At 65.1% G+C, this 46902-nt stretch carries 49 protein-coding genes; 29 read left to right on the forward strand and 20 right to left on the reverse strand.

The features are described 5' to 3' along the window. Nucleotides 1–591: fructose-6-phosphate aldolase (gene fsa, locus ACEQXE_RS05585; RefSeq protein WP_370177964.1), on the reverse strand; the 591-nt coding region annotated here is incomplete at its 3' end. 115 nt (nt 592–706) lie between these two features. On the opposite strand from fsa, the gene ACEQXE_RS05590 reads away from it, so the two are divergent. Further along, nucleotides 707–1291, forward strand: a complete 585-nt coding sequence (locus tag ACEQXE_RS05590) for a DUF2490 domain-containing protein (RefSeq protein WP_370032345.1) — start codon at nt 707–709, stop codon at nt 1289–1291. Between the two features lie 31 nt (nt 1292–1322). Here the strand turns inward: ACEQXE_RS05590 and ACEQXE_RS05595 are convergent, their stop codons facing one another. Together ACEQXE_RS05595 and ACEQXE_RS05600 are read right to left on the reverse strand one after the other, a co-directional pair. Then, on the reverse strand, nt 1323–2450 hold the full coding sequence (locus ACEQXE_RS05595) for a hypothetical protein (RefSeq protein WP_370032343.1): 1128 nt from the start codon (nt 2448–2450) through the stop codon (nt 1323–1325). A 67-nt stretch (nt 2451–2517) separates the two neighbouring features. Further along, nucleotides 2518–3213 carry a DUF4197 domain-containing protein gene (locus ACEQXE_RS05600; protein WP_370177965.1) on the reverse strand — a complete coding sequence of 232 codons (696 nt, stop codon included), beginning with the start codon at nt 3211–3213 and terminating at the stop codon, nt 2518–2520. 56 nt (nt 3214–3269) lie between these two features. On the opposite strand from ACEQXE_RS05600, the gene ACEQXE_RS05605 reads away from it, so the two are divergent. From ACEQXE_RS05605 to ACEQXE_RS05615, 3 genes are read left to right on the forward strand one after another with little or no spacing between them, the layout of a single operon-like run. Further along, nucleotides 3270–5447 (forward strand): primosomal protein N', encoded by a 2178-nt coding sequence (locus ACEQXE_RS05605; protein ID WP_370032339.1) that lies wholly within the window; start codon nt 3270–3272, stop codon nt 5445–5447. A 3-nt stretch (nt 5448–5450) separates the two neighbouring features. Beyond that, complete coding sequence (locus ACEQXE_RS05610; RefSeq protein ID WP_370177966.1) at nt 5451–7022, forward strand: cryptochrome/photolyase family protein; 1572 nt, start codon at nt 5451–5453, stop codon at nt 7020–7022. Then, complete coding sequence (locus ACEQXE_RS05615) at nt 7022–7546, forward strand: CinA family protein (protein ID WP_370032335.1); 525 nt, start codon at nt 7022–7024, stop codon at nt 7544–7546. Before ACEQXE_RS05610 ends, ACEQXE_RS05615 begins: the two co-directional genes overlap by 1 nt. Here the strand turns inward: ACEQXE_RS05615 and ACEQXE_RS05620 are convergent. Next, a complete protein-coding gene (locus ACEQXE_RS05620; protein WP_370032333.1) occupies nt 7543–8298 on the reverse strand; it encodes a siderophore-interacting protein in 756 nt (251 codons plus the stop codon). The two genes, ACEQXE_RS05615 and ACEQXE_RS05620, sit on opposite strands and share 4 nt — an antisense overlap. Nucleotides 8299–8379: 81 nt before the next feature. On the opposite strand from ACEQXE_RS05620, the gene ACEQXE_RS05625 reads away from it, so the two are divergent. After that, a complete protein-coding gene (locus ACEQXE_RS05625; RefSeq protein WP_370032330.1) occupies nt 8380–8997 on the forward strand; it encodes a TetR/AcrR family transcriptional regulator in 618 nt (205 codons plus the stop codon). Here the strand turns inward: ACEQXE_RS05625 and ACEQXE_RS05630 are convergent. From ACEQXE_RS05630 to ACEQXE_RS05640, 3 genes are all read right to left on the reverse strand, one after another. Continuing rightward, on the reverse strand, nt 8994–9932 hold the full coding sequence (locus ACEQXE_RS05630; RefSeq protein ID WP_370177968.1) for a lysostaphin resistance A-like protein: 939 nt from the start codon (nt 9930–9932) through the stop codon (nt 8994–8996). The two genes, ACEQXE_RS05625 and ACEQXE_RS05630, sit on opposite strands and share 4 nt — an antisense overlap. Nucleotides 9933–9997: 65 nt before the next feature. Next, nucleotides 9998–10582: a DUF305 domain-containing protein gene (locus ACEQXE_RS05635; protein ID WP_370032328.1), complete on the reverse strand. Its 585-nt coding sequence runs from the start codon at nt 10580–10582 to the stop codon at nt 9998–10000. Nucleotides 10583–10646: 64 nt separating this feature from the next. Beyond that, nucleotides 10647–11699: a bifunctional transcriptional activator/DNA repair enzyme AdaA gene (locus ACEQXE_RS05640; RefSeq protein WP_370032326.1), complete on the reverse strand. Its 1053-nt coding sequence runs from the start codon at nt 11697–11699 to the stop codon at nt 10647–10649. Nucleotides 11700–11780: 81 nt separating this feature from the next. On the opposite strand from ACEQXE_RS05640, the gene ACEQXE_RS05645 reads away from it, so the two are divergent. Then, nucleotides 11781–13442 (forward strand): serine protease, encoded by a 1662-nt coding sequence (locus ACEQXE_RS05645; RefSeq protein ID WP_370032324.1) that lies wholly within the window; start codon nt 11781–11783, stop codon nt 13440–13442. Between the two features lie 18 nt (nt 13443–13460). Continuing rightward, nucleotides 13461–13916, forward strand: coding sequence for a hypothetical protein (locus ACEQXE_RS05650; RefSeq protein ID WP_370032322.1), 456 nt, complete (start codon nt 13461–13463; stop codon nt 13914–13916). A gap of 91 nt (nt 13917–14007) precedes the next feature. Here ACEQXE_RS05650 and ACEQXE_RS05655 read toward each other — a convergent pair whose 3' ends face one another. Beyond that, nucleotides 14008–14847, reverse strand: coding sequence for a TauD/TfdA dioxygenase family protein (locus ACEQXE_RS05655; RefSeq protein WP_370032320.1), 840 nt, complete (start codon nt 14845–14847; stop codon nt 14008–14010). Between the two features lie 206 nt (nt 14848–15053). Between ACEQXE_RS05655 and ACEQXE_RS05660 the strand changes: the two genes are divergently transcribed. From ACEQXE_RS05660 to ACEQXE_RS05690, 7 genes are read left to right on the forward strand one after another with little or no spacing between them, the layout of a single operon-like run. Beyond that, a complete protein-coding gene (locus ACEQXE_RS05660; RefSeq protein WP_370032318.1) occupies nt 15054–15620 on the forward strand; it encodes a F0F1 ATP synthase subunit delta in 567 nt (188 codons plus the stop codon). A 3-nt stretch (nt 15621–15623) separates the two neighbouring features. Further along, nucleotides 15624–17153 carry a F0F1 ATP synthase subunit alpha gene (gene atpA, locus ACEQXE_RS05665; protein ID WP_370178000.1) on the forward strand — a complete coding sequence of 510 codons (1530 nt, stop codon included), beginning with the start codon at nt 15624–15626 and terminating at the stop codon, nt 17151–17153. Between the two features lie 23 nt (nt 17154–17176). After that, entirely contained in the window at nt 17177–18064 is an 888-nt protein-coding gene (locus ACEQXE_RS05670) for a F0F1 ATP synthase subunit gamma (RefSeq protein ID WP_370177969.1), read from the forward strand. A 23-nt stretch (nt 18065–18087) separates the two neighbouring features. Further along, nucleotides 18088–19557 (forward strand): F0F1 ATP synthase subunit beta, encoded by a 1470-nt coding sequence (atpD, locus tag ACEQXE_RS05675; protein ID WP_370177970.1) that lies wholly within the window; start codon nt 18088–18090, stop codon nt 19555–19557. Continuing rightward, nucleotides 19460–20104: a hypothetical protein gene (locus ACEQXE_RS05680; protein ID WP_370177971.1), complete on the forward strand. Its 645-nt coding sequence runs from the start codon at nt 19460–19462 to the stop codon at nt 20102–20104. Before atpD ends, ACEQXE_RS05680 begins: the two co-directional genes overlap by 98 nt. Further along, a complete protein-coding gene (locus ACEQXE_RS05685; protein ID WP_370177972.1) occupies nt 20104–20361 on the forward strand; it encodes an ATP synthase F1 subunit epsilon in 258 nt (85 codons plus the stop codon). The genes ACEQXE_RS05680 and ACEQXE_RS05685 overlap by 1 nt, the downstream gene beginning before the upstream one ends. A 30-nt stretch (nt 20362–20391) precedes the next feature. Then, nucleotides 20392–20751, forward strand: a complete 360-nt coding sequence (locus tag ACEQXE_RS05690) for a VanZ family protein (protein ID WP_370177973.1) — start codon at nt 20392–20394, stop codon at nt 20749–20751. Nucleotides 20752–20770: 19 nt separating this feature from the next. Here ACEQXE_RS05690 and ACEQXE_RS05695 read toward each other — a convergent pair whose 3' ends face one another. Genes ACEQXE_RS05695 through glmU form a run of 3 tightly spaced genes read right to left on the reverse strand, consistent with a single transcriptional unit; the run spans nt 20771 to nt 23008 of the window. Further along, nucleotides 20771–21076: an HNH endonuclease gene (locus ACEQXE_RS05695; RefSeq protein WP_370177974.1), complete on the reverse strand. Its 306-nt coding sequence runs from the start codon at nt 21074–21076 to the stop codon at nt 20771–20773. After that, nucleotides 21036–21653 (reverse strand): hypothetical protein, encoded by a 618-nt coding sequence (locus tag ACEQXE_RS05700; RefSeq protein ID WP_370177975.1) that lies wholly within the window; start codon nt 21651–21653, stop codon nt 21036–21038. Before ACEQXE_RS05700 ends, ACEQXE_RS05695 begins: the two co-directional genes overlap by 41 nt. Next, nucleotides 21653–23008, reverse strand: a complete 1356-nt coding sequence (gene glmU / locus ACEQXE_RS05705; RefSeq protein WP_370177976.1) for a bifunctional UDP-N-acetylglucosamine diphosphorylase/glucosamine-1-phosphate N-acetyltransferase GlmU — start codon at nt 23006–23008, stop codon at nt 21653–21655. The genes ACEQXE_RS05700 and glmU overlap by 1 nt, the downstream gene beginning before the upstream one ends. 60 nt (nt 23009–23068) lie before the next feature. On the opposite strand from glmU, the gene ACEQXE_RS05710 reads away from it, so the two are divergent. The 4 genes from ACEQXE_RS05710 (at nt 23069) to ACEQXE_RS05725 (ending at nt 28483) form a co-directional block, all read left to right on the forward strand. Continuing rightward, nucleotides 23069–23758 carry an HAD hydrolase-like protein gene (locus ACEQXE_RS05710; protein ID WP_370177977.1) on the forward strand — a complete coding sequence of 230 codons (690 nt, stop codon included), beginning with the start codon at nt 23069–23071 and terminating at the stop codon, nt 23756–23758. A 138-nt stretch (nt 23759–23896) separates the two neighbouring features. After that, on the forward strand, nt 23897–26047 hold the full coding sequence (locus ACEQXE_RS05715; protein ID WP_370177978.1) for a prolyl oligopeptidase family protein: 2151 nt from the start codon (nt 23897–23899) through the stop codon (nt 26045–26047). A 240-nt stretch (nt 26048–26287) separates the two neighbouring features. After that, nucleotides 26288–27217, forward strand: coding sequence for an SDR family NAD(P)-dependent oxidoreductase (locus tag ACEQXE_RS05720; RefSeq protein WP_370177979.1), 930 nt, complete (start codon nt 26288–26290; stop codon nt 27215–27217). A gap of 108 nt (nt 27218–27325) precedes the next feature. Then, on the forward strand, nt 27326–28483 hold the full coding sequence (locus tag ACEQXE_RS05725) for a hypothetical protein (RefSeq protein WP_370177980.1): 1158 nt from the start codon (nt 27326–27328) through the stop codon (nt 28481–28483). Nucleotides 28484–28598: 115 nt separating this feature from the next. Here ACEQXE_RS05725 and ACEQXE_RS05730 read toward each other — a convergent pair whose 3' ends face one another. From ACEQXE_RS05730 to ACEQXE_RS05745, 4 genes are read right to left on the reverse strand one after another with little or no spacing between them, the layout of a single operon-like run. After that, nucleotides 28599–28952, reverse strand: coding sequence for a DUF2794 domain-containing protein (locus tag ACEQXE_RS05730; protein WP_370177981.1), 354 nt, complete (start codon nt 28950–28952; stop codon nt 28599–28601). Next, nucleotides 28949–29662, reverse strand: a complete 714-nt coding sequence (gene epsC, locus ACEQXE_RS05735) for a serine O-acetyltransferase EpsC (protein ID WP_370177982.1) — start codon at nt 29660–29662, stop codon at nt 28949–28951. Before epsC ends, ACEQXE_RS05730 begins: the two co-directional genes overlap by 4 nt. A gap of 29 nt (nt 29663–29691) precedes the next feature. Next, nucleotides 29692–30315: an ATPase gene (locus ACEQXE_RS05740; protein WP_370177983.1), complete on the reverse strand. Its 624-nt coding sequence runs from the start codon at nt 30313–30315 to the stop codon at nt 29692–29694. Between the two features lie 13 nt (nt 30316–30328). Beyond that, nucleotides 30329–31606, reverse strand: coding sequence for a heavy-metal-associated domain-containing protein (locus tag ACEQXE_RS05745; RefSeq protein WP_370177984.1), 1278 nt, complete (start codon nt 31604–31606; stop codon nt 30329–30331). Nucleotides 31607–31677: 71 nt separating this feature from the next. Here ACEQXE_RS05745 and purM point away from each other — a divergent pair, with 71 nt between their 5' ends. From purM to ACEQXE_RS05765, 4 genes are read left to right on the forward strand one after another with little or no spacing between them, the layout of a single operon-like run. Beyond that, nucleotides 31678–32775 (forward strand): phosphoribosylformylglycinamidine cyclo-ligase, encoded by a 1098-nt coding sequence (gene purM, locus ACEQXE_RS05750; protein WP_370177985.1) that lies wholly within the window; start codon nt 31678–31680, stop codon nt 32773–32775. A gap of 5 nt (nt 32776–32780) precedes the next feature. After that, nucleotides 32781–33746, forward strand: a complete 966-nt coding sequence (gene purN, locus ACEQXE_RS05755; RefSeq protein WP_370177986.1) for a phosphoribosylglycinamide formyltransferase — start codon at nt 32781–32783, stop codon at nt 33744–33746. Nucleotides 33747–33802: 56 nt separating this feature from the next. Beyond that, nucleotides 33803–34060: a hypothetical protein gene (locus ACEQXE_RS05760; RefSeq protein WP_370177987.1), complete on the forward strand. Its 258-nt coding sequence runs from the start codon at nt 33803–33805 to the stop codon at nt 34058–34060. 31 nt (nt 34061–34091) lie between these two features. After that, complete coding sequence (locus tag ACEQXE_RS05765) at nt 34092–34433, forward strand: hypothetical protein (RefSeq protein WP_370177988.1); 342 nt, start codon at nt 34092–34094, stop codon at nt 34431–34433. Between the two features lie 80 nt (nt 34434–34513). Here the strand turns inward: ACEQXE_RS05765 and ndk are convergent, their stop codons facing one another. The 5 genes from ndk to ACEQXE_RS05790 all read right to left on the reverse strand — a co-directional run bounded on the left by ndk (nt 34514) and on the right by ACEQXE_RS05790 (nt 37661). After that, nucleotides 34514–34936 carry a nucleoside-diphosphate kinase gene (gene ndk / locus ACEQXE_RS05770; protein WP_370177989.1) on the reverse strand — a complete coding sequence of 141 codons (423 nt, stop codon included), beginning with the start codon at nt 34934–34936 and terminating at the stop codon, nt 34514–34516. 129 nt (nt 34937–35065) lie between these two features. Continuing rightward, the gene (locus ACEQXE_RS05775) at nt 35066–35536 is read right to left on the reverse strand and encodes a hypothetical protein (RefSeq protein ID WP_370177990.1); all 471 of its coding nucleotides are present in this window, start codon (nt 35534–35536) and stop codon (nt 35066–35068) included. A 60-nt stretch (nt 35537–35596) separates the two neighbouring features. Further along, nucleotides 35597–36043, reverse strand: coding sequence for a DNA polymerase III subunit chi (locus tag ACEQXE_RS05780; protein WP_370177991.1), 447 nt, complete (start codon nt 36041–36043; stop codon nt 35597–35599). Continuing rightward, complete coding sequence (locus ACEQXE_RS05785) at nt 36040–36180, reverse strand: DUF2256 domain-containing protein (RefSeq protein WP_370178001.1); 141 nt, start codon at nt 36178–36180, stop codon at nt 36040–36042. Before ACEQXE_RS05785 ends, ACEQXE_RS05780 begins: the two co-directional genes overlap by 4 nt. 20 nt (nt 36181–36200) lie before the next feature. After that, nucleotides 36201–37661: a leucyl aminopeptidase gene (locus ACEQXE_RS05790; protein ID WP_370177992.1), complete on the reverse strand. Its 1461-nt coding sequence runs from the start codon at nt 37659–37661 to the stop codon at nt 36201–36203. A 148-nt stretch (nt 37662–37809) separates the two neighbouring features. Here ACEQXE_RS05790 and ACEQXE_RS05795 point away from each other — a divergent pair, with 148 nt between their 5' ends. The 7 genes from ACEQXE_RS05795 to ACEQXE_RS05825 all read left to right on the forward strand — a co-directional run. Beyond that, the gene (locus ACEQXE_RS05795) at nt 37810–40140 is read left to right on the forward strand and encodes an LPS-assembly protein LptD (RefSeq protein ID WP_370182940.1); all 2331 of its coding nucleotides are present in this window, start codon (nt 37810–37812) and stop codon (nt 40138–40140) included. A 154-nt stretch (nt 40141–40294) separates the two neighbouring features. Next, nucleotides 40295–41671 carry a peptidylprolyl isomerase gene (locus tag ACEQXE_RS05800; protein ID WP_370177994.1) on the forward strand — a complete coding sequence of 459 codons (1377 nt, stop codon included), beginning with the start codon at nt 40295–40297 and terminating at the stop codon, nt 41669–41671. 3 nt (nt 41672–41674) lie between these two features. Further along, the gene (pdxA, locus tag ACEQXE_RS05805; RefSeq protein ID WP_370177995.1) at nt 41675–42568 is read left to right on the forward strand and encodes a 4-hydroxythreonine-4-phosphate dehydrogenase PdxA; all 894 of its coding nucleotides are present in this window, start codon (nt 41675–41677) and stop codon (nt 42566–42568) included. A 94-nt stretch (nt 42569–42662) separates the two neighbouring features. Beyond that, the gene (rsmA, locus tag ACEQXE_RS05810) at nt 42663–43493 is read left to right on the forward strand and encodes a 16S rRNA (adenine(1518)-N(6)/adenine(1519)-N(6))-dimethyltransferase RsmA (protein ID WP_370177996.1); all 831 of its coding nucleotides are present in this window, start codon (nt 42663–42665) and stop codon (nt 43491–43493) included. Between the two features lie 39 nt (nt 43494–43532). Continuing rightward, nucleotides 43533–44726, forward strand: a complete 1194-nt coding sequence (locus tag ACEQXE_RS05815; protein ID WP_370177997.1) for a hydrolase — start codon at nt 43533–43535, stop codon at nt 44724–44726. Beyond that, nucleotides 44723–45736: an arginine N-succinyltransferase gene (locus ACEQXE_RS05820; protein WP_370177998.1), complete on the forward strand. Its 1014-nt coding sequence runs from the start codon at nt 44723–44725 to the stop codon at nt 45734–45736. The genes ACEQXE_RS05815 and ACEQXE_RS05820 overlap by 4 nt, the downstream gene beginning before the upstream one ends. Before the next feature lie 96 nt (nt 45737–45832). Further along, a partial coding sequence (locus ACEQXE_RS05825) for an N-succinylarginine dihydrolase (RefSeq protein ID WP_370177999.1) occupies nt 45833–46902 on the forward strand: 1070 nt, incomplete at its 3' end.

Below are 46902 nucleotides of genomic sequence, written 5' to 3' on the forward strand. Positions count from 1 at the left end.
CAGCACATGCTTCACGAGGTCGCGGATCACCTTGGGCGGCGCGGTCATCACGTCGGCACCGATCTTTGCGGCTTCGAGCACGTGGTTGGTGTGACGCACCGACGCGACGAGGATTTCGGTCTCGAACGCGTAATTGTCGTAGATCAGGCGGATATCGTCGATCAGCGCCATTCCGTCGAAGCCGTTATCGTCGTGGCGGCCGACAAAGGGCGAGATGAAGGTCGCGCCCGCCTTGGCCGCGAGCAGCGCCTGGTTGGCGGAGAAGCACAGCGTCACGTTGACCATCGTGCCATCGTCGGTCAGCGCGCGGCAAGTCTTCAGCCCATCGAGCGTCAGCGGCACCTTGATGCAGACATTATCCGCGATGACGCGCAGCTTGTCGGCCTCCTTCATCATCGTTGCGTGATCGAGCGCGACGACTTCGGCGCTGACTGGCCCGTCCACGATCCCGCAGATCTCCTTCGTCACCTCGATGAAGTCGCGGCCCGATTTGTGGATCAAAGAGGGGTTGGTGGTCACCCCGTCGATCAGGCCGGTCTCGGCCAAGTCCCTGATATCGGCAATGTCGGCGGTGTCGGCGAAGAATTTCATTTCTGTTACAGACCTGTCATAGGAGCGTCACATTCGAACCCGTGCTGCAGGATTCTTCATGCGATCAGTTTGCCATAGGGCGTGCGCCCTCCCACTTGCCGCCGCGCCTCTGCTTTTGCAACCGAGCGCGGCACTGGCGGACGATTCCGAATTCTGGATCGAAACGAGCGCCAAGGGCAACATCGACTCCGACACCAGCTTCAAGCTCGAGATTGAACAGCGCCGCAAGTCCGGGCCCGACGAGTATATCGTCGGCGCCGTGGTCGACCGCGAGATCGGCAAGGGTTTCTCCATCGGCGGCGGGATGGAAGTGCACGATATCGACGGGTTCACCGAAATCCGCCCCTACCAGCAGGTTGGCTATTCGACAGGTATCCTATCGCTGCGCACCCGGATCGAAGAGCGCTTCTACGACGGTGCGGATCGCATGGCGCTGCGCCTGCGGCAGCGCGTACAGGTGAGCGACAATATTGCACCCAAGCTGAAGGCAGCAGGATCGGCCGAGCTGCTCTACCAGCTGCGCGACCGCAATAATGGCGGGCCGCAGCGGATCGACCAGTGGCGCTTCAATGCAGGGCTTACCTACCGGCTGGCCGAGCGGGTCGAGCTGACAGGCGGCTACCTGCTGCAACTGCGCCCGCGCCCCGGCGGCGACACCTATACGCACGTAACGCAGGCGAGCGTCGCATACCGCTTCTGATCGGCGGGGTCGGCGCGGCGCCCAGCCCGCTTCAGCCCATGATTTCCCAAACCTCGTTGCAGAGGAAGACCGTCTCGCCGCCCCGGCGGGTGATCGATGTGCGCACGCCGTTGATGTTGCGATACACCTTGCCCTGGTAGCGGGTCGTCTCGACCTCGTCGGCCTGTTCGCGCTCGCTCCCGTCCAGATTGACCACGAAGCCCGCATTGCGCAGCGCGCGCGCGACTTCCGATACAGGCTCTGCGAACCGGATTCCCTTGCCGAACAGCCCGTCAGATTCCTCCAGGAAAGCATCGGTCATGCCCAGCACGGTCAGCCCGTTCCATGTCCCGGTAAAGTCGACATCGATCTGCACATGGTTCGAATTGCGGCCCGAAGGCCAGCTGACGCGCCCGGTTACGGTCGGTCCGCCACCCGGCAGGCGCGTGGTCGCGGGCACGGTGATGTTGGTCATGCGGTTGTCGTCGAAGCGGTAGCTGCCCTGCATCACTCCCTCGGCTTCGCGACTCCATGCGCATTTCGCCGGATTGTCGAAATTGAGCCAGCGCAGGTTCGTTGCGTTGCCCCGCGCAATCGGAGGGGGTGACTGATAGCCTTGCGTCGCGGCATTCTGTGCCGATCCATAAACCCCATCCGCGACCAGCTTCATCGCAGTCGCGTTCACTTCGGTCTGCTGCGCGGCAGTCAGGCCGCCCGCCATTTTCGCGCGCAGTTCGGCAAGGTCGTTTTGCAGGTCGAAGTCCTGCCCGGCGAACCTTTCGGCAAGCGCGAAGTACGGCCATGCCTCCTGCGCCGTTCCGCCGCGCCGCATGACGTAGAAGGCTGCCCGTTCGAAACCGCGCGGCGTGCCATTCATCCCCGCATTGACGAAATACTCGATCACTTCTTCGCGGCAGGGCGAGCCGTTGATGAGGTTCATGATCTTGGACGGACCGCTTGGCGGCACGATGTCGCACATCGCGGCGAGGGTGAACCAGTCGTCCCCGCTCATGGGTTCGCCCCGCTTCAGCTGCTTGAGCAGCGCGCCGCGGGTCTTCTTCCATTTGCCATACTTCTGCAGGTACGGGCCGGTTATGTCGCCGAACTCGCGCGCCGAAGCTCCCGGTGCGGTCAAAACAAGTGCGGCCAGTGCAACGGCCAGTACGGAACGCTTGGTCATTATGTCCCCCATCTGCGTGGAGATTCAATAGCCGCCGCATTTCACATATGGCAAGTTCATGGGGGCGCTACAGCCGCGAACCCACCCCCAGCGCACCGATCAGGACCGGATCGTTGGTGCTGCGCGGATCGGCGCGGATCGCGGCTTCCTCGCGCCCGATCTCGCTCCAGATCGTGTCATTGACGTTCAGCGCAACGCGGTTCGCCGCCGCGCCGATATCGACCCCGACCGCCGCCGAGACGAGCTGGCCGACAAGCGGGTCCTGCGCCACGCGCATCGCCTCGCCCAGTTCGGGGACCATCGCATCGATCAGCCGGTTGCCGGTCTGCCCGCGCAGGTATGCGGTCGCCGCTGTTGGCCCGCCGGTGATCAGGTCAATCGTATTGCGCACACCGATCAGGCGAATGGTGTCGTAAATGACCGGCGCGGCGCGTTCGCTCGCGTCGATGGCGAAGCCGGCGAATTCGCGCTCCACCCGCGCCTTGACGAGGCCGGAGGTGAGAATGTTCGTTAGCACGTTGCCGCGCGCGCCGAGCAGTTCACCAAGCCCGATCTGCGCAACCTGCTGGTCCCAGAAACCGCCGGGTGCCGTGAGACGGGCGAAGGCCCGTTCGCTGGACAGCAGCAGCAGCCGCTCGATCACGTTGGTCACGCGGCCCTGATATGTCGTGCAGCCGCCCAGCATTATCACGCTTGCACCCACGCCGATCGAGCCCAGCAGCTTGCGCCGATCCAGCCCGTTTTCGAGAATTCCGGTCATCATCTCACCTTCCATGCTTGTGGCACAGGAGCCCCCGCGCCCATATTGGCAGTCGACCAATGCGCCGTATCCGCCTCCTCGTCCTCAACGCCGCGCTCGGCGTGCTCGATTACCGCGTGCCCGAAGGCATGGCGGTGGAGCACGGCAACGTGGTGGTCGCCCCGCTCGGCCCGCGCCAGATCACCGGCATCGTGTGGGAAGAGGAACGCCTGCCGGGGCAGTCGGTGCCCGAGGCGAAGCTGCGCCCGATCCTCTCGGTGCTGCCGGTGCCGCCGATCCGCGCCGAACTGCGCCGCCTGATCGAGTGGACTGCAGATTATTATTGCGCGCATATGAGTTCGGTTGCGCGAATGGTTCTGGCGAGCGGCGGGGCGCTGAAGGGCGGCGTGACCGTCACCGAGTACCGCCTGACCGGCGAGCAGCCCGACCGGATGACGCCGCAGCGCGAACAGGCGCTTGAAAAACTGGAAGGCCAGCAGGGCACGATCCGCGAGCTGGCTGCGCTGGCTGGCGTATCCGAAGGCGTGCTGCGCGGGCTGGTCTCGCAGGGCGTGCTCGAACCCGAAGAGGTCGATGCCGACCGGCCTTACAAGCGCGCGCGGCCCGACCATGCAGAGCCGGTGCTCTCGGCGGACCAGGCAAAGGTCGCCGATGAATTGGTGAAGGCGGTCGAGGCGGAGGACTTCGCGCCGGTCCTGCTCGACGGGGTCACCGGCTCGGGCAAGACCGAGACCTATTTCGAACCCGTCGCCGCCGCGATCCGTGCAGGCAGGCAGGTGCTTGTCCTGCTGCCCGAGATAGCGCTGACAGAGAATTTCCTGCGCCGGTTCGAGGATCGCTTCGGCGCGCAGCCGACCCTGTGGCATTCCTCGCTCAAATCGTCCGAACGCCGCCGCGCGTGGCGCGCGATCATGCGCGCTCCCGAGGATGGTGGCGCGCAGGTGGTGGTCGGTGCACGCTCGGCGCTGTTCCTGCCCTATGCGAGGCTCGGCCTGATCGTGGTCGACGAGGCGCACGAGATCAGCTTCAAGCAGGATGACGGCGTGCGCTACAACGCGCGCGATGTCGCGGTGATGCGCGGGCATTTCGAGCGGATACCGGTGGTGCTGGCCAGCGCCACGCCGGCGCTCGAAAGCCTGCACATGGCGGAGACGGGGACATACCGGAAGCTCGACCTGCCCAGCCGCTTCGGCGGGGCCTCGCTGCCCACCATCCGCCTGCTCGACCTGACCGAGGAACCGCCCGAACGGGGCCGCTGGCTCGCGCCTTCGCTGGCGCGCGAACTCTTCGCGCGGATGGAGCGCAAGGAGCAGACGCTGCTGTTCCTCAACCGGCGCGGCTATGCCCCGCTGACACTGTGCCGCACCTGCGGCTACCGCTTCCAGTGCAAGCAGTGCAGTGCGTGGCTGGTGGAGCATCGCTTCAGCCACCGGCTCGCCTGCCACCATTGCGGCTACGAAGAACCTTCGCCTGCCGCGTGCCCCGAGTGCGGCGAGAAGGACAGCCTCGTCCCCTGCGGCCCCGGCGTGGAGCGCGTGGCAGACGAGGTGCGCGAGATTGCACCCGAGGCGCGGATCGCGGTCGCGACATCGGATACGCTCAACACGCCCGCCCGCGCGGCAGAGTTCGTCGCGATGGCGGAGGCGGGCATGATCGACGTGATCGTGGGCACGCAGCTGGTTACGAAAGGCTTCCACTTCCCCGACCTGACGCTGGTCGGCGTGGTGGATGCCGATCTGGGTCTGGAAGGCGGAGACCTGCGCGCGGCGGAACGCGTCTACCAGCAGATCGCGCAAGTGGCAGGCCGTGCGGGCCGGGCGTCGAAGCCCGGGGAGGTCCTGATCCAGACGCGCCATCCCGAAGCGCCGGTGATCGCCGCGCTCGCAGCGGGCGACCGCGATGCCTTCTACGCCGCCGAGCTGGAGTCGCGCCGCCATGCCAACGCCCCGCCTTTCGGCCGCTGGGCGGCGATCATCGTGTCGAGCGAGGACGATAAGGAGGCCCGCGCCGCCGCCGCACGAATCGGCGACAAGCGCCCCCGGCTGGACGACATCATGATCCTTGGCCCCGCGCCCGCACCGCTCGCGCAGCTGCGCGGCCGCTACCGCTACCGCCTGCTCATCAATGCCAAGCGCACCGCCGCGCTACAGGACGCAATTCGTGACTGGCTGGACCCGCTGGAATTGCCGCGCGGCGTGCGCGTCGGGATCGATATCGATCCTTACAGCTTCGTCTAGGGCATGGCTTCCCGACCCATCCTCTTCCCCATTCTCGGCGACCAGCTGACCCGCGACCTCGCTTCGCTGCGCGGGCGCACCAAGGACGATACCGTCATCCTGATGATGGAGGTGTGGGACGAGGCGACCTATGTGAAACACCACAAGCAGAAGATCGTGCTGATCTTTTCCGCGATGCGCCACTTCGCTGCCGAACTGCGCGATGCCGGGTGGACCGTCGATTATGTAGAACTGACCGACCCCGACAATGCGGGCAGCTTCACCGGCGAGGTCGCCCGCGCGATCGAGCGTCACGACCCGCGCGCGGTGCATGTGGTCGAGGCAGGCGAATGGCGCGTGCAGCAGGCTATCGAGGAATGGGCGGACAAGTTCGACTGCGCAGTCGAGATCTTGCCCGATGACCGCTTCGTCTGTTCGATCGGCGAGTTTCGCGAGTGGGCCGAAGATCGCGACACCCTGCGCATGGAATTCTTTTACCGCGAGATGCGTCGCAAGACGGGCCTGCTGATGGATGACGGCAAACCGACCGGCGGCGAATGGAATTTCGACGCGGAGAATCGCAAGCCGCCCAAGGAAGGGCTCGAAGCGCCACAACGCCCGCTGTTCGAGCCAGACGATATCACGCAAGAGTGCATCGATCTGGTCGAGGAGACATTCGGCGACCACTTCGGCTCGCTGGTGAGCTTCCACTGGCCCGTCACGCGCGATCAAGCCGAAGAAGCCGCCGACGCCTTTTTCGCCGAGCGGATCGAATGTTTCGGGCCGTACCAGGACGCGATGGTCCACGGACAGGACGACATGTTCCACTCGATGCTATCGACCAGCATCAACCTCGGCCTGCTCGACCCGCTGGAACTGTGCGAGCGTGCACAACAGGCGTACAAAGACGGCAAGGCACCGCTCAACAGCGTCGAGGGCTTCATCCGCCAGCTGATCGGCTGGCGCGAATATGTCCGCGGTTTCTACTGGCTGCATATGCCGCACCTCCAGCGCGCCAACGCGCTCAATGCGCAGCGCGGGCTGCCCGAGTTCTTCTGGACCGGCGAGACCGAGATGCGCTGCCTTGCCGACTGCGTCCGCTCGACCCACGAAAATGCGCATGCGCATCATATCCAGCGGCTGATGGTGCTTGGTAATTTCTGCCTGATCGCGGGGATTTCGCCGCGCGAGGTGCAGGACTGGTACCTGGTGGTTTACGCCGATGCCTACGAGTGGGTCGAGCTGCCCAATGTGGCTGCGATGATCCTCTATGCCGATGGCGGGAAACTGGCGAGCAAGCCCTACGCCGCGTCGGGCAATTATATCAACACAATGAGCAATTACTGCGCGGACTGCACATATTCACCGTCCAAGAAAACCGGCGAAGGCGCGTGCCCGTTCAACCCGCTCTACTGGCATTTCATGCACCGCCATCGCGACATGCTGGAAAGCAATCACCGGATCGGCCGCATCTATTCCAACTGGGACCGGATGGGCCCGGAGAAACAATCAGCATATCTGGAAACCGCCGAGAAGTTCCTCGTTTCGCTGCAACCTGCAGACAAAAACTGGGTACACGCAACGGACCGATCCTGATGGCCGAAGAACTCGAATCTTCCCTCCCCGACGATATCATCCGTCTGGCCCACGAAGTGCTTGAGGCCGCCTGCGATCGAGATTTGCAGCTGGCGACGGCGGAAAGCTGCACCGGCGGGCTGCTTGCCTCGCTGCTGACCGACATTCCCGGATGCAGCCACGCTTTCGAGCGCGGCTTCGTCGTTTATTCAGACGCTGCCAAGTGCGACCTGCTGGGCGTCGCGCGCGAGCTGGTGAAGGATTGCGGCGCGGTCAGCAGGGATGTTGCTCTGGCGATGGCACAAGGCGGGCTCCGTCGCTCCGAAGCCGATATTGCGGTCTCTATCACCGGTTTTGCCGGGCCGGGCGGTGAGGACGACGAGGAGGGCCTGGTCCATCTTGCAATCGCCGTCAGGGGTGGCGAGCCTACGCATCGCGAGGAGCATTTCGGCGCTATCGGACGCGAGGGCGTTCGCCTCGCATCGCTTCGTACCGGGCTGAAGATGATGCGCAGCGCGATAGGGAGTTATGCCAGGGAAGACTAAGCCGGTTGCGCCTCTGCATCCTCGCGCTTCGCGAGCTTGTGCTCGTCTTCGATCAACCCGGCCTTCCAGTAGCTGGAAATATAGAGCGATCCGCCGCCCAGCTTCAGCTCGTCGCGCAAATATGTGCGCAGCCGCTGCATGGAAGAGAACTCGCACGCAGCCCATCCGGCAATGTTCCCGTCGGGCAGAGCCACGGCGCACAAGGCGTCCGCGAGCAAATCCGGACGTGTGCCCGGCTCCGGGTTGACGAGCCACTGCACCTCGACCCCACGCGGAGCATCGAGCTGCTGGATATCCCCTTCGCTCTGAACCTCTATCGCGGCAAAGCCGCGCGCGTTGCGATCTAGCGCCGCAAGGTTCACTCCGATCGCTGGAAGCGCCGTCATGTCGCCCGCCACGAGGTAGAAATCGTGTCCGCCCGGCAGAGGCTTGGCCGCTCCGGGCCCGCCGACCATGATCGTGCTTCCCGGCTCTGCAGTCAGTGCCCATTTCGTTGCGGGACCCGCTGCTTCGCCGCCATGCAGCGCGAAGTCGATTTCCAGCCGGTCCGCATGATGTTCGCGGATCGTATAGGTGCGAATGATCCGCTTGCCCGCAGCAGTCTCGCCCAGCATCAGCTTCACATAGCCACCCTGCTGCCCATCGGGGAAATCGGCCAGCCCCGGCCCGCCGAGCGTTACGCGTTGCATCGAGGGGCTGAGGCTTGTGCTGCCGAGGACGGTCATTTCGCGGGGGGCGGGTCTTGCATTCATACGCGCCATCTAATGCGAATGCCTCGCAACTTCAAGAACCGCATATCTTGCAGTCCCGATAGCGAGACGGTAGCGTTTCGCATGGCCGCTCAGGACGACACCGCCACCCCCGAACCCAGGCCCCAACCCAAGGGCCGCCCGCGCAGCGAGAAATCGCGCGAGGCGATCCTGCTCGCCGCGCTCACGCTGTTGGTGCGCGACGGGTTCGAGAACCTGACGATGGAAGGCGTCGCGCGCGAAGCAGGCACGGGCAAGAGCACGATTTACCGCTGGTGGAAGGGCCGTGCCGATCTGGCGGTCGACGCGTTCTTCTCTGCCATCGACGAAACGCTCGACCTGCATGAAAGCGGCAGCGCGCGCGAGGATTTCCGGGCGCAGATCATGGGCATGGCGGACCAGCTGCGCGGGCCGACGGGGCGCGCCTTCGCCGCGATGCTCTTGGGTGGGCGCGAGAGCCCCTCCGTCGCCAATGCGGTGCGCAAGCGCTGGCTCGATCCACGGCGCGACTGGGCGCGGATGCGGCTGGCATGGGCCGCCGATGCCGGGCAATTGCAGGACGGGGTCGAGCCGCGCGCCGCGCTCGCGCTGCTATACTCGCCGCTCTATACCCCGCTGCTGTTCGGCAACGACATTCCATCGCGAAAGAACCTGCAGGCGTGCTTCGATCTTGCCGCAAAGGCGATCTTTCTGGAGTCCTAGCTTTCTGGATCTTGGGTCGCGACGCTCCGGCCGGTGTTTTCCGGCGCAAGCGGCGGCAGGCTGCGGTCGCGCATCCACCACGGCCTGACCACATGGCCGCGCTTCACCGCCCACCAGACCACCGCCAAGCCCGCGCCTGTCGCCAGCACCATCGCGATGACCGAAGCTTCCAGCCCGAATGCTCCGCCGGAGATCAGCACGTCGCCGGTCGCCCGCGCATCGAGCATGCCGTCGACTTCGTGCCCTGACACCGCGACATCCCAGACATAACCCTGCACCACGTTCCAGCCGAAATGGATGCCGATTGCGAGCCACAGGTTGCGCGTGAGCATGTAGGCCCCGCCCAGCAGGACGCCCGCCTCCATCGCAATCGCGACCGATGAAAGCAACGTGGCATTATCATTGCCCGCATGCAGGAAGCCGAAGATCAGCGAGGACAGCACCAGCGCGAACCAGCTGCCGCCGAACTCCTCAAGATATCGGAAGATGATCCCGCGCGAGATCACCTCTTCCACGAAGCCCGCCTGCACACCGGCAAGGAACAGGATCTGCAAAACGGACGTGCTGCCGCCCCAGCCCGCGATCCGATAGCCGCCAAGCAGGGCAGCGATGCCGACAATCGCGCTCATCAGCACGGCTGCACCCAGGATACCGAGCACCAGATGCCTGATCGCAGGCGCCATCGGCAGGTCGTCGCGCGGATGTTCGCCCAGACGACGCAAGACCAGCTTATAGGTCGCAAACGCCAGCAGCGGCACGACCAGCCCGTTGATGACGATTACCGCATTCTCGCTCAACTGGTCGACGGGCAGCAGCAGGGTCGCGGCGGTTGCAACACCCAGCACCAGACCCAGGACGACCAGTGAGAGGACCATGGCCACCAGCGGAAAATCGACGACCTTTCGCCAGATGGGCCTGTCTGTCGCGTCTGCCATGTCCGATCCTCCCGTTTATATCCCTGAATGTCGCCCTGGATCGGAAATGGCAAGCAACCGGACGGTTACTCCCCGGCGAGATGCGCGTCTTCGCGCGCCTTGCGCCTGAGCTCGTCGGTCAGTTCGGCGCTGCGTGGAGGCAGGCTTTCGCCGGTGCCCTGCTCTCCGTTCTGTTCGATGTCGTCGAGCAGAATCTCCATCTGCGCGATCTCCTTGACCTGCGCTTCGATGATATCGTCGGCGAGTTCGCGGACACGCGGATCGCTGATGTGCGCGCGACGGCTGGTCAGCACGGCGATAGAATGGTGCGGGATCATCGCTTTCATCCACGCCTCGTCGTCGACGGTTGCCTGACTGCGCGCGAGGAACAGGAACAGGCCGAAGCCCAGCACCGCCCCCACCATGACCAGCACCTTGGTCAGCAGCGTGCGATACATGCCCCACATGAAACCGAGCATGATGACGATCATCGCCATGCCCATCATCAGGGCCATCCACATGCGCGTCTGGCTGAACCAGATATGCCCCGTCTCATACACGTTGGAATATTTGAGCACGAACATCGTGACGATGGATGTCGCAATCATCGCCGCGAAGGTTGGCCAGCGCGACGGGTGCGAATTGCTGCTGTGATCGGATTTATCGGTCATTTCTCGCCCCTGATTGCGTGATATGGCGCATGAACGGGGTGGCGGGACGCGATGTTCCGGGTGACTAGTCCGCGCGGCCCTGCTCGCGCCGCAGCAGTTCTTCCTTGATGTCGGTGCCATAGGCATAGCCACCGATCCCGCCATCGCTGCGGATCACGCGATGGCACGGGATCAGCACGGCAACATTGTTGGCGCCATTGGCGCTGCCCGCAGCGCGCACGGCCTTCGGGTTACCTGCCGCTGCGGCGATCTCGGAATAGCTGCGCGTCTCGCCCGGCGGGATTTCGCGCAACGCTTTCCAGCACGCCTCCTGGAATGCGGTGCCTGCCACGTCGAGCGGGATGTCCTTGCCGCCGGTGCCCGGCTGCTCGACCGCGTCGACCACCTGCTGGAGCAGGCCGGCGAACTCCGCCCCGCCCTGCGTCAGCTCCGCTTCGGGGAAGCGGGCGCGCACGTCTGCCTCGCCCTCGTCGAAGGAGAGGCGGCAGACGCCCTTGTCACTCGCGGCAACCAGCATTGCACCCAGGGTCGTGTCCACGACAGCCCAGCGAATCGTGACGCCGCGTCCGCCGTTTTTCCATGCACTCGGGCTCATTCCCATTTTCCCTTCCATTGCGGCATAGAAGCGGCTCGGCGCCTCGTAACCTGCATCGTAGATGGCCTCAGTGACGCTTGCCGAACCGCCCAAGGCATCGCGCGCACGCTCTTCCCTCAAGGCCCGCGCGAAGGCGGCGGGTGAGAGACCGGTGGCGCGTTTGAACACCCGCTGGATATGCGTGGGCGAATAGCCGGTGATCGCGCCCAGTTCTTCCAGAGTGGGGCTGTCGCCGCTGCGGATCGCGTCGATCGCGGCGCGCACTGCCGCCTCGTCGCGCGAGACATCGTCGGGCAGGCACCGCTTGCAGGCACGCAGACCGGCGGCGCGCGCCTCTGCTCCATTGGCGAAGAAACGCACGTTCTCGCGTGCAGGGTGCCGCGCGGCGCAGCTCGGGCGGCAATAGATGCCGGTGGTCAGCACCCCGGTCACGAATTGCCCGTCGAATGCCCGGTCGCGCCGCATCACGGCGGCCCACGCCTGATCGTCGCCAAGGGGAAGAGGGGATTTATCCTTCGTCATGAATTGCTTTCTAGACTGATCGCGATGACGGTACATCCCGAAGCTTGCGGCCAAACCCGCAGCCCGCCAAAAGAGCGGGTGATGACGCGAATCCTGCTCCTCTTCTCGCTCCTGCTCGCTGCGCTGGGCCTCGCCTTGCCGGTGCCCGCGCTGGCAGAGCCCGCCGATATCGATGCCGCAGCGCGCGGAGTGGTGCGGATCGTGATCTTCGAGAAGAACATCGAAGGGGGCGAGGAAGAGCTTTTCCCGCTCAGCCACGGGACCGGTTTTGCCGTCTCCCGGCAACGTATCGTCACTAATGCGCATGTCGTGCGCGAGGCGCTGTATGGGGGCGCCTTCGACGGGGACCGGGTGATCGGGATCGTCCCGCCCGATGGCGACGACCCGGCGTTTGCGCGCATCATCGCGGTCGACCAGGGCACCGACCTCGCGCTGCTCGCGATCGAGGGCAAGCTGCGCATCCCGCCGCTCACACTCGCGGGCGATCGGCCCGGGGGCAGCGGCGATACGGTGACATCGGTAGGCTATCCAATGAATGTCGACCGCGCGCAGGGCCTGTCGATCAACGATATCGTGCGCTCGCAGCCGCCGGTTAAAAGCCGCGGGTTCATCTCGGGCGAGCGGCCCAGCCGCCAGTTCGACACCATCCTGCACACCGCGCCCATCGCGCGCGGCAATTCGGGCGGGCCCCTGCTCGACAATTGCGGGCGCGTGCTGGGCGTGAACAGCTTCGGCGCGGAAAGCGACGGAACCGACGCGGAATTCTATTTCGCGGTCTCCAACAAGGAGCTGGTGCCCTTCCTGCGCGCCAACAAGGTGACGCCGCAGCTCAACGACATGCCCTGCCGCAGCCTCGCCGAGCTGGACGAGGCGGAGCGGCAGCGCCGCGCCGCCGCCGCCGAGGCCGCCCGCGTGCAGATGGCCGCGCGGTCCGAAGCCGCCAGCGAACGGCGCGCCCGCCTGCAACTGGAAGCTGAGATGGAAGTGCAGGCGGAGCGGGAGAACCGGATCGCCGCATCGCTGCTGCTGCTGCTCGGCGCGATCTTCGTCGCCGTCGCGGGCTACATGCTCGCCCAGCGGCGCGAAAAGGAACTCGCCGCGGGCGACGTGGTGCCGGACGATGTGGCGGAGGATGATCCCGAATGGGATAGCGATGCGCGCAAGGGCATCCCCGAATGGCTCCCCTACGCCTGTTACGCGCTGGCGGCCGTGCTGCTGGTGACCGCCGCAGCGCTCTACCTCACGCGGCCCGGCCTCGACGCGATCGACCGCAAGGTCGCCGCGGCACTGGGCGAGGAAACGGGCAGCGAGCAGGTGTCCGACGATGCGGATGCCGCGACCGCCGGCAAGTTCGTGTGCACGCTGGAGCCATCGCGCAGCCGGATCACCGGCGATGCCGAGAAAAGCATCGACCTGCGCTGGTCGGCCAGCGGCTGCGTCAACGGGCGCACGCAGTACGGCTTCGCAAACGGCCAGTGGGCGCGTGTGTTCGTGCCGAACGAGGAGGATGTGGTGAGCGTTGCGCGCTACGATCCGCAGACGCGCACCTACCGCGCCGACCGCTACCTGCTGTCGCGCGGTGCGATAACCGCCGCACGCGAGGCACGCGGGAGCTATGACGCGCCCTCGTGCGAGGCAAGCGATGGGGCGGCGGAACTGGGCCGGTCGCAGGAAGCGGTGCTCGCCGCGCTGCCCGGACAGCCGAACGAGCGGCTGGTCTATTCCTGCCAGCCTGCGGATTAGGTGGGTCCGGTTCGCATATTGATCGCGCTTGCCGCATTGCTCCTTTCGGCTTGCGGAGCGGAGCGAACAGCACAACCTGCCGAAACCGGTTCGACACTCGACCTCGAAGCGCTTCAGAAACTCGCTGATCAAGCCTGTGTCTGCGAGATGCGCGATGGCAATAAGGGTGCTTGCTGGAACAACTTTGAGCGAGCGCATGTAGGTTTCGAAGCTATAGGATACGGCACCTCAAGTGCTCCACTCTCATTCGATACGATATGCTTCGATGAGGCAGGCCAAAAATGTGTCTACACCGGTGCCCGCTTGGTAGATGGCTCAAATGCTCGTGTCTGCACCGACGCCCAGATCGACGAGATTGAGGCACTGCACCTTCGCATCTCGATGGAAACCGGTGGCGACATGGAAGCTGCAGACGCGGCTGCGCGCCAACGGATCGGGGAAATGTCGGAGACTTTCCGCAATCCCGTCGACTAGCCAGTCAATCCGTTCGCATCGAGCGTAGTCGAGATGCGTTGCGCGCGTGTCTCGACTACGCTCGACACGAACGGCGAAGGCGCACGAAGAATTACGCCGCCAGCGGCTCCCCGGTCAGCGTGATGCGGTGCATCTCGCGCGCGTGGCCCTGGTAGTCGTTCATCGCGAGGTGCCAGGTGGTGCGATTGTCCCAGATCGCCACCGATCCCGGCGTCCACTCTACCCGCGCCTGGTTCTCCGGCAGCAGCGCCGCAGCGAACAGGCGCTGGAGCAGCGGCAGGCTCTCCTTGCGGCTGCGCCCGACGATATGCGTGGTGAAGGCCGAGTTGACGTAGAGCAGCTTGCGCCCCGTCTGCGGGTGACGGACCACCACCGGATGCGTCGCACCCGTTTTCATCTCCTGCCCGCGCAGGTCCGCGCCCATGTCGGTCTGCGCGTAGAAACCTTCGGGGCTGTAGACATGGTCGGCGGTGTGGAACGCCTCCAGCCCTGCAATCTCGGTCTTCAGCCCGTCGTCCAGCGCATCGTATGCCGCGCCCATATGGGCGAACAGGGTATCGCCCCCGGCAGGCGGCAGCTCGCGCGCGACGAGGATGGAGCCCATCGCGGGCACCTGGTCATAGGAATGATCTGTGTGCCAGCCGCCGCCGATATTGGTCGTCTGGTCGGCCCGCTTCTTCACCACCGCGATCTCGGGGTGGGAATCGGTCAGCGGGAAATAGCTGTTGAGGTCGATCCCGCCCCATGCCTTTGCAAAGGCGATATGCGCATCCGGGCCGAAGTCCTGGTCGCGAAACAGCGCCACGCCGTGCGTCCAGACGGCCTGACGGATCGCATCGAGCACCTCGCCACCGTCCCCTTCGGCAGCATGCGCCAGCTGCACGCCGGTGATTTCGACCCCGCAATGCGGAGCCAGCGGCACCAAGTCCATTGTCTCTCTCCCGACAAATCGCGGCAATGCTACGCCCATCGCGCTGATGCGGCAAACGAATCCCCTCGCCCGCCTTGCGCTTCGCAAAACCCGATGCTAGGCGCGCGCCAGCCTTGCCGGGGCAGCCCTCAATTCCCTCGAGAATGCGGCCCTGAACGGCAAGCAACCCGAATCGTTTTTTCCGGACCCGAAGAGGACCCCCAGGCGTGGAGATTTCCGCCGGTATTCAGGCTAGCCTAGCAGGGCGTTATGCAGTCGCCCTGTTCGAACTGGCCGCCGAAGAAGGCCCGAAAGAGGGCGGCGTAAGCGCGGTCGAGTCCGATCTCGACAAGCTGTCTGCCGCGCTGGCAGAATCGCCCGAGCTCGCATCGCTCACCACCAACCCCAAGCTGGGCCGCAAGGCCAAGGCTGCGGCGATCGAAGAAGTCGCCCGGGTGCTGGAAGTGAGCCCGCTGACCCGCCGCTTCCTCGGCGTGCTGGCGGAGAATCGTCGCCTGGCAGAGCTGGGCCGCGTGATCCGCGCCTTCCGCGACATCGCCGCCGCACAGCGCGGCGAGGTGAGCGCCGAAGTGATCAGCGCGCACCCGCTGTCCGAAGACCAGATTGCGTCGCTGAAAAAGAAGCTGACTGCGCGCGAAGGCCGCACCGTCAAGCTGACCAGCAGCGTCGACCCCGACATGCTCGGTGGCCTCATCGTCACCATCGGCTCCCGCCGGATCGACGGATCGATCCGCACCCGTCTCAACTCCCTTACCCAAGCCATGAAAGGCTGAATGATGGACATTCGCGCCGCTGAAATCAGCAAGGTCATCAAGGACCAGATCGCCAACTTCGACGCGACTGCGCAGGAAAGCGAAGTCGGCACCGTGCTTAGCGTGGGGGACGGGATCGCCCGCATCCACGGGCTGGACAAGGTGCAGGCAGGCGAAATGGTCGAATTCGCCGGCGGCGTGAAGGGCATGGCCCTGAACCTGGAAGCCGACAACGTGGGCGTCGTGATCTTCGGTTCCGATACCGAAATCCGCGAAGGCGACAGCGTGCGCCGGACCGAGACCATCGTGGACGTGCCCGTTGGCAAGGCCCTGCTCGGCCGCGTGGTCGATGCGCTGGGCAACCCGATCGACGGCAAGGGCCCCATCGAGACGACCGAGCGTCGCCTGGTCGAACAGAAGGCCCCCGGCATTATTCCGCGCCAAGGCGTGAGCGAGCCTGTGCAGTCCGGCCTCAAGGCCATCGACGCGCTCGTGCCCGTCGGCCGTGGCCAGCGCGAACTGATCATCGGTGACCGCCAGACCGGCAAGTCGGCTGTCGCGATCGACACCTTCATCAACCAGCGCGACGCGCACAAGGGCGATAACGAGAAGGACAAGCTGTACTGCATCTATGTCGCGGTCGGCCAGAAACGCTCCACCGTTGCACAGATCGTGAAGCAGCTCGAAGAAAACGGCGCGATGGAATATTCCATCGTGGTCGCCGCGACCGCTTCCGAACCTGCCCCGCTGCAGTACCTCGCGCCCTACACCGGCGCCGCGATGGGTGAGTTCTTCCGCGACAACGGCATGCACGCCGTGATCGTGTACGACGACCTTTCGAAGCAGGCCGTGGCCTACCGCCAGATGTCGCTGCTGCTGCGCCGCCCGCCGGGCCGCGAAGCCTATCCGGGCGACGTGTTCTACCTGCACAGCCGCCTGCTGGAGCGTGCGGCGAAGATGAACGACAGCGAAGGCGGCGGTTCGCTGACCGCGCTGCCGATCATCGAAACGCAGGCGGGCGATGTCTCGGCCTACATCCCGACCAACGTAATCTCGATCACCGACGGGCAGATCTTCCTCGAAACCGACCTGTTCTACCAGGGTGTGCGCCCGGCGATTAACGTCGGCCTGTCGGTCAGCCGCGTGGGCGGTGCCGCACAGACCAAGGCGATGAAGAAGGTCTCCGGCTCGATCAAGCTGGAGCTGGCGCAGTACCGCGAAATGGCGGCCTTCGCACAGTTCGGTTCAGACCTCGACGCCTCGACGCAGAAGCTGCTCAACCGCGGTGCGCGCCTGACCGAGCTGCTCAAGCAGCCGCAGTTCTCGCCCATGCCGTTCGAAGAGCAGACCGTGTCGATCTTCGCGGGCACCAACGGATATCTCGACAATGTCGCGGTGGACCGGGTGACCGAATACGAAACGCAGATGCTCAGCTTCATGCGCCACGAGCACGCGGACATCCTGAAGGACATCCGCGACAGCAAGAAGTTCGAAGACGACATCAAGGACCGCACGGTCAAGGCGCTGGACGCCTTTGCCAAGCAGTTCGCGTAAGCCCAGCGAGATAGGGAGCCACGATGGCTAGCCTCAAGGAACTCAAGGGCCGGATCAAGTCGGTCAAGTCGACCCAGAAGATCACCAAGGCCAAGCAGATGGTCGCGGCGGCCAAGCTGCGCCGTGCGCAGGAAGCTGCCGAGGCCGCACGCCCCTATGCGGAGCGGCTGAACGCGGTGATGGCGTCGCTGGCGAGCAAGGTCGGCGGAAGCGATTCCGCGCCCAAGCTGCTGGCGGGCAATGGCTCCGACCAGCGTCACCTGCTGGTGGTGGTCAACACCGACAAGGGCCTGTGCGGCGGCCTGAACGCCAATATCGTCAAGGAAGCGCTGAAGAAAGCAACGTCCCTGCGCGAGAAGGGCAAGGACGTGCAGTTCTACCTTGTCGGTCGCAAAGGCCGCGCCCCGATCAAGCGCAATAATGCCGATGCGATCGCCAAGCATTTCGACACCTCGAACGTGCGCACCCCCGGCTTCGACGAGGCCGAGGCGATCGCGAGCGAGCTTCTCGAAATGTTCGAGGCAGGCAAGTTCGATGTTGCGCACCTCGTCTACCCGATCTTCAAGTCGGCGCTGGCGCAGGACCCGACCACGCAGCAGCTGATCCCCGTCCCCGCAGCCGAGGGCGAGGCGAAGCCAGCTTCGGGCAGCGGCGACGCGCTGGTCGAATACGAACCTGGCGAGGAGGAAATCCTCGAAGCCCTGCTGCCGCGCTATGTCCGCACGCAGCTGTTCGGCGCGCTGCTGGAGCGTGAGGCTTCCGAACAGGGTGCCTCGATGACCGCGATGGACAACGCGACGCGCAACGCGGGCGACCTGATCAAGAACCTCAATATCCAGTACAACCGCAGCCGCCAGGCCGCGATCACCACCGAGCTTATCGAGATTATCGCGGGCGCCGAAGCGCTCTAAGGATACGGACCAAGGAAACGAACATGGCCACCGCCGCAAAAACCAAATCGAAGCCCAACCTGACGGGCAACGGCACCATCGCGCAGGTGATTGGCGCCGTCGTCGACGTGCATTTCGAAGGCGAACTGCCCGCGATCCTGACCGCGCTCGAAACGAAGAACGGCGACACCACGCTGGTTCTCGAAGTCGCGCAGCACCTGGGTGAAAACACCGTTCGCACCATTGCGATGGACGGGACCGACGGCCTGACCCGCGGCGCCGAAGTGATCAACACCGGCGCGCAGATTTCCGTGCCGGTCGGCCCCAAGACGCTGGGCCGCATCATGAACGTGGTCGGCGAAGCGATCGACGAACGCGGCCCCATCGGCGCCGAAAAGTCCGCCCCGATCCACGCCGAGGCTCCCGAATTCGTCGATCAGTCGACCGAAGCGGCGATCCTCGTCACCGGGATCAAGGTGATCGACCTGCTCGCGCCTTATGCAAAGGGCGGCAAGATCGGCCTGTTCGGCGGCGCCGGCGTGGGCAAGACCGTGCTGATCCAGGAACTCATCAACAACATCGCGAAGGGCCACGGCGGCGTGTCCGTGTTCGCGGGCGTGGGTGAGCGTACCCGCGAAGGTAACGACCTGTACCACGAATTCCTCGACGCGGGCGTCATCGCCAAGGATGCCGAGGGCAACGCGACCTCCGAAGGTTCCAAGGTGGCGCTGGTGTTCGGGCAGATGAACGAGCCTCCCGGTGCGCGTGCCCGCGTGGCGCTGTCCGGCCTGACCATGGCGGAATATTTCCGCGACGAGGAAGGCCAGGACGTGCTGTTCTTCGTCGACAACATCTTCCGCTTCACGCAGGCCGGTTCGGAAGTGTCCGCGCTGCTCGGCCGTATTCCTTCGGCCGTGGGTTACCAGCCGACCCTGTCGACCGACATGGGCAACCTGCAGGAACGCATCACCTCGACCACCAAGGGCTCGATCACCTCGGTGCAGGCTATCTACGTGCCTGCCGATGACTTGACCGACCCTGCACCCGCCACCTCGTTCGCCCACCTGGACGCGACGACCACGCTGAACCGCGCGATTTCGGAGCTGGGCATCTACCCGGCGGTCGACCCGCTCGATTCCACCAGCCGCGTGCTGGAGCCGCGCGTCGTGGGCCAGGAGCACTACGAGACGGCGCGTAAGGTCCAGGAAATCCTGCAGAAGTACAAATCTCTGCAAGACATCATCGCCATCCTCGGGATGGACGAGCTTTCGGAAGAAGATAAGCTGACCGTCGCCCGCGCGCGCAAGATCCAGCGCTTCCTCTCGCAGCCGTTCCACGTCGCGGAAGTGTTCACCAACATCCCCGGCCAGTTCGTGCAGATCGAAGACACGATCAAATCGTTCAAGGCCGTGGTCGATGGCGAATACGACCACCTGCCCGAAGCCGCCTTCTACATGGTCGGCGGGATCGACATGGCGGTCGAAAAGGCCAAGAAGCTGGCCGAGGACGCGTAAGTCGGTGCTGAGCCGCCTTGGCACGCTTTGCAGCGTCGCGATCGCCTCTGCGGCGGTCGCGGGCGCAATGCCTGCTCAGGCGGCCAGCCTTGACGAGCTGACTCGCGAAGCCGTGTTCGATCTCTGTCCCGATTTGATGGAAATCGAGACGCCCCTGCAGGACGAGCCGGCGATCAAGGCGCGCGGATACGATTTCGTTGGCAGCCGTGAACATCATCGTGCGGGCCACCTCGACGTCGTATCTCTGGAAGCCGACAACGGAACGATCCAGATCGCCAATTCCCGCGATACATCGTTCTGCCAAGTGAGTTTATTCGGCCAGGGAGCGCAGAGCGCCTTTGCATCGAGTTACGCTGACCGCGATGTGCTGGCCGATGGCTGGTTCGAAGATCCTGCAGCGATCCTCGAAATCAAAGGCGCGGAGATGCAAAGCCTTCGAACGCCAGCCTTCGATGGCTGGTATCTGGGCGTACAATTCGTCGACATGACCGCATTAGTCGATGAGGCGGCCTTCGTAATTCAGCAATATGTTCTCGAGGAAGAATAATGCCCCTTCACTTCGAACTGGTAACCCCCGCCCGCCACGTGCTGAGCGACGATGTCCATATGGTCGTCGTGCCCGGCACCGAGGGCGAGTTCGGCGTGCTCGAAGGCCACGCGCCCTTCATGTCGACGATCAAGGATGGCGCGGTGCAGGTGTTCAAGACCGCCGGCGCAACGCCCGACCTCATCGAAGTGCGCGGCGGCTTTGCCGAAGTCGGCGAGAACGGCCTGACGATCCTCGCCGAACACGTCGAAGGCTAAGGCGGCCCTCCAGCCGGAGAGCCCTTCCGCATGCCCCGGATTGCAATGACACCCCTGCTGGTGCGGTTGGCGCAGATCGCGCTGGTCACCGCGGTGTGCATTGCCTTTGCGCTCGCTATCGTACCGAGCGGGGACGGCCCCGGCCGCTTCAACGACAAGCTGCTGCACGGCATAACTTTCTTCGGCCTTGGCGGGCTCGCCGCAGCAGGGTTCCGTGCTCGCAGCCCGCTGGCGCTGTTCTTCGCGCTTGCCGGGTTCGGCGGGTTGATCGAGATCGCGCAATGGTGGCTCGACTGGGGCCGCTCCGCCGAATGGGCTGACCTCGGCGCGGACCTCGTCGGGGCGGGAATCGGCCTGCTGGTCGCGCGGGCAATCACGCGCGAGGCCTGACCTCCCAGCGCTTCACCCCTTAGCGCGTCGGCGCGTGGAAATCGGGCGGCTTGTCCGCAATCCAGCGCAGGAACTTCGCGACAGTCTCGTTCTCGGCAAGCACCGCTGGATCGTCTCCGATGCGCGCAAGCTGGGCATTGGTGAAATTCGCGTGGATCGTGCGATGGCAGATCGGGTGGACGGGCGCCGTCTCCCGCCCCTTCTTCGCCTTCGGCACCGGGTGATGCCATTGCAGCCGCGTGGCGATGGGTCGCCCGCACAGCCAGCAGGCCAGCTGCTCTTCCTCAGTCTTCGGGATAGAACAGCTCGCTCTCGACGCCGCCATAGTCGTCGCCCGCCATCACATCGACCGATTGCGGATCGCCGGTGCACTGCTTGTCGCTGAGCACCTCGCCTCCGCGCACCACCATCACTCCGTCGGTGAGTTCCGGGTTGTTCGGCTCGCCGGCCTTGAAATTGGTCCGCACGGTGCGGCTGTAGACGATGTAGCGCGTGCTGCCGTTGAGGAATTCGATCTGCGCTTCTCCCCCGCCCGAGTAGGGCACGCTGGCGAATCGCCCGTCACCCAGCACCGGCTCCGCCGTGTCGGAGCCATAGCGATACTGCGCGCTGCGCTCCCCCTCGGCATCATAGATGCCGCATACCGCGATCTGCTTGCGGCCCGCCTCGCAGAAAAACAGCGTCTTTTCCGGGCTCGTACAGGCGACCGGCTGCGCCATTTCCTGCATCGTGTCTTCGGCCGCACCGGCCGGGTCGGCACCTGAGCCTTCGGGCATGCCCGGATCGGGCGCGTCCGCGTTCGCTTCGAGATCGGCGGTATCGAGCTGGTCTTCGCCATCGCCCGCCGCCCCGCCGCATGCCGCCAGCGCGATGCACGCGCATGTTGCCAGGATGGTCCGCATCACTTCTTCTCCGCCGCCTTCTTCTTTTTCATCGTATCATGAAAACGATCTGCCCAGCCGGGTTTTATGGATTGCTCGGCGCGCTCCATCCGCAATTCGCCCGAGGCGACATCGCGGGTCACCGTACTGCCCGCCGCGACGATGGCGTCCGCGCCGATGTTGACGGGCGCGACCAGCGCGCTGTTCGATCCGATGAAGGCGCGCTCCCCGATGACGGTCCTGTACTTGAAATAGCCATCGTAATTGCAGGTGATGGTGCCCGCGCCGATATTCGCGCCCGCGCCGACTTCGGTGTCGCCGAGATAGGTCAGGTGGCTGGCCTTTGCGCCCTCACCCAGCGTCGCCTTCTTCACCTCGACGAAATTGCCGACGAAGGCGCCCTTTTCCAGCACCGCGCCGGGCCGCAGCCGCGCATAGGGGCCGACCTGCGCGCCCTCGCCCACGGTGGCTCCTTCAAGGTGGCTGAACGCCTTGATATGCGCGCCATCGGCAATCGAGACACCGGGGCCGAACACCACGTTGGGGTCGATGGTGACATCACGGCCTACTTGCGTGTCATAGCTGAAAAACACGGTTTCCGGCGCGCGCAGCGTTGCCCCGCCCGCCATTGCTTCCTCGCGCTTCAGGTCCTGCCACTGCGCTTCGGCACGGGCGAGTTCGGCGCGGCTGTTGATCCCAACCACCTCGCCCGGATCGCTCGCGGTCACCGCCGCGCAGGTTTCTCCGTCGGCGATGGCAATGTTGACGATGTCGGGCAGGTAATACTCGCCCTGCGCATTATCATTGTCCACCCGCCTCAGCAGATCGAACATATCGCTGGCGCGCGCCGCCATCAGGCCCGAATTGCACAAGGTGCAGGCGCGCTCTTCCTCGCTCGCGTCCTTGAACTCGACCATCTTGGCGATCCGCCCGGCGTCGTCTGCGATTACGCGGCCATAGGCGAGCGCGTCTTCGGGCTCGAAGCCCAGCACCACCACCTTGGGCGCGTCTTCGGCATGCAGCCGGTCGAGCATGGCCTGCATGGTCTCGCCACGAACAAAGGGAACATCGCCGTAGAGCACCAGCACGTCGCCCGAGAAATCGCGCAGCTCATCCTCGGCCTGCTGCACCGCATGGCCCGTGCCGAGCTGCGGTTCCTGCAGGCAGGTGCGCGTATCCTCGCCCACCGCCGCTTCCAGCTGCTCGCGACCCGCGCCGACCACTACCACCTTGCGCTTGGGGCCCAGCGCATCGACCGAGGCGATCAGGTGATGCAGCATCGGGCGGCCCGCAATCGGGTGCAGCACCTTGTGCAGGTCGGACTTCATGCGGGTGCCCTTGCCCGCGGCGAGGATGATGGCGGCAAAATCTGTCATATGCCGCGCTGTGCCACCATCGGCTTGCAGATTGAAGAAGCTTTCGCCACGCACGGGGGCATGAGGGAATTTCCATTCGACGCAATCGGGCTCGATCTCGACGGTACGCTGCTCGACACGAAGGGCGATCTGGCCGCCGCGGTGAACGTCGCGCTGGCCGAGGGCGGGTACGAGCAGGTGCCTGCCGAAGAAGTCGAAGGCCTGATCGGTGGCGGGGCGAAGGTGATGCTCGCACGCGCGATCGAAAGCCAGGGCGGCAGCATGGCGGACGAGCACTTTCGCCCGCTCTACAAGACCCTGCTGCGCTATTACGGCGATCATGCCGCGGTCCACACGCAGCCCTTCCCCGGCGTGGTCGATACGCTGGGCCAACTGACGGCGATGGACGTGAAGCTGGCAGTGGTGACCAACAAGTTCGAAAGCTTCGCGGCAGACATCCTTGGCCAGCTCGGCCTTGCCGACCGCTTCGTCACGCTGATCGGGGGCGACAGCCTGGGCCGCGATGCGGACGGCAATTTCCGCGCCAAGCCCGCCGCCGATCCGATCATTGCCGCGATCGAGCGCTGCGCAGCCACGCGCCTCGCCTTTGTGGGCGACAGCACCTACGACGTGATGGCGGCACGCGCCGCCGGAGTGCCGGTGATCGCCGCAGGTTACGGCTATTGCGATAAGCCGGCGAACGAGCTTGGCGCCGACGCGGTGATCGATCAGTTCGATGCGCTGATCCCTGCGCTTGAGGGCCTCGCATGACCGGCCTCGGTGTCCATCCGGCCCGCAATCGACCAATGCATGCCCGTACCCGTCGAATGGCCTTGGCAAACGGGCCCGTCCACGAAACACTCGCTCCATTTTCCAGCCACTTGAGACATTCCCTGGGGGAGACATTCGATGAAACTCGTATCCATCCGCGCGCTTGGCATTGCGCTCGCCGCATCGGTGGCTAGTGCGCCGCTCATGACAGCTCCACTTGCCGCGCAGGATTCCAATGCCGTGGTCGAACCCGACTACGAAGCCGAGAACGATCCCTTCATCTGGCTGGAGGAAACCCGGAGCGAGCGCGCGCTCGAATGGGTCGAGGCCGAAAACGAGAAGACGGTTGCCGCCTTGCAGACCGACCCCCGGTTCGAGGAACTGAAGGCAGAAGCGCTGGCGATCTACGATGCCGAGGATCGCGTCCCCGGCGTGTCTTTCACGCATTACGGCATGGTCAATTTCTGGCAGGACGCGAAGAACCCCAAGGGCATCCTGCGCCGCACAACGCTGGAAAGCTGGCGCACGGACAATCCGGAATGGGAAACCATCCTCGATATCGATGCACTCGCCGCCGCCGAGGGCCGCGAGTGGGTCTATGGCGGGATGAATTGCCTGCCACCTGATGGCACGCGCTGCATGGTCTACCTTTCCGATGGAGGGAAGGACGCCAGCATTGCGCGCGAATTCGACCTTGAGACGCTGGATTTCGTGGATGGCGGGTTCGAACTGCCCGAGAGCCAGGGCAGCGCCAGCTGGGTCGACAAGGATACGCTGCTCGTCAGCCGCAATTTCGGCGACGATACCGTCACCGACAGCTTCTACCCCTTCACCACGCGCGAATGGAAGCGCGGCACTCCGCTCGAATCCGCGCCGGAAATCTTTCGCGGCGAAAAGTCGGACGTGTCTGCCGGGGCCTACCTGCTGCGCGATGGCGAAGGCACGATCCACGGCCGCATCGGCTATCGCGGCATCTCGTTCCACGAACGCGAATATTTCGTCGAGCATGATGGCGAGTGGCTGAAGCTGGACCTGCCGGCAAAGGCCGGCCCTTACGGCATCCTGGACGGGCACATGCTGCTCACCACCGATGTCGACTGGAAGTCGAACGGCGTGATGTTCCCGGCGGACTCGATCGTCGCGGTCGATCTGGAAGAATGGAAGGCCGACCCGAACGGCGCGCAGAAAGTGCTCGTCTGGGCGCCGGGCGAACGCCAGACCAAGCGTGGTGGTGGATCGACCAAGAACAGCGGTTACATCTCCATCCTCGATAATGTGAAGGGCAAGGTCCTCAAATTCGATTACGAAGATGGCGGCTGGGGCTGGACCGAGATCGACCTGCCCAAGAACGCCACGGTCGGCGTCGCCACCGCGTCGAACGAAACCGACCAGATCATGTTCACCTCAACCGACTTCCTCTCGCCGGGCACCTATTACTACGCGGAAAACGGCGTCGATCTGGAAGTGGTGAAGGAAAGCCCGAGCCGCTTCGATGCAACCGGCATGGAGATCGAACAGTTCGAGGCGACCAGCGCGGACGGCACGAAGATCCCCTACTTCCTCGTCAAGCCCGCCGGGATGGCGATGGACGGCAGCACGCCGGTGCTGATGGGCGGCTATGGCGGTTTCCAGGTGCCGCGCCTGCCCTCCTACCTCGGCAGCACCGGCAAAATGTGGCTGGAGCGGGGCAATGCCTACGTCCTCGCCAATATCCGCGGCGGCGGCGAGTTCGGGCCGAACTGGCACCAGAGTGCCATTCGCGAGAACAAGCAGCGCACGTGGGACGATTTCATCGCCGTGGGCCGCGACCTCGTGGCGCGTGGGATTACCAGCCCCGAGCATCTGGGCGTGGAAGGCGGATCGCAGGGCGGCCTGCTGGTCGGCACCGCGTTCACGCAGGCACCCGACCTGTTCAACGCCGCGATCGTGCAGATCCCGCTGTTCGACATGCTGCGCTACCAGTTCATCGGTCGCGGTGCCTCGTGGATCGGCGAATATGGCGATCCGCGCATCCCCGAGCAGCGCGAGTGGATCGAAGGCTATTCGCCCTACCAGAAGCTGCTGGAGGAGAAGGACTACCCGCGCGTGTTCTACGTCACCTCCACCGCCGACGACCGGACGCACCCCAGCCATGGCCGCAAGGCGGCAGCACGGATGGCCGCGCAGGGTGACGACTACCTCTATTACGAGGATACGGCAGGCGGCCACTCGGGCGGCGTCGACAACGAACAGCGGGCCAAGCTGCGCGCAATGCAGATGGTCTACCTGCTGCAGCAGCTGGCTGATTGAAGCGCAAGCCCCCCTCCCCCTTGAGGGGAAGGTCGGGTGGGGGTGTACGGCGCTAGCAGTATATGTCGTACACCCACCCCTAACCCCTCGCTCAAGGGAGGGGGATTTGAGGTCGAGCCCGATTCTACGCGACCTGCCCCTACGGCACGCCCGCTCGCGCTCCCGCCTGTTGCAAGCCTGCCCGGAACCTGCCAACCCGCAGCCAATTTTCTAGGTTAGGACACCAGCGGAGAGAGACCCATGAGCATCTCGTTCAAAGATAAAGTCGCCATCGTAACCGGCGCAGGCGGCGGCCTGGGCCGTGCCTATGCACTCGAACTCGGGCGCCGCGGCGCGAAGGTCGTGGTCAACGATCTTGGCGGCGCACGCGACGGCACCGGATCGTCCGACGCGGCGGCGGAAGTGGTCGAGGAAATCGAGAAGGCCGGCGGCGAAGCGATGGCCAATGGCGCATCCGTGACCGAATACGACCAGATGGAAAAGATGGTCGCCGACGCCAAGCAGAAGTGGGGCGGCGTGCACGTCCTCATCAACAATGCCGGCGTGCTGCGCGACAAGAGCTTCGCCAAGATGGAACCGGCGGACTTCGACTTCGTGGTGGACGTGCACCTGGGCGGTTCGGCCAATGCCACCAAGGCATGCTGGGACCTGTTCCGCGAACAGGCCTATGGCCGCGTGCTGATGACCGCCAGCTCCACCGGCCTGTTCGGCAATTTCGGCCAGGCCAACTACGGCGCGGCCAAGCTGGGCCTCGCGGGCCTCACCAAGACGCTCCAGCTCGAAGGCGCGAAGTACAACATCAAGGTCAACACGCTGTCGCCCGTCGCGGGCACGCGCATGACCGAAGACCTGTTCCCCAAGGAAGCGTTCGACCTGTTCGCGCCGGAAAACGTTGTCCCGGCCGCGCTGTACCTCGTTTCGGAAGACGCCCCCAGCAACGCCATCGTCGGCGCGGGTGCGGGCGGCTTCCACTCGGCATGGGTGGTGATGAACGACGCCGTGTGGCTGCCCGAGGGTGAGCGCACGGTCGAAGGTTTTGCCGAGAACTGGGAAAAGATCAGCCAGTTCGATCACCTCAAGGCCCCGCAATCGGGCGCCGAACAGTCGGGCGCGATCCTGACCGCGATGCAGAAGGTGACCGGCAGCGGGCCGGACAGCGCGCGCGGCTAACACACTGCAGACGGCCCGACGAACGGCAGTGACGCTCCGTCGGGCTGTATTGACACCATAATACACTGGCCCTAATTTCCCCGGTCGAAACAGGGGAGGTTTCGGCCAGTGTATTCAGAAGACGATATCAACTCCGCCATCGAGGCGGGTGCGCTGAGCGAGGATGCCGCGGCATCCTTCCGTGCACATATGAGCGAAGTGCGCGGCATCAGCCGCGGAGACGAGGAGAATTTCAGGCTCCTCAACAGCTTCAACGACATCTTCGTCGCCATCGGCATCGCGATCATGCTGTTCGCTGCAGGGGCAATCGGGCAGCAGATCGGGACCATGCTCGTCAGCGTTCCTGCATGGGACTGGGGCGCCGACTGGACCGACGCCCAGTACGATTCCTACCAGCAGCTGGTTGGCCTGCGCATCGCGACGCAGATCGCCATCGCGGGCGGGCTCGTTGCCCTCACATCATGGCCGCTGGCCGAGTTCTTTTCCCGCAAGCGGCGCATGGCGCTGCCCAGCATCATCCTGCTGCTCGCCTTCGTGGGCGGTGTGTTCGCTGGGTCCGCCGCGCTGGGTGTAGCGCTGGTGGGGACCGAGCAGAGCGAACCTTTCGCAGGCTACTTCATTGCCGGTGCCGGCATTATCGGCGCGCTCGCCGCAGCGCTCCACTGGGCGCGTTTCAAGATCCCGATCACCGTCGCCGCAGGCGCCGCCGCGCTGTGTGCGACGGCAATCGGTGTCATCATGTCCGTGCTCGAACCGATGGATATCGACCACGGGCAAGTCGCGCTGTGGCTCACCTTCGTGGCCGGGCTGGGCGTGTTCGCTTTCGCGATGCGGTGGGACCTGCAGGACCCGGAGCGGCTTACGCGGCGTAGCGATGTCGCCTTCTGGCTCCACCTGCTCGCCGCACCGATGATCGCGCACCCGGTTTTCTCCGCACTGGGCGTTGTTGGCGGGAGCGAGATCGGCATCGGCAAGGCGATTGCCGTGCTCGCGATTTACATCGCTTTCGGGATCGTGGCGCTGATCGTGGACCGGCGCGCGCTGCTGGTCTCCGCTCTGGTATACGTGCTGTTCGCGCTCGCCTTCCTGTTCGACAGGTTCGGTGCGGTGGAACTGACCGTGGCGCTGACCGCGCTGGTGATCGGCTCCGCGCTGCTGACGCTGTCGGCCTTCTGGGCACCGATCCGCCGGGGTGTGCTGGGGATCGTGCCAGAGGACTGGCGCGATGCCCTGCCCAGCAGCGAAAGGGTTCTGGTGGCGGCCTGATCCCTCAACTCCCCCTCCCTCAAGGGAGGGGGTCGGGGGGTGGGTGCTCGACCCTTCAGAGACCGCCTTACACCCCCACCCAACCCTCCCCCTCAAGGGGGAGGGCTCTATCGGCCTAGTCCTCGATCGCCTTGACCAGCCGCCGTTCGAGCGGGGCGAGCACACCGCCGAGCTCGTGCCCGCGCTTCAGGACCTGCCCATGCTCGCCGAACAGGGTCCACATGCCCTGCTTGTTGCGTAGCGAAGGCCGTTTCTCGACCCGCGCCTGCGGGCGCTCGGCAGCGCGGCGGAAAGCGGCGAAGCTGGCCGCGTCCCTATCGAAATCCATCGCGTAGTCGCGCCACTCGCCCGCCGCGACCATGCGTCCGTACAGGTCGAGGATGCGCATGAGCTCGTCGCGCGCAAAGCCGATCTGGTTCGGCCTCGCACCCGGGAAAGACAGCACGGTACCGCCAACCGGCGTGCTCATCGGTTATGGGTTCCGTCGCGCCGCGGCTCGTCCGGGTTGGATCGTTCCGCCTTCAGCGCCTCGATCTCGGTGCGCAATTCGGCGACCTGCGCCTCCAGCTCATCGGTACGGCGTTTCCCGCTGACCGTCTGATCCTCGCACGGTTCGTCGCACGGGGTGCCGTAGGGGATGAATTCGCGCAGCCATTCCTCTGCGGGCACCAGCGTGGAGCGGGCCTTCATCCCGACCATCGTCGCCCCGTCCGGCACATCGTCGGTCACCACGGCATTGGCGCCGATCCGTGCGCGTTCACCCACCGTGATCGGGCCGATGACCTGCGCACCCGAGCCGATGATTGCATAATCGCTGATGGTCGGGTGGCGCTTGCCCCCCTGCCCGTTGGTCGGATTGGTGCCGCCCAGTGTCACGCACTGGTAGATTGTCACCCAGTCGCCGATTTCGGCGGTCTCGCCAATCACGGTGAACCCGTGGTCGATGAAGAAATACTTCCCGATCTCCGCGCCGGGATGGATGTCGATCCCGGTCATGAAGCGCGAGAAGTGGTTTACCAGCCGCGCGAGGAAATAGAGCTTTGCCTCGAACAGCCAGTGCGCCACGCGGTGCAGGCCCAGCGCCAGCACCCCGGGATAGAGCAGCACTTCCCACCGTGAACGCGGCGCGGGATCGCGCTTCTTCACGGAGTCGAGATAATCGATCAGACCCACGAACATCGTCTCACGAGTGTTTCACCCTTCCCCGCCTAAAGCAAGCGCGCTTGCGCAGGCCCATCGAGCGATTCGAGCGCATCGCGGCACAGATTACGCGTGGGCCGCGATTGGCGTTCCAAGGCAAGACGGTCCACCGCCGCAACGAAGCGCTCTGCCGCCGCGAAGCTGCGTGTCATGCGCGGAATGACATAGGTAAGCGCTTCTTCGCCCAGTACCAGCCCGCGCCGTTCGGCATGGCTGGCCAGCAGGTCGCGCATCATGGCATCGTCGGGCGCCCCGATCTCCAGCGGCAGCGCCGCGCCCAGGCGGGATCGCAGGTCCGGCAGCGCGATTTCCCACGGGGCACTATTGGGTATCAGCAGCAGCGGCGTGCCCTGTTCCTGCGCGCGGTTCCAGCGGTGGAACAGCGCGGTCTCGTCCAGCGCATCGGCCGGGTCGATGGTTTCGCCCAGCCCCGCATGCTCGAACCACCGCCCCAGCAGCGATTTGCCCGCACGTGCAGGCCCGCGCAGGATCGCAGTGCGGAATGGCCAGCGGGCCGGATCGCGCAGCGCATCGACCACGCCAGTATTGGCATTGCCGATCACGATGCTGTCAGGATCGCCCTCGCGCGCCGGGGGGAGCGGGAGCGCGATCTGGCTTGCGGGTTTCCCCATGGGCCGCGCTCCTTTAGCGACTGATGGTCAGGTTGTTGCCATTGCGCTGGACGTTGTAGCCGCGCGAAGCAATCGCACCGACCAGCTCGTCCTGCGTGCCTGCATAGGTCACGCTCATCACCGATGTCCCGCCGATGGCGGTGCTGGAAACAGACGCGCCGCGAATGCCCGGCGTGCCGCGCACCGCCGTCAGCGCCGCTTCGAAGGCGGCGGCATCGGGCGACGGAAAGCTAATGAACAGGTTGATGACGGTGGGCGTGCCCTCTTCATCGCCAGCACCCGCCTGCGCGGCGTTGGCATCGGCGACGTTCTCTTCCTCGGTCTTGGTCGCGTTGTTGCGGGCCGCCTCTGCGCGGGCGAGCACCGCGCGGCTCTGTTCGATCAGGCGAGCAATGTCCCTGTCCATCGTGCCACGGCTGCGGCCCAGGGCGCGGTCGGGGCGAATCGTCCCGTTGGACAGCGCCTCCACGAAAATTTCGTCGAACTTCTCGACCGCCTTGTTCAGCATCGCGGGCAGCTGGCGCGGCGAGCTGGCCATCATGGTGAAGCTGCCGAGATACTCGTTGTCAGGCCCGTGACGGGCGGTGAAGCGGCCCTCCACCGGTCCGCCGGGATACTGGTAATGCAGCTCGGCAATCGGGACCAGCACGTCGGCGGCACCGAACTGGTCGAGGATCGTCGCCCACCAGTTGCGGCTACGGCGCCCGGTCTGGCCGTAGGTCAGCAACAGCGATTCGCCGCCCGATCCTGCCGGGCGGACATAATCGACCCGGCTCGCGCCCGGCTGGTATTCGGCCCAGGCACGCTGCCACGGGTTCACCTGCTGGTACATCAGCTCGCTACCGCCGCTCAGCGTCACCGGCAGCAGCAGCATGGGCGCCGACCTCTGCGTTTCGCCCGAACGGCCGAGATAGCCTGCCGCGCGCTGGCGGTCGAAGGTGACGCCCAGCGTCGCGACATAGCGGCGCGGCCCGACCTCTTCGTGCTGGATTACGATCGAGGAAACGAGACCCTGGATCTGCCCGTCGGAAAGGTCCGGCCCACCCAGCTTCTTCCATGCGAGCCGCTGCGCCTGCTTCCACGCCTTGTCGCGCGCTTCTTCGGCGGAATCGCCGGTCGTGTTGACCTCGATCCCGCCGACATTGATGTCCGTGCTGACCATTAGCGGCGCGATCCCGCGGTCGCCCTCTACCTGCGCGTTCGCCCACCCGGCATACAGCGCGGCCACGACGCCGATCAGGGCGAGGCAGGCAATCGCGATGCGCGGGAAAGAGGGTGCGGAAAGGGTCATCGGGGAAACTCTGGCGCCTTTTGCCGAAGTGGCGATGGATTTCCAAGCGCGAAAGCGTAAGAGGTGCCGCAATGAGCGAGAGTGACACAAGCTATACCTACGAAGGCGCGGGCGTTTCGATCGCCGCGGGCAATGCGCTGGTCAAGGCGATCGGCCCGCTGGTGCGCGCCACCGCGCGCCCCGGTGCGGATGCTGAGCTGGGCGGTTTCGGGGCGTTCTTCGATCCCAAGGCCGCCGGGTTCAAGGACCCGCTGCTGGTCGCCGCGAACGACGGCGTCGGGACCAAGCTGAAGCTGGCCATCGACCATGACCGGCACGACACCGTCGGGATCGATCTGGTCGCGATGTGCGTCAACGACCTGATCGTGCAGGGTGCAGAGCCGCTGTTCTTCCTCGATTACTTCGCCACCGGCGCGCTGGAGAGCGGTGTGGCGGAGCGGGTGATCGCGGGCATCGCCGAGGGCTGCAAGCAGGCAGGCTGCGCGCTGATCGGCGGCGAAACGGCGGAAATGCCGGGCATGTACGCGGCGGGCGACTACGACCTCGCGGGCTTCTGCGTCGGCGCGGTCGAACGGGGCGAGCAGCTGACCGGAGAGAAGATCGCGCCGGGGCACGCGCTGCTAGGGCTCGCCAGTTCGGGCGTGCATTCCAACGGCTTCTCGCTGGTGCGCAGGCTGGCCGAGGACAAGGGCTGGAAGCTGGACCGCCCCGCGCTGTTCGATGCGGAGAGGCTGCTGGTCGACCACCTGATGGAGCCGACGCGTATCTATGTGAGCAGCCTGATGCCACTGATCCGCGATGGCCTGATCGACGGACTGGCGCATATTACCGGCGGCGGATTGCTGGAGAATATCCCGCGCGCGCTGCCCGACGGGACCCGAGCGAAGGTTCATGCGGATCGCTGGCCGCTGCCGCGCCTAATGGCGTTCCTGCAGGCGCAGGGGAATATTGAGCCCGCCGAGCTGGCGCGCACCTTCAACTGCGGCATCGGCATGGTGCTGATGGTGGCCGAGAGGCACGCCGAAACCGTCACGCAGCGGCTGACCGATGCAGGCGAGACCGTGTTCCCTATCGGCGAGGTCGAGGTGGGCACGCGCGGCTGCGACGTCGTGGGCGCGGCAGGCCTGTGGTCCGCACAAAGCGATTGGTCTGCCGAGCATGACCACTGAATGTTATGTCCGCTGATCGGCGCGCCAAGATCGCCGTGCTGATCTCGGGCAGCGGGACCAATATGGCCGCGCTGCTCTATGCCAGCAGGTTGGGTGCCCCGTTCGAGATTGCTCTGGTGGCCAGCAATGATCCCCACGCCGGCGGGCTCTCGCTGGCGGAAGCGGAGGGCATTCCCACCTTTGCACTGTCGCACAAGGGGATGGAGCGCGCCGCGCACGATGCGGAAATGGACGCCGCGATCCGCAAATCGGGCGCGCAGTTCATCGCGCTCGCGGGCTATATGCGCGTGCTGTCGGACGAAATGGTGGCGCGGTGGGAGGGCCGGATGCTCAACATCCACCCATCGCTGCTGCCGAAGTATAAGGGGCTCGATCCCCATGCGCGCGCGCTGGAAGCGGGCGACGAGATGGTCGGCGCATCGGTGCACCTCGTCACGACCGAACTGGATGGCGGCGAAGTGCTGGGACAGGCGGAGGTCGCGGTGATGGACGGCGACACGCCCGAAACGCTGGCACTGCGGGTCAAGATGGCAGAGCACCAGCTCTACCCGCGCGTGCTGGGCGAATACGTGTCGCGCCCCTACGACACCGACTGGCTGCTGGGCCGCCTGCGCGAAATGGCGCTGGCGCTGCCCGAGTCGGAGGAACAGGCCAGCCACGGGTCGCCTGCGTTCAAGATTACGGGCAAGAGCGGCAAGTTCTTCGCCCATTTTGCCGATCGCCACCACGGCGCGGAGCAGATTGCGCTGCTTGCCAAGACGAGCGGGCAGGACGAGCTGGCCGACCTTGTGGAGCGCGACCCGGAGGTGTTCTTCCGCCCCGCCTATTACCATGCGAGCGGCTGGGTCGGCATCACGCTCAACCGCCCGGACTGCGACTGGGACCAGGTGCAGCACTGGCTGGAGCGTTCGTGGCGCGCAGTCGCGCCCAAGCGGCTGACCAAGCTGATGGACGCGGCGGACGAGTTCTGAACCGATTGCGGCTGGCGCCCTTGCCTTGGCTTGAGCGGATGAGATAATGGTATCCCATGAAAGACAGCCGGGATTTCGAAGCCAAGTTCACCGAGATTTTCCAGCCGATGTTCTTCTGGGGTGTCGGCGCTCTTGAACTGACTCTGGTTTTGTACACGCTGTACATGGAATTCGTCGAAGGCTCTGGCCCCTCTTTGCTATCGACGGTTTTGCCTTTGAGCGTGCTGATCCTGGTTATGTGGGCCGTACTGGCGGCATTGGTTTCAGCCGCTATCGTGGGCGTCAAGAATCGCACCAATCGAACCGGGCACTAATTGAAAGCGCCTGTCGGTGCATACAGCGGAAATGAAGCTCAAAATTTTCGAGTCCGACAAAATGATCGGCGACGCAGAAGTCTATGCGCTAGACCCACCGATGTGTGTCGCGATGGCGAGGTTTGATCCGGCTGCGGATTATGATGCGACAAGACACGCAAACGTGATCGACGCAGACTACGTTGGCGACCGTAGCGACGTCCTACGGCTGGAAATGGCAGACGGTTCAGCGATGAAGAGTGAAGCGATCTCTATTCAGGACTTTCCTTCGCTCAACGAGCGGGAAGTTCATATCATCGGCATTTATGAGCCGAGCTTTGATCAACTCTTCGCTGAGCATCCAAATTTCAAAGCATATTGGAACCAGAGCTGACGACCGTTTTGCACCCCATTACAAACAAAAAAGCCGCCCCCGGAGGAGCGGCCTTTCGTGATTGCAAAGGCTAGAGGAGCTTACCCAACAATCTCATCATCGCTGAAGAAGAACGCGATTTCGGTCGCGGCGTTTTCGTCGCTGTCCGAGCCGTGCACCGAGTTCGCTTCGATCGATTCGGCGTAGGTCTTGCGGATGGTGCCCTCGGCAGCGTCGGCCGGGTTGGTCGCGCCCATCACGTCGCGGTTGCGCTTAACGGCGTCTTCGCCTTCCAGCACCTGCACGACCACCGGGCCGCTGGTCATGAACTCGACCAGTTCGCCGTAGAACGGACGCTCTGCATGGACTTCGTAGAACTTCTTAGCCTGGTCCTCGCTCATGTGGATGCGCTTGGACGCGACGACGCGCAGGCCGGCGTCTTCCAGCATTTTGGTGACCGCGCCGGTCAGGTTGCGGCGCGTGGCGTCGGGCTTGATGATCGAAAAGGTGCGGGTAGCCGCCATGGTGAAATCCTTCGTGCTGTAGGGGGAAATTCCTCGCGCGCGCCCCTAGCAGCTTCCACGCGGGCCGCAAGCCTTGCTGCGCGCCCCGGCCTGCCCGCACCCATCCGTGTCGCCCGTTCGGGCCGATCGTCAGCCCTCGTCGTCCGGTTCGCCTTCGAAGACCGACAACTGGATCGTCGTGCCTTCGTCATTCGTGGTCACCAGCACGTTCATGCCGGTGCCCGACGGAGCCTTGCCAGCCACCATCTGCGCGTCGCCCGAGTTCATCGTGTTGGTGACCTCGACGCCCGCGTCGCTCGCCTGCTTGCGGTAATAGTCCGCCACTTCGGCAACCGGATCCTGCGTCTGCATGAAAACCGTACGCCCCTTGCCCTGCGCCACGTTGGCGGCGGTGGTCGCGACGACCTTGGCGCCCGGGTAGACCGAAAAGCCTGCCGGCAGATCGACTTCGATATCGCCGCCGACGCGCGTATCCACTTGCCCGCCATTGCCGACATCGACCGTGCGCTGGTACGCGCCACCGCTCGCGCCATCCTCTGCATCGCCGCCGCCGCAAGCCGCCAGAACCAGCGCCAACGCGCCTGCCAGAATCATTCGCATGCCTAATCCCCTCCATCGAAAATCGCGCTTGCTTACCACAAAGCGCGCGCGTGGACGAGGTCAGGCGACCTTCACCCAGCGCCCCTCGCGCTGCTCATAGAAGCTGCGTTCGAGATCGTCCTTCGCGCTGACATCGCGCCACGCGGTGCGCGCTGCCTCGCGGCGATCCTCACCAAACAGCAGGAACACGCGTTCGAACCTGTCCTGCTCTAGCGTTTCGGGGCGCCATTGCCCGTCTGCGAGGATACAGGCGGATGCCTTGTTCGCAGGCTCGCATGTGTCCGACAGCAGGATCGGCTGGTGCGCATCGTGATCGCCGCCCGCCTCCCCATTGGCGAGGAAGGCTTCGGGTTTCGCTTCCCACAGGGCCGCGCCGATTTCCTCGCGCTGCGCCGCGTCCTCTGCGACCACTAGGGCGCGCTCGCCCCCGGCCAGCACCCGCTCGGCAATCATCGCGACAACGCGCTCCGCCGGATCGCGGCTTAATAGCCAGAAGTCGACCTTCATGGGGTAGTCCTACTCCGCCGACATCGCTCCGAACAATACTTCACATTGTCCCAGTCGCGCACCCATTTCTTGCGCCATGCAAAGGGCAGGCCGCAGGCCGCGCAGGTCTTGCTCGGCAGGTCGCCCTTCTTGCGCATCTTGGGCACGAGAAGGCTGGTTACCCCTCGATCACGTCGCGCACATACTGGTCGAGCAGGCGCACGCCATAGCCGGTTGCACCCTTGCCATAGGTGGGGCCGGGCTTGTTCGACCATGCCATCCCGGCAATGTCGAGGTGGGCCCACGGCGTGCCGTCCTTGATGAACCGCTTGAGGAACTGCGCGGCGGTGATCGAACCCGCTTCGCGCGGGCCGACATTCTTCATGTCGGCGATCGGGCTGTCGATCAGCTTGTCGTAGGCCGGGCCTACGGGCATGCGCCACACACCGTCACCGCTGGCCTTGCCCGCAGCGGACAGGCGTTCGGCCAGCGTATCGTCGTTGGAGAACAGGCCCGCCTGTTCGTGGCCCAGCGCAATGATCATCGCGCCGGTCAGCGTGGCGAGGTCGATCACCGCGGCGGGCTGGAACTCTTCCTGCGCCCAGTGCAGCGCATCGCACAGCACCAGCCGCCCTTCGGCATCGGTATTGATGACCTCAACCGTCTGGCCGCTCATGGTCTTCACCACGTCGCCGGGGCGCTGCGCCTTCCCGTCGGGCATGTTCTCCACAAGGCCGCACACGCCCACGACATTGGCCTTCGCCTTGCGCTTGGCGAGCGCGACCATCGCACCCGCGACCGCGCCCGCGCCGCCCATGTCCCACTTCATGTCTTCCATGCCCGCGCCGGGCTTCAATGAGATGCCGCCGGTATCGAAGGTGACGCCCTTGCCCACGAACACGGTCGGCTTGTCGCCCGAAGCGCCGCCGTTCCAGCGCATGGCGAGGATGCGCGAAGGCTTGTCCGAACCCTGCCCCACGCCGAGCAGCGCGCCCATGCCCAGCTTCGTCATGTCGTCCACATCCAGCACGATGATCTCGATCCCCGTGCCTTCCAGCGCCTCGCGGCACAGTTCCACGAAGCTTTCGGGGTACAGGACATTGGCGGGTTCGGTGATAAGCCGCTTGGTGAACTCGACACCCTCGGCCAGCGCGCTTTCGCGTTCCCATGCCGCTTGCGTGCCATCGGGAACGCCGATGACGACCGCGTTCCTGAGCGAAACCTTCTCCGCATCCTTCTGCGTCGTGCGGTATTCGTCCCACCGCCAGGCGCGCAGCCGCAGGCCCAGCAGCACCGCTGCCGCATCTTCGGCCGACAGGCCGCTGCCCGACAGGTCAATCGCGATATCGGCCTCACCCGAAGTCAGGAACTTCGCGGCAAGCGCGCCGCCCGCCTTTTCGAGGTTGGCACGCCGATCCGTCGCGCCCGGGTCGCCTGCTCCGGCCAGCGCAACGCGCACCACCTTGCCGTCACGTTCGACATATCCGTCGACCACCTGCCCTGCGCCGCCCTTGAACCGGCCGCGCTTCGCACCTTCCGCCAGCACCGGCTCGATCCCTTCGGGGAGCGAATCCTTGTTGGCGATCGACGCAATCAAAGAGACGTCGGCGGGAAGGCTGTCGGCAAAAGTGATCTGCATGATGGGAGGAATTCCTTCGAAAAAAGTCTCTCGGCCTTTGGCGGCGGCGCTGGCGCACCGCGTGTCGCGCGGGCCACATCGCAAGCCGCTCTGTCCAGCCTGAGCAAGCGCGATTGCGATTAGGCAGACTGAGTGCAATAGGCAACCTATGCGCCCCGCGAACCGTTCCGCCATGCTGCCCATCGTGAATCGCGCCGCGCTGCAATGTGGCGCGGGGCTGGCAGCGCTAGCCACACTAGGGTTTGCGGCGCCTGCTGCTGCGCAAACAGAACCGGAAGACGATCCGGCAGCCGATGGTGCGGACCAGACCGACAGCGTCGAGGAAGCGGTCAGCGATTATATCGAAGGCGACGCCCCGCCACCGGGGACGGACCGTGAAATCGCCTTCGAGGCAGATACGCTGGAGTATAATTCGGATACCGACACGGTCGTCGCGCACGGCAATGTGCTGCTGCGCGAGGGCGAGCGGTCGGTCCGCGCCGACCAGGTCCGCTGGGATCGCCCGGCAGGCCGGATCGATGCGAGCGGGAACGTCCGCTACGTCGATGGCGACGGCAACCAGGTCTATGCGAGCGAAATCGAGCTGACCGACAAGTTCGAAACCGGCGCGCTCGAAGACCTGTTGCTGGTGCTGCGCGAAGGCGGGCGGCTGGCGGCCGAGCGCGGCGAGCGCTCCGACGATGGGCGTATTGCGCTGCAACGCGCGGCCTATTCGGGCTGTGCGGTGGTCACACAGGATGGTTGCCCCAAGACGCCGAGCTGGAAGATCACGGCGGAGCGGGTGATCTACGATCCCGATGCCAATCGCGTGCGGTTCGAAAACGGGTTCTTCTCTCTCTTCGGGCAGCGCATCCTGCCCCTGCCCACGCTGGAACTGCGCACCGATGGCGGGCCAAAATCGGGTTTCCTGGTGCCCCAGGTGCGCATTTCGCGCTCGAACGGGCTGGAAGTCAGCGGCAGCTATTACTGGCGCCTGGCCGAAAACCGCGACCTGCAACTGGGCGCGCACCTGTTCACCGACGCCCCGCCGATGGCGACCGCGACCTATCGCGAATTGTCGGACGATGGCGCATTCCAGGCGACGGGGTACGTAACACGCAGCCGCCGCATCGATCCCTTCACCCAGTCCCCCCAGGGCGAACAGGATTTTCGCGGCTACCTGGCTGCCAATGGCCGGTACAATTTCGACGCGAACTGGTCGTTCACCGGCTCCGCCCGGATCGCCAGCGACCGCACCTTCCTGCGCCGGTACGACATCAGCCGGGACGACCGGCTGCGCACGATGGCCGAACTCGAACGGATCGATGAGGACAGCTATTTCGTCATCGCCGGGTTCGCGACCCAGACCCTGCGGCTGGACCAGCGGCAGGGCGTAGTGCCGGTCGCGCTGCCGCTGATCGATTATCGTCGCCGGATCGACGATCCCCTGCTCGGTGGCACGGTGACCTTGCGCGGCAACACGCTCGCCATCACGCGGCAGGAAGGGCAGGACACACAGCGCGCGCTCGTCTCCGCCCAGTGGGACCTGCGCCGTGTTACCGGCCTGGGCCAGGTGGTGGAGCTGACCGCGCTGGCGCGCGGCGATGTCTACCATACCGAGAACTCTTCGCTCACCACGATTGCCAATTATCGCGGGACCGACGGCTGGCAATCGCGCGCCATTGCGCTGGCGGCTCTCGACGTATCGTGGCCGCTGGCCGGCCCCCTGTTCGGCGGCACGCAGGTGCTGACCCCGCGGGTGCAGGTGGTCGCGACCCCGAAGATCCAGAACGCGACGATCCCGAACGAGGATTCGCGCGCGATCGATCTGGAAGACGTCAACCTCTTCTCGCTCAACCGCTTCCCGGGCGACGACCGGTTCGAGGATGGCGCGCGCGTCACTTACGGGGTCGAATGGGAGATGACGCGGCCCAACTGGCGTGTTTCCGCCAATATCGGCCAGTCGTACCGGCTCGATGACAAGCAGATCATCTTCCCCGACGGGACGGGCCTTTCCGACAAGTTCTCCGACATCGTCGGGCGCGCACGCGTGCGCTACAAGGATCTGGTATCCTTCACCTACCGCTTCCGGCTGGACAAGGACGACCTGACCCCGCGCAGGACCGAAATCGACGCGACCATCGGATCGCGCAAGACCTATCTCGAACTCGGCTACCTGCGGCTCGACCGCAATATCCCGCTTATCAACGAAGATCTGGGCGACCGCGAGGAACTGCGCGCCGCGGGGCGCTTCGCCTTTGCCGATTACTGGTCCGTCTTCGGATCGGCAGTGGTCAACATGACCAACCGGGACGAGGACCCGACGCTGCAGTCCGACGGGTTTGCCCCGATTCGCACCCGGCTCGGCGTCGCCTACCAGGACGACTGCATCGACCTGGGGGTGACCTGGCGGCGCGACTACGTGACGCAGGGTGATGCGCTGCAAGGCAGCACGTTCGAACTGACCTTCCGGCTGCTCAACCTGGGGTTCGGCGGGTAGTAGCAGCGGCCTTGCACCCGCACCGCATTGGCAGAACGTGGCAGACGCGCTAGAGGCGCCCGATCAGGCTCAGCGAAGGTTCAGCCTTTTTCGAGCAAGGGATTGGAATGGCGCGCACCCCCGGCGCCCGTTATTAGCGAAAAACAGGTTCGACGTGATCGATAGCATTTTCAGCAAGTTTCTTTCTGCCCTCGCCGCCAGTGCGATGGCTGCCCTGCCGGTAGCCGCACAGGCCCAGAATGCAGAGGCTCAGGCCGAAGCCCAGGCTCAGGCGCAGGCACCTGCGAGCCCTTACGACATTCCGCGCGAAGTGGTGATGTTCGAACAGCAGGACCCGAACGTGCGTTCGGCCACGGCCAAGGTGAACGGCGCGGTCATTACTGGAACCGATGTCAATCACCGGGTTGCACTGTTGCTGGCGGCGTCCGAGCGGACCGAACTCGCGCCCGAGGAAATGCAGCAGGTGCGCATGCAGGTGCTGCGCAACCTGATCGACGAGACGCTGCAGATCCAGGCGGCCGCCGCACAGGAGATGGCAGTCTCCAAGCAGGAGGTTGAGCAACGCTACCTCGGCCTTGCGCAGCAGAACTTCCCGCAAGACCCGAAGCAGATGGACCAATATCTGGCCTCGGTCGGTTCTTCAGCTCCCGCCCTGAAGCGGCAGATCGAGGGCGAACTGGCGTGGAGCAACCTGCTGCGCCGCAACGTCGTGCCGTTCATCAACGTGTCGAGCGACGAAGTGAACGAGACGATCGAGCGGCTCAAGACCTCGCGCGGCCAGTACGAATACCGGATTGCCGAAATCTATCTCTCGGCCACGCCTGAAACCGCCGCCGCCGTGCAGCAGAACGCGGGCAGCATCATGGAACAGATCCGCGAAGGCGGCAGCTTCCAGGCCTACGCGCGCCAGTTCTCCGAATCGACCACCGCGGCGGTCGGCGGCGATCTGGGCTTCGTGCGGCTTGCCACCCTGCCGACGGAAATGGCCGAAGTCGCGCAAGAAATCGATGTCGGCCAGATCGTTGGCCCGGTGGCCATTCCGGGCGGTTTCGTCATTATGCTGCTGCTCGACAAGCGGCAGGTACTCACCGCCGACCCGCGCGACGCAACGCTCAGCCTGAAACAGATCGCCATTACCTTCCCGGAAGGCATTTCGCAGGATCAGGCCAATGCGCGGGTCGGCGAGTTCGCCCAGGCGATCAGCACGATTCGCGGATGCGGCGACGCCAACCGCGTGGCCGATTCGGTTGGCGCGAGCGTGGTCGACAACAACTCGATGACCGTGCGTGACCTGCCCGAACAGTTGCAGTCCGCCATGATGCAGCTGCAGGTCGGCCAGGCGACGCCGCCGTTCGGTTCGCTCGACGATGGTGTGCGCGTGCTGGTGCTGTGCGGTCGCGACGATGCGCAAACCGCCGACGAGCCCGATTTCGATCAGATCATGGGCCGGATCGAGGACGAGCGGATCAGCAAGCGCGCCCAGCGTTTCCTGCGCGACATGCGCAACGACGCGATCATCGAGTATAACTGATCGGTGACCCAGCCGCTCCCGCTGGCCGTAACCATCGGCGATCCGGCGGGGATCGGGCCGGAGATCATCGCTGAGGCGTCGGCGCAGCGCGAAACCGGCCTGGACTTGCCGCACTTCGTGCTCGTGGGCGATGCCAACGCAGCTTTTGCCCCGGGCGAGCCCAGCCGGGCCTCCGCTCAATGCGCGCTCGATGCGCTGGAGCGAGCGGTGAATATGGTTCGCGCCGGTGAATGCAGCGGACTGGTGACCGGGCCGGTATCGAAAGCCGGCATAGCCGAAATCGCGCCGAGCTTCATTGGCCAGACCGAATTCTTTGCCGATGCCTGCGGCATGGCGCGCGAAGATGCGGTAATGATGCTGGCAGGACCATCGCTCAGGACCGTGCCGATGACCGTGCATTGCGCACTGGCAGATGTGCCCGGCCGCCTCTCGCACGACCTGATCGTCCAGCGCAGCCGCATCGTGGCGAAGGCGATGCAAACCGATTTCGGGATCGAAGCCCCGCGCATCGCCATCGCCGGGCTTAACCCGCATGCAGGCGAGGATGGCCGCATGGGCCGCGAAGAGATCGAGGTCATCGCCCCTGCCATCACCACCCTGCGCAGCGAAGGCATCGACGCGAGCGGCCCGCACCCCGCCGATACGCTGTTCGCGCCGCACAAGCGCAGCACCTACGATGTCGCCATCGCGATGTACCACGATCAGGCGCTCGTCCCGATCAAGGCGCTCGATTTCGACGAGGGCGTCAATGTCACGCTCGGCCTGCCGATCGTGCGCACCTCGCCCGATCATGGCACCGCGTTCGACATTGCGGGCAAGGGGATCGCCCGGCCCGACGCCATGATCGCCGCAATCCGCATGGCGGGCGAAATCGCGGCGCGGCGAAACCTGGCCTAGTCCCGTTCGCGTCGAGCCCTTCGACGCGCTCAGGATTCGAGACGCCCCGCGCAAACGTGTCTCGACTTCGCTCGACACGAACGGATAGGGGAGCTTGGTGGAACCCGAACTCCCTCCCCTGCGCGAAGTGATCGCCCGGCATGGCCTGTGCGCATCAAAGTCTCTCGGCCAGAATTTCCTCTTCGACGAACACTTGCTGGATCGCATCGCCACAGTCCCTGGCGAACTTTCGGGCAAGCGCGTGCTCGAAGTTGGCCCAGGCCCCGGCGGGCTGACTCGCGCGCTCCTGCGTGCGGGTGCACAAGTGACGGCAATCGAAATGGACCGGCGGTGCCTCCCCGCACTCGCCGAACTGGGCGAGGCTTTCCCGGGCCGGCTCACCGTGATCCAGGGCGATGCGCTGGCGATGGACCATGACGCATTCATGGAGGGGGAGCCCTACGCCGTACTCTCCAACCTGCCCTATAATGTCGGCACCGCGCTGTTCACGCGCTGGATGGGTGGCGAGGAATGGCCGCCCAACTGGACCAGCCTGACGTTGATGTTCCAGCAGGAAGTCGCGCAGCGGATCGTCGCCCAGCCGGGTGGCAGTGCCTATGGACGGCTCGCGGTCCTCGCGCAGTGGCGGGGCACCGCGCGCCTCGCGATGAAAGTCCACCGCAGCGCCTTTACGCCGCCGCCGAAGGTCATGTCGGCCATCGTCCATGTCACGCCTGCCACAATGCCCAATGGCGTATCGGCAGCGAAGCTGGAGGCAATCACCGCCGCCGCCTTCGGCCAGCGCCGCAAGATGCTGCGCCAGAGCCTGAAGAGCGTGCCCGGCGCGCTCGATGCGCTGGACGCGCTCGGCATCGATCCGACCCGGCGGGCAGAGACCCTCGACGTGGAAGAATTCGTCGCCGTGGCGCGTGCCCTCTCCAGCTAGGCTGGACATGGCGTGTGGCGCAGCTAGACCGCGCGGCATATGGAGAGAGAAATTCTGGACAGCATCGACGGCGCGGCGATGTGCGAGCAGACGCTGCGCTGGTCGTCGATCAATAGCGGCACCGGCAACCTTGAAGGCCTTGCCCGCATGGCGAGCGAGCTGGGCGATGCCTTTGGCGCCCTGCCGGGAGATATCGAACTGGTCGATCCCGCGCCGGTCACCGCGATCGCTGCCGATGGGCGCGAGGTCGAGGTCGCCAATGGCAAGCACCTCGTCTGCCGCGTGCGTCCCGATGCCGAGCGGCGGCTGATCTTCACCGGGCACATGGATACTGTCTTCCCGCCCGATCACCCTTTCCAGGAAAACACCTGGCTTGACGACGATGTCGTTAACGGCCCCGGCACTGCCGACATGAAGGGTGGCATCGCGGTGATGCTGCACGCGCTGCTTGCGCTGGAGCGCAGCAATGATGCAGCAAAAATCGGCTACGACATCATGATCAATGCGGACGAGGAAACCGGATCGCTGTCTTCCGCGCCGCTGATCGAGCAGCTCGCCATCGGCAAATATGCTGCGCTCACCTACGAACCTGCGGCGACGCCCGAGGGCACGCTGGCCCATGCACGTGGCGGCTCTGGCAACTACGCACTGACCATCAGGGGCCTCGCCGCGCATGCCGGGCGCAACCCGCAGGACGGGCGCAACGCGGTGCTCGCCGCATCGGCCATCGCGCTTCGGCTCGAAGCGCTCCAGCAGGACGATATTTCGATCAACCCGGCGAAGATCGAAGGTGGGTCGGCCAACAACGTCGTGCCCGATCATGCGGTGCTGCGGTTCAACATCCGGCCCAAGGCGCCCGATGCTGCCGAGCGCTTCGCGCAGCAGCTGACTGCGCTGGTGGGCGAGGTGCAGCAGTCGCGCGAGGTCGATATTCATGTGCACGGAGGCATTTCCCGCCCGCCCAAGCCGGTCGACCGCAAGACGCAGGCGCTGTTCGACCTGGTGCGCGATTGCGGGCGCGAGCTGGGGCAGGAGATCGACTGGAAATCGACCGGCGGCGTGTGCGACGGCAATAATATCGCGGCGACCGGCGTGCCCGTGGTCGACACGATGGGCGTGCGCGGCGGCAAGATCCACTCGGCGGACGAATTCATGATCGTACCCAGTTTGAAAGAGCGCGCTGCGCTGTCCGCACTCGTCCTCGGCCGTATCGCGCAAGGAGAACGCCTGTGAGTTTCGTGATCCGCCCGTCGCGCGAAAGCGATCTGGAACACCTGTACGAAATGGCCAAGCTGACCGGCGGAGGATTCACCAACCTGCCCGCCGATCGCGATGCCCTGACCTCCAAGCTGGCCGGTTCGGCAAAGGCCTTCGCCAACACCGAAGACACACTGACCGACGAGACCTTCGTGCTGGTGCTGGAGAATACCGAGACAGGCGCGGTGCGCGGCACCTGCCAGCTGATGACGCAGGTCGGCCAGCGCTGGCCGTTCTATTCCTACCGCCTCAACACGCTGACGCAGTATTCCAAGGAGCTCGACCGTACGGTGCGGGCCGAAATGCTCAACCTCGTCACCGACCTGGAAGGGTGCAGCGAGGTGGGTGGGCTGTTCCTCCACCCCAATGAGCGTGCCGGGGGGCTCGGCCTGCTGCTCGCGCGCAGCCGCTACCTGTTTATCGCGATGCACCGCCAGCGCTTTGCAGAGCGCGTATTGGCCGAGCTGCGCGGGATCATCGACGATCGCGGCGGCTCGCCCTTCTGGGATGGGGTTGCCGGGCGTTTCTTCGGGATGACCTTCCAGGAAGCGGACTATTTCAATGCGATCAACGGTAACCAGTTCATCGCCGACCTGATGCCCAAGCACCCGGTCTATGTCGCGATGCTCGACGACGACGCGCGCGAAGTGATCGGCCTGCCCCACCCCACCGGGCGCGCGGCGATGCGGATGCTGGAAAAGGAAGGCTTCCGCTACGAAGGCTATGTCGACATCTTCGATGGCGGGCCGACGATGCTCGCGCGGACCGACGATGTCGTATCGGTCGCCGGGGCCAGCCCCAAGACTCTGGGCGGCGCAGTGATGGACGGGGGCGAGCGCGCCCTGTTGGCGACCGGCCACCTCACCGATTTCCGCTGCTGCTACGGCACGCGTGCGGTCGACGGAGACACGATCGCCATCGACGCCAATGGTGCGGATACGCTGCGCGTGGTCGATGGCGACAGCGTGTGGAGCGTGGCGAAGTAGCCAAGCGCAAACCCGCTCGTCCTGAGCTTGTCGAAGGGCGGGCATGATCGCGGGGCCGTTCGCACTTCGACAGGCTCAGCACGAACGGAGTTTTTCGTGAGCAATCTCAAAGAAATCAATTTCGACGGGATCATCGGCCCCTCGCACAATTACGCGGGGCTGAGCCTCGGCAATATCGCCAGCGCGAGCCATCGCGGCGAAACGAGCTATCCGCGCGAGGCGGCCTTGCAGGGGCTCGCCAAGATGCGCGGGAATATGGCGCGGGGGCTGGCGCAGGGCTTCCTGCTGCCGCTTCCGCGCCCCAACCCGGCGCTCGCGCAGGCACTCGCGCTCGATGGCACCGAGAACCCCGCCCTGCGCGCCGCACCATGGTCCGCATCCAGCATGTGGACCGCCAATGCAGCAACCGTATCGCCCGCGCCCGATACCCAGGACGGGCGCTGCCACCTGACGCCGGCCAACCTCGTCACCATGGTCCACCGCGCGCAGGAATGGCAGGACACCAAGGCCCAGCTCGACATCGCCTTTGGCGACGCGCAGCATTTCGCGGTCCACGACGCGGTGCCGCCCACCTTCGGGGACGAGGGCGCGGCCAACCACATGCGGCTGTGCGAAGCGCATGGTGAACCCGGCGTCGAAGTGTTTGTCTATGGCCGGCCGGGCGGTAAATTCCCCGCGCGCCAGCACGAGCAGGCCAGCCGCGCGGTCGCCCGCAAGCATGGCCTAGACCCGGCGCGCACGCTCTTCATCGAACAGAACCCCGAAGCCATCGAGGCTGGCGCATTCCATAACGACGTGGTCGCGGTGGCGAACGAGCGCGTGCTGTTCACCCACGCGCGCGCCTTTGCCGACCCTGCGGGCGCTTATGCCGCGATGCGCGAGGTCTTTCCCGCGCTCGAACTGGTCGAAGTGCCCGAGGAAGCGGTTTCGCTCGAAGAGGCGATCCGCACTTATTTGTTCAATGCGCAACTGGTGACCTTGCCGGATTCGACTATGGCACTGATCGTGCCGAGCGAATGCCGCGACAGCGAGAGCGTGTGGAACTTCTGTGAGAAGATGATGGCGGGCAACGGGCCGATCCGGCAGGTCTTGCCCGTAGATGTGCGCCAGTCCATGGCCAATGGCGGCGGGCCCGCCTGCCTGCGGTTGCGCGTGGTGGCGGACCC

The sequence above is a fragment of the Alteriqipengyuania sp. genome (assembly GCF_964222115.1).
Taxonomy (GTDB): domain Bacteria; phylum Pseudomonadota; class Alphaproteobacteria; order Sphingomonadales; family Sphingomonadaceae; genus Alteriqipengyuania.

Coding starts and splice junctions, on each gene's coding strand:
- ACEQXE_RS05595 (WP_370032343.1), bottom strand. CDS start 2,450: ATGACCAAGCGTTCCGTACTGGCCGTTGCACTGGCCGCACTTGTTTTG.
- ACEQXE_RS05600 (WP_370177965.1), bottom strand. CDS start 3,213: ATGATGACCGGAATTCTCGAAAACGGGCTGGATCGGCGCAAGCTGCTG.
- ACEQXE_RS05605 (WP_370032339.1), top strand. CDS start 3,270: ATGCGCCGTATCCGCCTCCTCGTCCTCAACGCCGCGCTCGGCGTGCTC.
- ACEQXE_RS05610 (WP_370177966.1), top strand. CDS start 5,451: ATGGCTTCCCGACCCATCCTCTTCCCCATTCTCGGCGACCAGCTGACC.
- ACEQXE_RS05615 (WP_370032335.1), top strand. CDS start 7,022: ATGGCCGAAGAACTCGAATCTTCCCTCCCCGACGATATCATCCGTCTG.
- ACEQXE_RS05620 (WP_370032333.1), bottom strand. CDS start 8,298: ATGAATGCAAGACCCGCCCCCCGCGAAATGACCGTCCTCGGCAGCACA.
- ACEQXE_RS05625 (WP_370032330.1), top strand. CDS start 8,380: ATGGCCGCTCAGGACGACACCGCCACCCCCGAACCCAGGCCCCAACCC.
- ACEQXE_RS05630 (WP_370177968.1), bottom strand. CDS start 9,932: ATGGCAGACGCGACAGACAGGCCCATCTGGCGAAAGGTCGTCGATTTT.
- ACEQXE_RS05635 (WP_370032328.1), bottom strand. CDS start 10,582: ATGACCGATAAATCCGATCACAGCAGCAATTCGCACCCGTCGCGCTGG.
- ACEQXE_RS05640 (WP_370032326.1), bottom strand. CDS start 11,699: ATGACGAAGGATAAATCCCCTCTTCCCCTTGGCGACGATCAGGCGTGG.
- ACEQXE_RS05645 (WP_370032324.1), top strand. CDS start 11,781: ATGACGCGAATCCTGCTCCTCTTCTCGCTCCTGCTCGCTGCGCTGGGC.
- ACEQXE_RS05655 (WP_370032320.1), bottom strand. CDS start 14,847: ATGGACTTGGTGCCGCTGGCTCCGCATTGCGGGGTCGAAATCACCGGC.
- atpA (WP_370178000.1), top strand. CDS start 15,624: ATGGACATTCGCGCCGCTGAAATCAGCAAGGTCATCAAGGACCAGATC.
- ACEQXE_RS05670 (WP_370177969.1), top strand. CDS start 17,177: ATGGCTAGCCTCAAGGAACTCAAGGGCCGGATCAAGTCGGTCAAGTCG.
- atpD (WP_370177970.1), top strand. CDS start 18,088: ATGGCCACCGCCGCAAAAACCAAATCGAAGCCCAACCTGACGGGCAAC.
- ACEQXE_RS05680 (WP_370177971.1), top strand. CDS start 19,460: ATGGCGAATACGACCACCTGCCCGAAGCCGCCTTCTACATGGTCGGCG.
- ACEQXE_RS05685 (WP_370177972.1), top strand. CDS start 20,104: ATGCCCCTTCACTTCGAACTGGTAACCCCCGCCCGCCACGTGCTGAGC.
- ACEQXE_RS05690 (WP_370177973.1), top strand. CDS start 20,392: ATGCCCCGGATTGCAATGACACCCCTGCTGGTGCGGTTGGCGCAGATC.
- ACEQXE_RS05695 (WP_370177974.1), bottom strand. CDS start 21,076: ATGGCGGCGTCGAGAGCGAGCTGTTCTATCCCGAAGACTGAGGAAGAG.
- ACEQXE_RS05700 (WP_370177975.1), bottom strand. CDS start 21,653: ATGCGGACCATCCTGGCAACATGCGCGTGCATCGCGCTGGCGGCATGC.
- glmU (WP_370177976.1), bottom strand. CDS start 23,008: ATGACAGATTTTGCCGCCATCATCCTCGCCGCGGGCAAGGGCACCCGC.
- ACEQXE_RS05710 (WP_370177977.1), top strand. CDS start 23,069: ATGAGGGAATTTCCATTCGACGCAATCGGGCTCGATCTCGACGGTACG.
- ACEQXE_RS05715 (WP_370177978.1), top strand. CDS start 23,897: ATGAAACTCGTATCCATCCGCGCGCTTGGCATTGCGCTCGCCGCATCG.
- ACEQXE_RS05720 (WP_370177979.1), top strand. CDS start 26,288: ATGAGCATCTCGTTCAAAGATAAAGTCGCCATCGTAACCGGCGCAGGC.
- ACEQXE_RS05730 (WP_370177981.1), bottom strand. CDS start 28,952: ATGAGCACGCCGGTTGGCGGTACCGTGCTGTCTTTCCCGGGTGCGAGG.
- epsC (WP_370177982.1), bottom strand. CDS start 29,662: ATGTTCGTGGGTCTGATCGATTATCTCGACTCCGTGAAGAAGCGCGAT.
- ACEQXE_RS05740 (WP_370177983.1), bottom strand. CDS start 30,315: ATGGGGAAACCCGCAAGCCAGATCGCGCTCCCGCTCCCCCCGGCGCGC.
- ACEQXE_RS05745 (WP_370177984.1), bottom strand. CDS start 31,606: ATGACCCTTTCCGCACCCTCTTTCCCGCGCATCGCGATTGCCTGCCTC.
- purM (WP_370177985.1), top strand. CDS start 31,678: ATGAGCGAGAGTGACACAAGCTATACCTACGAAGGCGCGGGCGTTTCG.
- purN (WP_370177986.1), top strand. CDS start 32,781: ATGTCCGCTGATCGGCGCGCCAAGATCGCCGTGCTGATCTCGGGCAGC.
- ACEQXE_RS05760 (WP_370177987.1), top strand. CDS start 33,803: ATGAAAGACAGCCGGGATTTCGAAGCCAAGTTCACCGAGATTTTCCAG.
- ACEQXE_RS05765 (WP_370177988.1), top strand. CDS start 34,092: ATGAAGCTCAAAATTTTCGAGTCCGACAAAATGATCGGCGACGCAGAA.
- ndk (WP_370177989.1), bottom strand. CDS start 34,936: ATGGCGGCTACCCGCACCTTTTCGATCATCAAGCCCGACGCCACGCGC.
- ACEQXE_RS05775 (WP_370177990.1), bottom strand. CDS start 35,536: ATGCGAATGATTCTGGCAGGCGCGTTGGCGCTGGTTCTGGCGGCTTGC.
- ACEQXE_RS05780 (WP_370177991.1), bottom strand. CDS start 36,043: ATGAAGGTCGACTTCTGGCTATTAAGCCGCGATCCGGCGGAGCGCGTT.
- ACEQXE_RS05785 (WP_370178001.1), bottom strand. CDS start 36,180: ATGCGCAAGAAGGGCGACCTGCCGAGCAAGACCTGCGCGGCCTGCGGC.
- ACEQXE_RS05790 (WP_370177992.1), bottom strand. CDS start 37,661: ATGCAGATCACTTTTGCCGACAGCCTTCCCGCCGACGTCTCTTTGATT.
- ACEQXE_RS05795 (WP_370182940.1), top strand. CDS start 37,810: ATGCGCCCCGCGAACCGTTCCGCCATGCTGCCCATCGTGAATCGCGCC.
- ACEQXE_RS05815 (WP_370177997.1), top strand. CDS start 43,533: ATGGAGAGAGAAATTCTGGACAGCATCGACGGCGCGGCGATGTGCGAG.